Origin of the sequence: Arenibacter palladensis (assembly GCF_900129275.1) — a bacterium.
Taxonomy (GTDB): Bacteria; Bacteroidota; Bacteroidia; order Flavobacteriales; family Flavobacteriaceae; genus Arenibacter; species Arenibacter palladensis.
Genome location: NZ_FQUX01000004.1, coordinates 346,029 through 403,699 on the forward strand (window position 1 = coordinate 346,029; position 57,671 = coordinate 403,699).

General features: G+C 38.7%; 54 protein-coding genes (2 of these 54 cut by a window edge). 17 read left to right on the top strand and 37 right to left on the bottom strand.

All coding sequences use genetic code 11. The annotated features are described in order from the left end of the window. Positions 1-609 carry the beginning of a glycosyltransferase gene (locus BUA60_RS13765; protein WP_072862566.1) on the bottom strand. 621 nt of this gene lie to the left of the window's left edge, so 609 of the gene's 1,230 nt are visible here — the first part of the coding sequence; the start codon lies at positions 607-609; its stop codon lies off the left edge, out of view. 256 nt (positions 610-865) lie between these two features. Beyond that, complete coding sequence (locus BUA60_RS13770; protein ID WP_072862568.1) at positions 866-2,101, bottom strand: oligosaccharide flippase family protein; 1,236 nt, start codon at positions 2,099-2,101, stop codon at positions 866-868. Positions 2,102-2,360: 259 nt separating this feature from the next. On the opposite strand from BUA60_RS13770, the gene BUA60_RS13775 reads away from it, so the two are divergent. Then, a complete protein-coding gene (locus tag BUA60_RS13775; protein WP_072862570.1) occupies positions 2,361-4,436 on the top strand; it encodes a tetratricopeptide repeat protein in 2,076 nt (691 codons plus the stop codon). A 48-nt stretch (positions 4,437-4,484) separates the two neighbouring features. On the opposite strand, the gene BUA60_RS13780 is transcribed toward BUA60_RS13775, so the two are convergent. The 11 genes from BUA60_RS13780 to BUA60_RS13835 form a co-directional block, all read right to left on the bottom strand. Further along, entirely contained in the window at positions 4,485-5,195 is a 711-nt protein-coding gene (locus BUA60_RS13780) for a LytR/AlgR family response regulator transcription factor (protein WP_072862571.1), read from the bottom strand. 1 nt (position 5,196) lies between these two features. Continuing rightward, positions 5,197-5,517, bottom strand: coding sequence for a histidine kinase (locus tag BUA60_RS13785; RefSeq protein WP_084532601.1), 321 nt, complete (start codon positions 5,515-5,517; stop codon positions 5,197-5,199). After that, positions 5,514-7,874, bottom strand: coding sequence for a PAS domain S-box protein (locus BUA60_RS13790; RefSeq protein WP_072862573.1), 2,361 nt, complete (start codon positions 7,872-7,874; stop codon positions 5,514-5,516). Before BUA60_RS13790 ends, BUA60_RS13785 begins: the two co-directional genes overlap by 4 nt. Continuing rightward, positions 7,867-8,409 (bottom strand): heme NO-binding domain-containing protein, encoded by a 543-nt coding sequence (locus tag BUA60_RS13795; protein WP_072862574.1) that lies wholly within the window; start codon positions 8,407-8,409, stop codon positions 7,867-7,869. The genes BUA60_RS13790 and BUA60_RS13795 overlap by 8 nt, the downstream gene beginning before the upstream one ends. A 75-nt stretch (positions 8,410-8,484) precedes the next feature. Next, on the bottom strand, positions 8,485-8,886 hold the full coding sequence (locus tag BUA60_RS13800; RefSeq protein WP_072862576.1) for a response regulator: 402 nt from the start codon (positions 8,884-8,886) through the stop codon (positions 8,485-8,487). 175 nt (positions 8,887-9,061) lie between these two features. Next, on the bottom strand, positions 9,062-10,144 hold the full coding sequence (locus BUA60_RS13805; RefSeq protein WP_072862577.1) for a phosphotransferase family protein: 1,083 nt from the start codon (positions 10,142-10,144) through the stop codon (positions 9,062-9,064). A 5-nt stretch (positions 10,145-10,149) separates the two neighbouring features. Next, a complete protein-coding gene (locus BUA60_RS13810) occupies positions 10,150-11,328 on the bottom strand; it encodes an acyl-CoA dehydrogenase family protein (protein ID WP_072862579.1) in 1,179 nt (392 codons plus the stop codon). An 87-nt stretch (positions 11,329-11,415) separates the two neighbouring features. Then, positions 11,416-12,750: an enoyl-CoA hydratase-related protein gene (locus BUA60_RS22775; protein WP_084532602.1), complete on the bottom strand. Its 1,335-nt coding sequence runs from the start codon at positions 12,748-12,750 to the stop codon at positions 11,416-11,418. Between the two features lie 56 nt (positions 12,751-12,806). Beyond that, positions 12,807-13,595, bottom strand: coding sequence for an SDR family NAD(P)-dependent oxidoreductase (locus BUA60_RS13825; RefSeq protein ID WP_072862581.1), 789 nt, complete (start codon positions 13,593-13,595; stop codon positions 12,807-12,809). 63 nt (positions 13,596-13,658) lie between these two features. Beyond that, the gene (locus BUA60_RS13830) at positions 13,659-14,402 is read right to left on the bottom strand and encodes an SDR family NAD(P)-dependent oxidoreductase (RefSeq protein WP_072862583.1); all 744 of its coding nucleotides are present in this window, start codon (positions 14,400-14,402) and stop codon (positions 13,659-13,661) included. Between the two features lie 238 nt (positions 14,403-14,640). Next, a complete protein-coding gene (locus BUA60_RS13835) occupies positions 14,641-15,111 on the bottom strand; it encodes a hypothetical protein (RefSeq protein WP_072862585.1) in 471 nt (156 codons plus the stop codon). Positions 15,112-15,306: 195 nt separating this feature from the next. On the opposite strand from BUA60_RS13835, the gene BUA60_RS13840 reads away from it, so the two are divergent. Both BUA60_RS13840 and BUA60_RS13845 read left to right on the top strand, forming a co-directional pair. Then, positions 15,307-16,878 carry a hypothetical protein gene (locus tag BUA60_RS13840; protein WP_072862587.1) on the top strand — a complete coding sequence of 524 codons (1,572 nt, stop codon included), beginning with the start codon at positions 15,307-15,309 and terminating at the stop codon, positions 16,876-16,878. Positions 16,879-17,235: 357 nt separating this feature from the next. Further along, a complete protein-coding gene (locus BUA60_RS13845; RefSeq protein WP_072862589.1) occupies positions 17,236-17,724 on the top strand; it encodes a Dps family protein in 489 nt (162 codons plus the stop codon). Positions 17,725-17,964: 240 nt separating this feature from the next. On the opposite strand, the gene BUA60_RS13850 is transcribed toward BUA60_RS13845, so the two are convergent. The 10 genes from BUA60_RS13850 to BUA60_RS13885 all read right to left on the bottom strand — a co-directional run bounded on the left by BUA60_RS13850 (position 17,965) and on the right by BUA60_RS13885 (position 25,628). Next, on the bottom strand, positions 17,965-18,996 hold the full coding sequence (locus BUA60_RS13850) for a helix-turn-helix domain-containing protein (RefSeq protein WP_072862591.1): 1,032 nt from the start codon (positions 18,994-18,996) through the stop codon (positions 17,965-17,967). A 25-nt stretch (positions 18,997-19,021) separates the two neighbouring features. Beyond that, positions 19,022-19,183 (bottom strand): lmo0937 family membrane protein, encoded by a 162-nt coding sequence (locus tag BUA60_RS22870; protein ID WP_317043201.1) that lies wholly within the window; start codon positions 19,181-19,183, stop codon positions 19,022-19,024. A gap of 44 nt (positions 19,184-19,227) precedes the next feature. After that, on the bottom strand, positions 19,228-19,368 hold the full coding sequence (locus BUA60_RS23050; RefSeq protein WP_178346999.1) for a hypothetical protein: 141 nt from the start codon (positions 19,366-19,368) through the stop codon (positions 19,228-19,230). Between the two features lie 405 nt (positions 19,369-19,773). Beyond that, complete coding sequence (locus tag BUA60_RS13855) at positions 19,774-22,353, bottom strand: ATP-binding protein (RefSeq protein WP_072862593.1); 2,580 nt, start codon at positions 22,351-22,353, stop codon at positions 19,774-19,776. Positions 22,354-22,366: 13 nt separating this feature from the next. Next, positions 22,367-22,813: a response regulator gene (locus BUA60_RS13860; protein WP_072862595.1), complete on the bottom strand. Its 447-nt coding sequence runs from the start codon at positions 22,811-22,813 to the stop codon at positions 22,367-22,369. A gap of 12 nt (positions 22,814-22,825) precedes the next feature. Next, complete coding sequence (locus BUA60_RS13865) at positions 22,826-23,389, bottom strand: helix-turn-helix domain-containing protein (RefSeq protein WP_072862596.1); 564 nt, start codon at positions 23,387-23,389, stop codon at positions 22,826-22,828. Positions 23,390-23,653: 264 nt separating this feature from the next. Continuing rightward, positions 23,654-23,974: a hypothetical protein gene (locus BUA60_RS13870; protein ID WP_072862598.1), complete on the bottom strand. Its 321-nt coding sequence runs from the start codon at positions 23,972-23,974 to the stop codon at positions 23,654-23,656. A 205-nt stretch (positions 23,975-24,179) separates the two neighbouring features. Further along, positions 24,180-24,371 (bottom strand): hypothetical protein, encoded by a 192-nt coding sequence (locus BUA60_RS13875; protein WP_072862600.1) that lies wholly within the window; start codon positions 24,369-24,371, stop codon positions 24,180-24,182. Positions 24,372-24,442: 71 nt separating this feature from the next. Then, positions 24,443-24,604: a DUF1328 family protein gene (locus BUA60_RS13880; protein ID WP_072862602.1), complete on the bottom strand. Its 162-nt coding sequence runs from the start codon at positions 24,602-24,604 to the stop codon at positions 24,443-24,445. 139 nt (positions 24,605-24,743) lie between these two features. Next, the gene (locus BUA60_RS13885; RefSeq protein WP_072862756.1) at positions 24,744-25,628 is read right to left on the bottom strand and encodes a mechanosensitive ion channel family protein; all 885 of its coding nucleotides are present in this window, start codon (positions 25,626-25,628) and stop codon (positions 24,744-24,746) included. 485 nt (positions 25,629-26,113) lie between these two features. Here BUA60_RS13885 and BUA60_RS13890 point away from each other — a divergent pair, with 485 nt between their 5' ends. Together BUA60_RS13890 and BUA60_RS13895 are read left to right on the top strand one after the other, a co-directional pair. Next, positions 26,114-27,397, top strand: coding sequence for a DUF2254 domain-containing protein (locus BUA60_RS13890; RefSeq protein WP_072862604.1), 1,284 nt, complete (start codon positions 26,114-26,116; stop codon positions 27,395-27,397). Positions 27,398-27,490: 93 nt separating this feature from the next. Beyond that, positions 27,491-28,852 (top strand): NAD-dependent succinate-semialdehyde dehydrogenase, encoded by a 1,362-nt coding sequence (locus BUA60_RS13895; protein WP_072862606.1) that lies wholly within the window; start codon positions 27,491-27,493, stop codon positions 28,850-28,852. 28 nt (positions 28,853-28,880) lie between these two features. Here BUA60_RS13895 and BUA60_RS13900 read toward each other — a convergent pair whose 3' ends face one another. The 4 genes from BUA60_RS13900 to rho all read right to left on the bottom strand — a co-directional run bounded on the left by BUA60_RS13900 (position 28,881) and on the right by rho (position 33,425). After that, on the bottom strand, positions 28,881-29,489 hold the full coding sequence (locus BUA60_RS13900) for a nitroreductase family protein (RefSeq protein ID WP_072862608.1): 609 nt from the start codon (positions 29,487-29,489) through the stop codon (positions 28,881-28,883). 599 nt (positions 29,490-30,088) lie between these two features. Then, complete coding sequence (locus tag BUA60_RS13905) at positions 30,089-30,778, bottom strand: hypothetical protein (protein WP_072862610.1); 690 nt, start codon at positions 30,776-30,778, stop codon at positions 30,089-30,091. Positions 30,779-30,809: 31 nt separating this feature from the next. After that, complete coding sequence (locus tag BUA60_RS13910) at positions 30,810-31,502, bottom strand: hypothetical protein (protein WP_072862612.1); 693 nt, start codon at positions 31,500-31,502, stop codon at positions 30,810-30,812. Positions 31,503-31,739: 237 nt separating this feature from the next. Continuing rightward, positions 31,740-33,425 carry a transcription termination factor Rho gene (gene rho / locus BUA60_RS13915; protein WP_072862614.1) on the bottom strand — a complete coding sequence of 562 codons (1,686 nt, stop codon included), beginning with the start codon at positions 33,423-33,425 and terminating at the stop codon, positions 31,740-31,742. 197 nt (positions 33,426-33,622) lie between these two features. Here rho and BUA60_RS13920 point away from each other — a divergent pair, with 197 nt between their 5' ends. Then, positions 33,623-34,033, top strand: a complete 411-nt coding sequence (locus tag BUA60_RS13920) for a DUF4293 domain-containing protein (protein ID WP_072862616.1) — start codon at positions 33,623-33,625, stop codon at positions 34,031-34,033. 174 nt (positions 34,034-34,207) lie between these two features. Here the strand turns inward: BUA60_RS13920 and BUA60_RS13925 are convergent, their stop codons facing one another. After that, positions 34,208-34,705 (bottom strand): metallophosphoesterase family protein, encoded by a 498-nt coding sequence (locus tag BUA60_RS13925; RefSeq protein WP_072862618.1) that lies wholly within the window; start codon positions 34,703-34,705, stop codon positions 34,208-34,210. A gap of 223 nt (positions 34,706-34,928) precedes the next feature. Between BUA60_RS13925 and truA the strand changes: the two genes are divergently transcribed. Further along, positions 34,929-35,681 (top strand): tRNA pseudouridine(38-40) synthase TruA, encoded by a 753-nt coding sequence (gene truA, locus BUA60_RS13930; RefSeq protein ID WP_072862620.1) that lies wholly within the window; start codon positions 34,929-34,931, stop codon positions 35,679-35,681. Further along, complete coding sequence (locus BUA60_RS13935; RefSeq protein WP_072862622.1) at positions 35,674-37,440, top strand: ABC transporter ATP-binding protein; 1,767 nt, start codon at positions 35,674-35,676, stop codon at positions 37,438-37,440. The genes truA and BUA60_RS13935 overlap by 8 nt, the downstream gene beginning before the upstream one ends. Positions 37,441-37,462: 22 nt before the next feature. Here BUA60_RS13935 and BUA60_RS13940 read toward each other — a convergent pair whose 3' ends face one another. Both BUA60_RS13940 and folP read right to left on the bottom strand, forming a co-directional pair. Beyond that, positions 37,463-38,248 carry a diadenylate cyclase gene (locus tag BUA60_RS13940; protein WP_072862624.1) on the bottom strand — a complete coding sequence of 262 codons (786 nt, stop codon included), beginning with the start codon at positions 38,246-38,248 and terminating at the stop codon, positions 37,463-37,465. A gap of 113 nt (positions 38,249-38,361) precedes the next feature. Then, on the bottom strand, positions 38,362-39,198 hold the full coding sequence (gene folP / locus BUA60_RS13945) for a dihydropteroate synthase (protein WP_072862626.1): 837 nt from the start codon (positions 39,196-39,198) through the stop codon (positions 38,362-38,364). Between the two features lie 108 nt (positions 39,199-39,306). Between folP and BUA60_RS13950 the strand changes: the two genes are divergently transcribed. The 5 genes from BUA60_RS13950 (at position 39,307) to BUA60_RS13970 (ending at position 43,142) form a co-directional block, all read left to right on the top strand. Further along, positions 39,307-39,855, top strand: a complete 549-nt coding sequence (locus BUA60_RS13950; RefSeq protein ID WP_072862628.1) for a DUF1599 domain-containing protein — start codon at positions 39,307-39,309, stop codon at positions 39,853-39,855. A gap of 80 nt (positions 39,856-39,935) precedes the next feature. Continuing rightward, positions 39,936-41,033, top strand: coding sequence for a BT_3928 family protein (locus BUA60_RS13955; RefSeq protein WP_072862630.1), 1,098 nt, complete (start codon positions 39,936-39,938; stop codon positions 41,031-41,033). Positions 41,034-41,109: 76 nt separating this feature from the next. Next, on the top strand, positions 41,110-41,865 hold the full coding sequence (gene tpiA, locus BUA60_RS13960) for a triose-phosphate isomerase (RefSeq protein WP_072862632.1): 756 nt from the start codon (positions 41,110-41,112) through the stop codon (positions 41,863-41,865). Between the two features lie 143 nt (positions 41,866-42,008). Next, positions 42,009-42,845 (top strand): 50S ribosomal protein L11 methyltransferase, encoded by an 837-nt coding sequence (prmA, locus tag BUA60_RS13965; protein WP_072862634.1) that lies wholly within the window; start codon positions 42,009-42,011, stop codon positions 42,843-42,845. Positions 42,846-42,866: 21 nt separating this feature from the next. Next, positions 42,867-43,142 (top strand): ATP-dependent Clp protease adaptor ClpS, encoded by a 276-nt coding sequence (locus BUA60_RS13970; RefSeq protein ID WP_072862636.1) that lies wholly within the window; start codon positions 42,867-42,869, stop codon positions 43,140-43,142. Between the two features lie 156 nt (positions 43,143-43,298). Here the strand turns inward: BUA60_RS13970 and BUA60_RS13975 are convergent, their stop codons facing one another. From BUA60_RS13975 to BUA60_RS14005, 7 genes are all read right to left on the bottom strand, one after another. Further along, on the bottom strand, positions 43,299-43,712 hold the full coding sequence (locus tag BUA60_RS13975; protein ID WP_072862638.1) for a DUF6691 family protein: 414 nt from the start codon (positions 43,710-43,712) through the stop codon (positions 43,299-43,301). A gap of 133 nt (positions 43,713-43,845) precedes the next feature. Next, on the bottom strand, positions 43,846-44,409 hold the full coding sequence (locus BUA60_RS13980; RefSeq protein ID WP_072862639.1) for a YeeE/YedE family protein: 564 nt from the start codon (positions 44,407-44,409) through the stop codon (positions 43,846-43,848). 92 nt (positions 44,410-44,501) lie between these two features. Continuing rightward, positions 44,502-46,559 carry a chitobiase/beta-hexosaminidase C-terminal domain-containing protein gene (locus BUA60_RS13985; protein WP_072862641.1) on the bottom strand — a complete coding sequence of 686 codons (2,058 nt, stop codon included), beginning with the start codon at positions 46,557-46,559 and terminating at the stop codon, positions 44,502-44,504. 16 nt (positions 46,560-46,575) lie between these two features. Then, positions 46,576-48,069 (bottom strand): DUF1501 domain-containing protein, encoded by a 1,494-nt coding sequence (locus BUA60_RS13990; RefSeq protein ID WP_072862643.1) that lies wholly within the window; start codon positions 48,067-48,069, stop codon positions 46,576-46,578. A 2-nt stretch (positions 48,070-48,071) separates the two neighbouring features. Further along, complete coding sequence (locus BUA60_RS13995) at positions 48,072-50,444, bottom strand: PSD1 and planctomycete cytochrome C domain-containing protein (RefSeq protein WP_072862645.1); 2,373 nt, start codon at positions 50,442-50,444, stop codon at positions 48,072-48,074. Between the two features lie 129 nt (positions 50,445-50,573). Beyond that, positions 50,574-51,290, bottom strand: coding sequence for a LytR/AlgR family response regulator transcription factor (locus tag BUA60_RS14000; protein ID WP_072862647.1), 717 nt, complete (start codon positions 51,288-51,290; stop codon positions 50,574-50,576). Continuing rightward, positions 51,290-52,378, bottom strand: coding sequence for a sensor histidine kinase (locus BUA60_RS14005; protein WP_072862649.1), 1,089 nt, complete (start codon positions 52,376-52,378; stop codon positions 51,290-51,292). Before BUA60_RS14005 ends, BUA60_RS14000 begins: the two co-directional genes overlap by 1 nt. Positions 52,379-52,687: 309 nt before the next feature. Between BUA60_RS14005 and BUA60_RS14015 the strand changes: the two genes are divergently transcribed. From BUA60_RS14015 to BUA60_RS14030, 4 genes are all read left to right on the top strand, one after another. After that, positions 52,688-54,565 (top strand): sodium:solute symporter family protein, encoded by a 1,878-nt coding sequence (locus tag BUA60_RS14015; protein WP_072862653.1) that lies wholly within the window; start codon positions 52,688-52,690, stop codon positions 54,563-54,565. Between the two features lie 86 nt (positions 54,566-54,651). Beyond that, entirely contained in the window at positions 54,652-55,617 is a 966-nt protein-coding gene (locus tag BUA60_RS14020) for a glycoside hydrolase family 130 protein (protein WP_072862655.1), read from the top strand. Positions 55,618-55,673: 56 nt separating this feature from the next. Then, complete coding sequence (locus BUA60_RS14025; RefSeq protein WP_072862656.1) at positions 55,674-56,741, top strand: carbohydrate-binding family 9-like protein; 1,068 nt, start codon at positions 55,674-55,676, stop codon at positions 56,739-56,741. Positions 56,742-56,802: 61 nt separating this feature from the next. Continuing rightward, positions 56,803-57,671, top strand: partial view of a glycoside hydrolase family 20 protein gene (locus tag BUA60_RS14030; RefSeq protein ID WP_072862758.1) — the start only. The gene runs 1,459 nt beyond the window's last position; 869 of the gene's 2,328 nt are visible here — the first part of the coding sequence; it begins with the start codon at positions 56,803-56,805; its stop codon lies beyond the right edge, outside the window.

Sequence of the window (57,671 nt, forward strand, 5' to 3'; positions counted from 1 at the left end):
TAAGCGGTAATCAGGTTCTGGAGGTGTTTCAAAAGCGCCATGGGGTACCAGAGCAACGTTTCTCGCCTTATATTTTTTTTCCAGGATATCTACATATTTACTAATGGTCACGGCAAGTACATCGGACGCCAAAACAAACTTGGTTAGGGTAGCTCCGATTAGGCCATAGGCTTTCTGCAAAAAGATGTTCTTGGTAATACCGGCACTATTTAAGTCTACTTGTTCCAAAATATTATGCAGTAAGGAAATGGTGGGAATCCCTTTTAGTTTGCATATAAAAGGAAGAAGAAGACCCAAGGCAGCGGGTATTTTTTTGTCTCCAAATTTCAGAAATTGAAGGTTAAACAAGACCGCATCGGGCTCTGTCTCCGAGATGGTTTTGTTTATACTGAATAGGTTGGTGTAGCTGTTAAAACTCCAACATTCCTTGACGGTTATTTTGCAGCCTTCCTCTTCAAAATTCAGATCTTTTTCTTCGTTGGTTTTGTCGGTGATCAAAACTATTTCACTGACCTCATTTTGCAACCTAAAGTGTTTTACTAGGTGATACCCGTACTCGGCAAGGGTTACTTTACTGGGGGGGTAGGCAGTTACGATGGCTAATTTCATAAGTTAAGTTTTGTGTTAAGATTTAGATTTTATTTCTGGTACAAATTTCACCAATATATACTGCAAATATTGATGTTATGAGGTGGTTGGTCCTTTTGTATAGATGAATGGTAATGGTGTTTGGGCGAGTTGTCCAAGGCCAATCATTCATTTAAATTCTCAAGGTTTCCATATTTCCGTTTTAATTTTAGGTATGAATTGGGCATTATCGGAGACCGGTCGATTATCGCTGTCAGGCTTTTGCAATAGTACCCTGTTACTTCAAGGATTTGCTTAAAAAGTAGATGGCCTGGGCCACTAGTAGGGCTATCATAACAACGATCTGAATTTGGACGACCATGGTGAGACTACTGTGAAATATTATTATTAAAAACACCTGTGATATTCCCAGAATACCAGATAGTATTACGGGTACGTAATGATCCAATGACAGGAAATAGTAGGCAAAAATATTGGAGACCGCAAAAAGTGATGTCGCCAAGGCATATTGCCAGAGTAAGTTTGACATGGATAGGTAGGCCTCCCCGAACAATAAATTAATGATGGGCTCAGGAAACATATAGCACGCCATTACGATTCCAAATGATAATAGTCCTATGAATCCTATGTATTTTGAAAGTACGGGAACGGTAGGTTCCCCGTCCTTGTGTTTTTGTACTACCGTAGGCAATAATAGCATAACAAACATCCAAGCCACAAAATAGACCACCCGGCCTATCAAGGCCAGGGATGCGTATAGGCCGGCATCCATAGCATCGAAATAGTGCTTTACCAGCAGAATATCGCTGTTGTTTATGATAATTTGGGTTAGTTCATAACCTGCGGTAAGCCCTATAAATTGTAACACTTTTTTTGTTTTTTCTTTTGAGAGCCTATTTTTTGTGAAAACTCTTACCTGTTTTATATCAATGGGAACCAATCCAAAAAGAAAGGAAGTACCAATCCCCAAGGCGACCAAAATTGAAGGTTCAAATGGGAGTATCACCAACAATAAAATGGTAATGCCCAATCTGCTCCACATTTCAGTTTGGTAGGTAAAGGATAATCTTCCAAAATCCTGGAACCCTTGAAATTTGCCACGGTTAACGCTCATAAGAAAGTAAATTGGGATACCAATCCCAAAGATGATGAACATGCCGGAATTTTGGGTCCGAAACAAAGTTTGTAGTTCAGGGGCAAAATAGACAACCATTGTTCCAATGGCCAGACCAAAGGCCAGGGCGTAAGAGTATATGGTATTTTGAAAATGGGCGTAATCCTCTTCAGAAAATAAAACAGCAAACTTAGCGGTCACTAATTGAAAGGTCATTCCAACAAAGGAAAGTACCAATAGAAGTGTTATCAGCAGTGCTGCCTCTGCGAAGGCCTCAGGGCCCAGTATTCTTCCCAAGGCCAAGTTGTAAAGGTAGTTGCCCCCGTTAACCAGGAGCGCACTACCCATAAACAACCGTTCGGGGGAAATTTTTTTGATAAGTATATTGGATAAGGTCATGTGTGATTATTTTTTAATGGTATTCCTTAATACGGTGTTTACAAGTGGTATTTAGCCGGAACATTTATGTTTTCTTAAGGCAAATATCTATAGGATAGCCGTTTTGAAAAGGCCGATGTAGACGGGTCGTCATTTGCTGTAGACGAATGGCAGGTATTGCACTTCCGGTAAAGTTGTGTCTGCCGTAGCTTTACATAAGCTTAATAAATAGGATTTAGGCCGAACCAAATAGCGACCATAAATCCGGAAAACTTAACCTATGAATACTTATAAATTAATTGCCCTATTTTTATTATTGTCATTTTCTGTTCAGGCCCAACAATCTATGCAAAAGGGATTTGAACTTTTGGAAAATGGAGATTTTGCAGATGCCGAGATTTTTTTTGAAGCCTTTTTGGAATCGGATTCCGAAAACAAGACAGCCCAGATTTGTTATGGAAGGGCAGTTGGTCTAAATGGAGCGCCTAAAACGGCCAATGCGTTATTTGGAGATTTACAGCAAAAGTACCCCAACGATTATGAGGTGGCCATAAATTATATAGAATCCCTTTTATGGGCAGGAAAATATAAGGAGGCCAAACCACTGTATAAGGATATGGTGGCCAAAAATCCAGAAAAGTTTGGGGCTTTGTTGGGGTATGCCAATACCTTGAGCAATCTAAAGGAATATAAAACTGCACTGTATTGGGTAAATAAGGCCATTGCACTGCAACCGGATAATGAAGGTGCCAAGATTTCAAGGAAGTATATAAAATTAGGATACGCCAATGAGTTTGTAAATGCACAAAACTATGGGATGGGACAACAATTGCTACAGGAAATTTTTGGAGATTTTCCTGAGGATAAGGAGGCATTGTTGAATTTGGCCAACCTACAATTGATAACCAAAGAGACGGATAGTGCCAAAAATACCTACCGGCGATATGCCACATCCGCTAAAGATTCGATCACCGCTATAAATGGAATTGCACTTGCAGAACACATAGCCGGAAATGAAAAAATGGCCCTAACAATGGCCTTGAAGGCTAAAGAAAAAGTGGAGTCCTTTGGTGATACCGGGCTTAGCCAGCGCACCTACGACCGCCATGTACAGGCCCTGATATGGAATAGAAAGTTTACCGAAGCCAGAAAGGAAATAGACAGTTTAGCCGTTGTATTCCCCAATGGCAATTGGGTACAGGCATTAAATGCTACCCTAGGAATGTATACCGGGGATTTTAAGGCAAGTTTATCAAGCTATGACGCCATACTCTCTAAGGATAGTGTCTCTTTTGACGGAAACTTAGGTAAGGCAAACGCACTTTTTGCTTCAGATCAAATCGTACCTGCTTATAAGGCGGCATTTCAGACCTTGAAAATATTTAAGAATCAAAAAGATGCGCAAGGTTTTATTGAAAAACTGAATGGTTTGCATACCCCAAATATTGTAGAACATGCCACCTATACCTTTGACAATGGTAATAATGTGGCTTTTTCCAATTCAGTAAATGCCTTTGTACCTTTTTCCACAAAATTTAAAACCACACTAAACTACCAGTACCGAACTACAGAGAATACGGTTACCCAGAATAAGGCAGAATCCCATGTTGTGTTGGTTGGTTTTGGATACAAATTGGCACCCCATGTAGATATGACCACTGTCCTGGGATTCAATAACAGTAGGTTTATGGAAACTGCTTACACCCAACCGGTTTTGGATGCCAAATTAAAATTGAAGCCTTTTAAGTTGCAGAATCTAGAATTGGGCTACCAAAGGGAAGTGCAGAATTTTAATGCAGATTTAATAGAGCGCGAAATTGTGATGAATCATTACGGACTTAATTACAATCTAGGGACCAATTTCAATTTGGGCTGGTATACCCAATTGATGCACACCCAGCAGACCGATAACAACAGTCGTAACCTCTTATTTACCTCTCTGTACTATACGGTATCACAGAAACCGGTATTAAAGTTTGGTCTTAATTATCAGTATATCACCTTCGGAGAGCAAGTACCTTCCCTATATTTTAGTCCTGAAAAATACCAGGTCGGGGAGGTTTTTGGGGATATCAGGGGGAAAATATCAACAGATACCCACTATATGGCCAGTGTGGCTACAGGAATTCAAAAGGTGGAAAACGACCCCCAAACTCTAATTTTCAGGGCTGAAGCTGCCGTGCAACACCAATTTGGAAAACGTCTCAGTGGAAGTGTTTATGGTAAATATAGCAATATAGCATCGGCCACGGCCGCTGGATTTGAATTTACGGAAATTGGATTTAAACTAAAATGGTCCTTGACTAAAAAACCATTGTTCTTTGCCAATTTGGAGTCCGAAAGCAAATCGAATTAAAAACCCTAAAAAAGGGAGGGTAAAAGTCCAATATATAATACTGGTGCTTTACAGAAGGTTTAGTCTTCGCATTAGTTCAGGTCTGTTGGAGCGACTGATCGGGATAACGTTCTTACCTATTAAGACGCTATTGTCCTCAATATCTATAATTTTGTTGAAGTTGATGATAAACGACCTATGTATTTGCATGAAAACCTTTTCCGGCAGTTTCTCCTTAATCTTCTTTAAGGTAGTATGTACATGATATACTTCTTTTTCGGTCTTGATATCTATATAATCCCCTTTGGCTTCTATGACCGTAATCTCGTTCAACTTCAATTTAATTAGGCGCCTATCTATATTGATATAAAGATCTTCACCTGATGCTGTTTCTCCTGCTTCCTTAGATGGACCAACTGGTGACTGTTGTGATATGTTTTTTAATTTTTGAATGGATTTTTGAAAGCGCTCCAAGGTAATGGGCTTCACTAGGTAGTCCACAATGGACTCGTATTCATAGGCTTCTATGGCAAAATTGGTGTCGGAGGTAGTCAATACAATTTTTGGAGGATTTTTAAGGGTCTGTACAAAATCGACACCAGAAAACCCGGGCATGTGTATATCCAGGAATACTACATCAATATTCTGTTGGTTTAAAAACTTGATGGCCTCAATGGCATTGTCAAATTGCTCAATAACATCCAATTCAGGAATCTTGGAACACAATTGGGCTACAATTGCCCTTGCCGCAGCCTCGTCGTCTATGATGATACAATTCATACTATATAGTTGTAAGGTATTTTGTTATTTTTTGAAGTATTGATCTAAAATCCATGTCCATCTTATTATTGCCTTCCCTAAGATCTTCTTCATAGGTTACCGCATATCCGTAGGCCTTTTCCAGACCCAATATGTTAAATTTATGCTTTAATTTATGTACGGTTTCAGCAGCCATTAAAAGCTCATTTGTTTGGATCTGTTCCAAGTATGTATCTACCTCTTCCGGGAACTCCTTTTTTATGATATGGATGAATTTTTTCTCAAATTCAATATCCTCTCCTGCCAACTCCTTAATGTAATTTAGATTGGGTGTTTCAATCATAAGTTCTTCTTTAGAGTGAAATAAAATGTGGTTCCCTTATTCTCTTCTGATTCCAACCAGATATCACCTTCGTATAAATCTACTATTTTCTTTACAATGGACAGTCCTATGCCCGTAGAACGTTCACCTTCTCCTATGGACTGGAATATTTTGAAAATCTTTTCATGATATTCCTTAGGTATGCCTATGCCATTGTCCTCAATACTAAATTGCCAATGTGTATTGGTTTCTTCACTGCTAACTTTTACCAGTCCTTCCTTTTTCGGAATATGCATTACGGCGTTACTTATTAGATTTTGAAATAGCTGGTGCATTTTGGTTCTATCCGAATTTAAAACAGGTAGCGTATTCATTATGACAACATTGACATGTTCGGGGATAAAAATAATCTCGCGAATCTCATGAATAACAGAGTTTAGGTCTACCATTTCATTCTCCAGATTTTGACTGTTGATACTGGAATAATTTAAGATTCCATCAATAAGCTTGTCCATGCCTTCAATTTTCTCTTGCATCATCTGAAGTTGGTTTTGGCCATTTATATCCAAAATCTCATGGTAATCTTCCTTTACCCAAGATGCCAGTGCACTAATACTTCGTAAGGGCGATTTAAGATCGTGCGAAACTATATGTGCATATTCCTGTAATCCCCTATTACTGGATTCCAATTCCTTTAAGAGTTGCTCTTTTTGGAGTTGAAGGTGTTTTTGTTCCGTTATATCCAAGTGTATGCCTATAGATCCAACAACAGCACCGGATTCATTATATCTAGGTGCGCCACTGATCAACCAATGTCGTAGCTCTCCGTTTTTATGGGCTATTTTTACTTCGTAGGAATCGGAATGTCCTTTAAGTCTCTTTTGGTTTTTTTCATGAACTATTTTGTTGTCCAAAGGTTTTATAATATCTACTGCCTTTTGGCCTAGAAGTTCCTTCTCTGTATAGCCGCTCATTTGGCAAAAACTGTGATTGACCATTTGCACCACGTCATCATTGTCTACCTCAATAAGCCCCAAGTTCATGTTTGCGATGATACTGCTATACTTTTCCCGTTGTGCCTCTAGTGTCCGTTTATAGTTTCTTCGTAAAGTGACATCTTGATAGGTCCACAAGTGGCCCGTATAACGGCCATTATTGAAAATAGGTATATAATCTCGCTCTAAAATTCTGCCATCCAACATCTCCAGTTCGTCACCAACGACCATTTTTTGATTGCCAAGTACTTCATCTATTCTTTTGACAAATGCCTCGGGATCCTTGAAATATTCTTTGCTCTGTTCGGCCGAGATAGCACAATCTGCGCCTATGAGTTCCTCTGGGGAGGCCGATATCTGGAATAGGTCGCAAAAAAGCTGGTTGGTCAAGGCTATTTTTCTGTGTTCATCCTCCAAAAGAACTCCGGTCTGAAGGTTTAGAATCAAGGTAGAAAGGCGGTTTTCGGAAGCTTTTAATTGCTCCTCGGCTTCGAGTTCCTTGGAAATATCCTCTATCATGGCCACCTGAAATTCTACCTCCCCCTTAAAATTCTTTACTGCACTTACATTTGTTTTGGCGTGTAAAATAGTGCCGTTTTTACGTATATACTGTTTGGTGATCGTAAAATTATCCAGTTTGCCAGTATTCATTTTATCCATTAAATCTTGAGTGGCCTTGGAAGTATCAGTTGCACTAATATCACTAACCTTAAGTATTTTTAGTTCCTTTTCGGAATATCCAACTAGTTTGGAGAAACTTGGATTTGCCTTTATGATCTTTCCATCCACACTGAGCACTATTCCCAATGGTGAATTTTCTACAATTATGTCCTGTTGTTTTTTCTGTTCGGCAAGTAAATGTTTTATTTCTGTTTCTTGGCTTATATCCCTTATAATACCTTGGGCAGCAATAGGTTTTCCAGTGGGGTCATAAATCATGTTGGCGTTGATCTGTACATGCTTTTCAGATGTATCCCTTAAAATAATTTTTGCCCTATAATTTTTTAAAGTGCCTACTTCAATAAGAAAATTGAAGGACTTTACGGTATAATCAACATAATCCTTATGGACCATTTTGGCCAAATTAATTTCTTCCTTTGTATGGTCATATCCCAAAAAATCTTTGGCGGAGTTGTTCATGTTAATAACATTGAACTTTAAATCCATGACTACGTAGGGGTCTATTATATTGATGAAAGCCCCGTCCAATTCGGAAGTTTTTTCATCTAGCAGATGTTGTAACTTGCTATTTTCCTGTTTTAAGTGATGAACAGTATTATATAGTTCATGCGATTTGGATTCCAATATTTTTTCTGCTTGGATTCTGGCCTTCTTTTGTCGCTCCAAGGCCTTTTTCAACAGAATAACCTCTTTATTATCCATTTTGAACTATATCGAATTTAACTTCGGTTCCATCCTCTTTCAAAAGTTCATAGGATACTTTTGCCGAACTATTAAAATGTTCAAAACATTTTTCTATTAGTCCATGGGCCAATCTATACAGTCCCCTTGATGAGGAGTATATCATGGAAATGGAATGGTCCGTTTTTTCCAGGATTTTAAAACTTGGCAATTCGGCATCCGGATATAGTTTTTTAACATGCACATGTATATGGTCCTCTATGCTGTACAAAAGTCCTAAAGGATTGGTGTAGCTTTTAATTACCTCGGGATGGGCCTTTCCTAAACTACTGAACAGGTAGTAGCCAAAGGTATGGAGCAGGGTATTGGTGTCTATCTTAACCGAATCGCTCAAATTGGTTATCAAGCTTACCATTTCATTAAATTCATAGGAGCCTATGGATGTATAGATTCCTTCAGATTCTAAATTTGATTTCTCAATGATTTCATCCACTACCTCCAGGCCGAAGGAGGATTCTACCATTTCCATAAACTCAGTGAATACAATTCCTTTCATGATACTTATTTGTGATTAAATGTAGGAAAACAGTTACCTGTATAAAAGAAATTGTTGTGAATGTGCGGTTTTGTGTTATTTTTTCACAAGTTCATTGGCTTCCCAATACTCGAACACCTTTCGCAATTTTTCTGCATAATCCTCGTATTTAAGGGGTTTTATGACATAACCGGCAATGCCGATCTTATAACATTCCAATAAATCCGCCCTGTTTTGGGATGTTGTAAGTACAACGGTAGGTAAATAGCGATAGCTATCGTGTGCCTTTAAGATTTTAAGGAACTCTATACCGCTCATTCGTGGCATGTTTAGATCCAGAAAGATCATATCGGGCAATTTTACATCGGAATTGAGAATGGCAAGTGCTTCTTCGCCATTTTTGGCCTCAATGATATCATGGTGTAAACCAAGTTTGCCAAGCGTTCTATGAAGCTTCATTGTTTCTATGGCATCGTCTTCTATGAATAGAATGTTCATTGTTAGGCGTATTATAGTGAACTGCAAAGTAAGTAAAACCCAACAAAATAATTGGTTGCTATAGACGAATGGAAATTAAGTGTAGACCAGTGGTCCTTTAGGTACGGCCTCTGTAATTGGGTCGATTCCTATTATTGGGTCAGGGCTTGCCCTAAGGTTAAATACCTTTTATTGTTCAAAACAGATCGTCCAAACGTTTTTTGGTTATGGCCATATGCGATATTTCCCCAAGTAGGGTTACCCCATCTATAAGTTTTGCAAAGCGCTGGTCCTGAGTAAATCCTTTTTTATAGCGAAGGTATATTTGTTGGATGATTACGGCTATTTTGAATAGTCCATAGACATAATAAAATATAACATCGTTTACTACTTGCCCACTTTTTAGACTGTATTGATGCACCACTTCTTCCCTGGAAAGATTACCTGGCAGATGGGTTGGGGTTAGGTTTAACGCCTTCATAAAGTCTGGGTCATTGGGGTTTACCCAATATCCCAAAGTGGTTCCCAGATCCATCAACGGATTTCCGATGGTAGCCATTTCCCAGTCCAGTACTGCATTTACTTTGGTCCAATCCCGGGGATCCAGTACCAAATTGTCGTATTTAAAATCGTTATGGATCAGGGAATAGGTTTTGGGTTCCTTGGGCGTATTCTGGCCCAACCATTTGGCCGCAGCTTCAATTCTTGGTATTTCATCGGTTTTGGATTTGAAATATCGTTTGGTCCAACCTTCAATCTGACGTTGCATATATCCTTCGGGTTTACCAAAATCATCCAAGCCTATTTCCTTTACATCCAATTGATGAAGTTCAACAAACGTATCCACAAAACTGTTGGATATGCCGCGCATCAGTGCTGTGGACGGAATCATCCCTTCAGGCATTTTAGCCCTTAGAATTACTCCCTCCACCCGTTCCATCAGGTAGAAGGGGCAGCCTAAAATGGTTTGGTCTTGGCAGTAGAGTATGGGTGCGGGGACTTTGCCGTAATTGGGTTTTAAGGCCGTTAATATGTCGTATTCACGTTTCATATCGTGTCCGGATTTTATATTGGCCCCAATGGGCGGCCTTCTCAATACATATTCCATTTTTCCCAGTTCTACCGAATAGGTAAGGTTGGAATATCCCCTGGGAAATTGGGATACTTTTAAATCGCCCTTGTTGGCAAGGAATTGTTGTAAATAGGATTGCAAATTCTCCATTTGTAATTCTTCACCTTTACGGATAACCGTGGATTTATCGTTCCATTTGTTCAACATAAAACTTAAATTCTGTATTCTTTCAAAATCTGTCTGGCCAAGCTGCTCATATGCACCTCGTCCGCCCCATCATAAATTCGGGCAGCCCGCTCCTGTCTATAGTAGAATGCCAGGATGGTGTCGTCCGTTAGGCCTAAGGCCCCATGGACCTGAATTGCCCTGTCCACCACTTTTTGTAGGACATTGGCACAGTAAAATTTAATGATGGAAATTTCTTTTCGTGTTTTATAGGCACCTTGAGAATCAATTTTATGAGCAGCATCTTGGATTAATAGTCTTGCTGCATTAATCTCGGCCCTAGATTCGGCTATCCAGTTTTGAACGGTCTGTTTATCGGCCAATGTCTTACTATGCGCCAATTCCCGGGATACTGCCCGCTGGCACATGAGGTCAAAAGAACGTTCACATATACCCATCCAACGCATACAATGGTGGATACGTCCCGGGCCCAACCGTTTTTGGGCAATGGTAAATCCTTCTCCATCTCCTCCAAGGACATTGGTCAATGGGACTTTTACGTTTTGGAATTTAATTTCGGAATGACTTTCCCAGCCATTTCCGGTATGCCCCATAACGGGAATGTTTCTGATGAAATCGATACCAGTATTATTGGTGGGGACAATTATTTGACTAGCCTTTTTATGCGGTTCCGAAGCTTCTGGATTGGTTACCAACATTACAATGGCAAAGGTGGCCCCATCAAAACCTGTTGTAAACCATTTATGACCGTTTATTATATAGTTGCCATCTTTTTTAAAGGCCATTGTCCCCATATTTACGGGATTGGAGCCGGCAAAATCCGGTTCGGTCATGGCGAAACAACTTCTAATATCGCCGGCGAGAAGAGGGTAGAGGTATGCCTCTTTTTGATCCTTGGTTCCGAATTCGATCAATATTTCCATGTTCCCGGCGTCAGGGGCCTGACAATTAAAACAATAATGTCCGTAGGGACTGGCACCCAAAATTTCGCTGATTTCCCCGTGCTGGGTATTGGACAGCCCTAAACCCCCGTATTCCTTTGGAATCTGAGGTAGCCAAAGTCCACGGTCCTTTACTTTTTGGCGTTTTTCATTTAGTTTTGGAAGTTTTTCATCCCAACTACAATTTAAAATCCAAGGTTCCAATGGAACAAGTTCCTCCTTAACAAAGGCTTTTATCCTAATTTTTATGTCGTCGAAATTCATTTGTTTTGCTTTTTGGTAGATCTGGTCTTCATTTATAATCGGCTCGGGAAATGTTTTGAAAAAGGTAGCACTACCTTCATCAAAGTATTATTTGCCTATAAATTTAGCGGGGCGCTTTTCTAAAAAGGCATTGACACCTTCTGAAAAATCGCGACTGGCAAACGTGGTAACTTGTTTTTCTGCTTCATAAGCGATGGTGTCATATAGATCATGGCCCATGGCATAGAATATGTCTTCTTTGGTAACACCTACGGCCAAGGTAGGAAGTTTGGCCAATTCGTGGGCCCAATTTTTGGCTGTCTTAAGCAATTCGGAGTCCTCACTTACCAATTTATTGGTGAGTCCAAGATCCAAACATTCTTTAGCCATTATTTTTTTGCCCTCTACGGCTATTTGTAGTGCTTTACTATAACCTATTTGTCTTGCCAAAAGCCAACTACCGCCACCGTCAGGACCTAAGCCTATATTGATAAAGGCGTACAACAAAGCACTGTTTTGGGACATTACCCTAAAATCGCAGGCAAGGGCCAGGGAAGCTCCTACTCCGGCCGCAGTTCCGTTAATTGCCCCTATAATCGGCTTGCGAAGTGTAAAAAGATTACGCATCAAAGGTTGATAGGTGCTGGTAATATATGCCCGGCCTTCTTCCGGTGTAATCTGGCCAAAGACTGCCATATCCGCACCCGCGCAAAAACCTTTTCCGGCTCCTGTAATAACCACTGCGCGAATGTCATCGTCTTTCCGGATTTTATTGATGGCGGTGGTAATTCCGTTCACGACATCGTCAGTGACCGCATTGTACCTTGAGGGCCTGTTGAGGGTAATAATTCCAATATCGCCATCCTTTTCAAATAGAACGCTCTCATCATTGTTGTTTTCAATTTTTTTCGGGATGTCCTTTTTAGGTTCAGAAATTGCTTTCTTACTATTGGGATTTGAATAGACTTGGGCAATAAATTCGGCAACGCAGGCCGGTTTTTCCACTCCTTTTAGTTCAAATACAAGCTTTAGTTTGTATTTGCCCCCGCCTTCAAATGGGCTGAATTCCATTAAAGATACTCTAGCCCTTAACAAGGCGCCTACCGGGGTCGCATTCATGAACCGTACTTTGTCCAATCCATAATTTACCCCCATTGCAATATCCTTGATCTTGAGGGTTTCAAAGCAGAATTTTGAAGCTAGGGAAAGGACCAGGAATCCATGGGCTACCGTTTTTTTATAGGGCGAATATTTGGCGGATTTTTCCGGATCTATGTGAATCCATTGGGTGTCTTCCGTGGTTTTGGCAAATGAGTCGATCATATCCTGGGTTATGGTCATCCAATTGGATATCCCCAATTCCTTGCCTAGGTAATGGGTCAGATCCGATAGTTGTGGAACTTCTGTGGAATATGCCTTGTTGATTGATTTTTCTTCTGCCATTTGGTTTTTATTAGGTCCTATTAAATTGTTTGGTAAGTTCTAGCATCGTTCAATTACTAATTAAAACCGCCTGCTATCATGTGTCCTCCATCGGCAGTAAAAACCGATCCGGTACAATAGCTGGATGCGTTGGAAGCCAAAAAACAGGCCAGGCCGGCCATTTCATCCGGTGTGGCCATTCTTCCTGTCGGTAAATGACGTGTTACTTGATCCAGTATTTTTTCGTTCTGCCATAAGGCCGAACTGAATTTGGTCTTGATGAGTCCCGGGCATATGGCGTTGGAGCGGATTCCAAATTTGCCCCATTCCACAGCCTGTGATTTGGTCAACATAATTAATGCCGCCTTACTAACACTGTACAATCCCAATCCAACACTTGGTTTCATTCCTTCTACCGAGGCAATATTGATAATGCTTCCACCTCCCATTTTTTTCATAATGGGATAACATAGGTTGGCCAACAAGAAAGGGGCCTTGGTATTTATGTCCATTATTTTGTCAAATAGGGCATTCTCCATAGTGTCCAAGGGACCATAAAACGGATTGGTAGCGGCATTGTTCACTAGAATGTCCACCCCTCCATAGGCATTTACAGTTTCATCGACCAATTTTTTTATTTGGGCTTCATCTCCAACATGACAGGCAATCCCCAAGGCATCATATCCTTCTTCTTTTAAATTTTTTGCCACTTGGTCAACGGCCTCCTGGCTACGGGAACTAATGACCACCTTGGCACCGTATTCCGCTAGCCCTCTTGCAATGGATTCGCCTATACCCTTACTGGCACCTGTAACAATGGCCACTTTATTTTTTAAATCGAATTTTTGTTTTATCCTTGTTCGCATTCCACTTGTATATTTAGAGTACCATTTGTGTTGTGTATTTAATGATGGACCAAAAGGCCTGTATTACATGGGCATGGCACCGCCATTCGCATGCAAGGTATGCCCACTAATAAATCCAGCTTCCTTGGAGGCTAAGAAGAGATAGGCATGCCCCATATCTTCCGGAGTGCCGATTCTACCAACAGGAATCATTGAAATCCCAGCCTGTATAACATCTTGAGGCATGGAATCCGTCATTTCAGTTTTAATAAAACCTGGAGCAACGGCATTTACGGTAATATTGTATTTGCCAACTTCCCTGCACAGGGAATGTGTAAAACCAACTATAGCCGCCTTACTGGCACTATAGTTGGTCTGTCCAAAGGCGCCTTGGAAGGCATTCACGGAGGAGGCGGAAATAATTCTGCCATAATTAGCTGCCTTCATATGAGGTACTACAGCTTTGGCGGTGATATACAGGGAATCAACATTTACGTGCATAACTTGATCCCATTCCTCTCGACTCATTTTTAGGATAGATCGATCCCGAATTATTCCAGCGTTGTTAATGAGTACATCTATTTTTCCATATTCAGAGATGAGCTTTGCAACAGCCATGTCAACAGATTCTTGGTTGGAAACATCCACATTTTGGTAGAATATTTTACCGCCGTTTTTGGCAATCTTGTCTGCGGTTTTCTGACCTTCATCCAGCACATCCCATAAGGCAACAATGGCGCCTTCATTGCAGAAGACTTTACAGATTCCTTCACCTATACCCCTTGCACCGCCGGTAACGATCACGACCTGGCCCTCTAGTTTTTTCATTTTTATTAATTATATAACTGGTTTTAATTCAGTAATTTAAAAAACTTTGAAGACAAACTCTAATGAAGCAACAAGTATTATTGGTAAGGGACAACAATGGTAGTCCCTTGTGGCAATCTGAATAATTAAAAGTTCTAAATTATTTATGGGTTCGTTAAAAACTACTATAAAATGAAAATACCCTAGAAATCAATGAAATTGATTCTAGGGTATATGTTGTTTTAATTTTTAATCAGTTTTAGAACTGATATCTGATACCTAATGCAATATCCAGATCCAGGTCATCGGAATAACTATCATTGAATCCAAGTTCGGGACGGATATCCAAGGATAACAGTAGCGGAAAATCAAAATTACATTCTATTCCTATATCGCCTGCAACCAATGCAAAGGTACCATCTCCACCAGGGGAATCGAAGGAACCAATTCCTGCACCTGCACCTACATACCAGTTAAATAGCCCTTCTATTGGCATTACCCATTGATAGAGTCCAACCAATTTAAAGGCATCTACATTTTTGGAATCGCGCCAACCTAGGTCAAATTCAAGCCTGTTATTGTCCGATACCGCTCTTTGATAGGATACCTCCCCACCAAATCCGTCATTGTCCCCAAGTCTTAAACCAAGGGCGTTTTTTGAAATGGATTGGGCATTGGCCGCTACAATTGTCATTGTTATAACTGTTAAAACACTTAGTATCTTCTTCATGATTATGACTGTTTTTATTTTATACAATATTAGATATTATTGGGTTACTCCAATGTCCCCATCAAAACAAATAATAACTCCATTGGGATTAAAAGGTTGCTCTTTGGAAAAAGTCAATATTTAATTGGGTTGGGGTATTAATTAAGGATGTATGCTCGTACTTTGTGAAGAATAGTTTTAATTTTTGAACTGATTATGGCCGACGGCAAACTGAAAAAAAGAATAGTTTGGATCATCACTATTCCAATATTCCTAATATTGCTTTTGTTTGCCATCCTTCAATGGAGGGCCAAGAGTTATATCGAGAATTTTTTGAGCCAAAAAATACCTGATCATATACATTTGACCTATGGCAAAATTGAAGTAAACCTCATTAAAGGCTCTGTGGGATTAACTGATGTTGGGTTGGAATTTCTGGATAAGGAAGCCAAAATAACAAAAGCAGGGATGAGGTTGGAAGCTATTGATCTAAAAGGATTAGGTTATTACCAGGCCTTATTTTGCAACACCATAGATTTTCGTGAAATTCGACTGTTAAGGCCTAAAGCAGAATATTATCAAGGAGATCATGAAGTTGAAAACGATGGGGTAGTCGCAACTGATAGTGCCAAAGAAAGGACTTTGTCCATTGCACAATTGTCCATTGTGGATGGCGAATTCAGGCTTATGGCAAAGAGTGCGGATTCCGTAGTTTTTTCTATGGAAAATTTGAATTTTTCCCTTGAAAATCTAAAATTGGATAGGGAGACTATAGAACGGGAAATACCATTTTCTTATGGGGATTACGATTTGAGTTCGGGAAGGGTTTATGCAGATCTTGGTCCATATGAGGCTTTAACCCTAAGCGGAACAAGTATCAAGGACAAAGAATTACAAATCAGCAATTTATCCTTGAGATCCAAATATAACAAGGCAACTCTATCCAAAAAATTGGACAAGGAGCATGATTATATAGACTTGAAAATTCCTGAACTTAAGTTGTCTGGTATGGATTTTGGATTTAATGCTGAACGATTTTTTCTGAACGCTACATCGTTTATTCTCCAAAATCCTAATATGGAAATATTTCGCGATAAGCTTGTTCAAGATGACTATGAACAAAAAAAATTATACAGTCGCATGTTACGGGAGCTGCCCATAGATCTAAATGTTTCAGAGGTTATGGTCAACAATGGATATATTGCATATTCGGAATTGGTGAAAATGGGAACAGTTCCGGGTGAGATTGTATTTGCAGATCTTGAAGCTACGATAAGTAATGTTTCCAATACCCATGAAAATAGAGAAATGACGGAGATAGAGGCCGTGGCCCAACTTATGGGAGAAGCCCCAATTGAGCTTAGATGGAATTTTGATGTCCACAAGGAGAACGATGCATTTTTCGTTTCTGGTGTTGTCAAGAATTTTAAGTCCGAGAGCATTAATCAATTCCTGAGATCCAATCTTCGCACAGAGGCAGAAGGTGATGTACAAGAGCTTTATTTTACTGTTAGTGGTGATGCAGTTAGTTCTACTGGGGATATGAAGATGAACTATGAGGATTTTCGTTTTACAGTGCTTAAAAAGGATAGGATGGGTGTAAATAAACTATTGACCTTTGTGGGTAATATTTTCACCAATGACGGCTCCAAAACGGACGAATCGGGCTACAGATATGGGGAAATATATGCAGAGAGGGATAATACAAAATCGTTCTTTAATTATTTATGGCTCAATGTAATGGACGGGATTGTGAATACCCTTACCGGTGATGGTAAAAAAGAATAATTTTTACTAGGATAAGATTAATGTAAAAATAGAATTGGATATGCTGATTTAGGGAGTTGCTTTTTTGGTGCTGTATAGAATAAGGGTATCCTTTTAAAGAGCAGATCAAAAATAGCATTATTATAATCCGGGCAGAATACTTATACAGAGCTAAGCTTCTCCTAAACAAATATACACTTACATTGCTATTCCTAAGGTAGGTTTAGCATCATTCAAAAAGTCTCACAACGGCTGTTTAAATACATCTCTTTAAACCTTACCCAAATAGAGCAAAGCAAAAAATCGTTTGAATCAATGTTTCCTTAGAAAACGCCCTAACTTGTTGTTATTAACAAAAAATAAAAATATTTATATATTATGGAAACAACACAAGCAACTATCGGAATCAAAAAAGACAATAGAAAAGCCGTAGTGGCCATGCTGGGCAAACTTTTGGCGGATGAATATTTGCTGTATACCAAATTGAGGAATGCGCATTGGAATGTAGAGGGAATCGATTTCCATACCAAACACGTTTTTTTTGAGGAAGAATACAATAAGATAGAGAAAATTGTAGATGAGGTTGCCGAGAGAATACGTATGCTAGGTTTTTATTCTCCGGGGACTTTGAACGAGTTTTTGGAACTTTCACATTTGAAGGATGAAAGTCCAAAAAAGAACGATAGCTCCAGTTTTATGGAAGTTTTATTGGAGGACCATAACACCATTATCAAATTCATTAGAAAAAGTATCAGTGAAAATGCAGAGGAGCACAATGATGAAGGTACCGCCGATTTCATAACGGGAATAATGCAATTACATGAGCAGATGTCTTGGATGCTCAGGGCTTCCCTGAAAACCTTTTAATAGGTACTAGGACCTTTAAACACATTTGACAACGGTAGGAGAATTATCTCCTGCCGTTTTTTTGTTGCATTGGATATATGGTTGGTTTTCCCAATGTTGTAAATGAATATTCCGATTAAGGTAGTGGTTAGGGGATAAGGGATTTCTGTGCGCCAATAAGGATGAAGTTATTTTGAGCTGCTTATAAAGCAAAAAAAAACCAGTCTAAAGACTGGTTGTGTAGATAAACTTAGCGATATATTAGGCTGTAACAGCTACCGAATTTTGATGGTCCTGATAATGTTTAGGACTACAGTTGTATTTTTCCTTGAATATTTTGGAAAAATAACTTCTGCTAGTTAGGCCTACACTATACACTATTTCCGAAATGTTGAGGTCTGTAGTCTTAATAAGGTGTTCTGCGGTCTCTACCCTTACGTTCCTGATGTAATCTGTAACCGTTCTATCGAACAACAGTTTAAAACCTTCCTGTAATTTCGCTGGTGAAAGACCCGATTTCTTGCTTAGGTATTTTAGGCTGTATTGAATCTCCGGATAATTTTTGATGAAGTTGGATAACTCTTTTATGTCATCCATTTCATCTTTGGTCAAGGATCCGAAATTGTTTTTTGCATTTTTTCTATCTTCCTTATGTTGTTGAATTTCCATGGCCAAAATAACATGTACAATACCTTTTATCAAAAGATTTCTAACCAATCCCTTTTGGGTAATAGCACCCAAATGTTGTATTTTTTCGGCAATCTTAAGATTGTAGGAACCGATATAGGCAAAAATGTTCTGTCCAGGTTTTGGCAAAAATGTCTTTAGTAACTGATTTCTTAGAAGGTCGGTATTTTCATCATCTTGATCTAGTTCATGGGTGTCCACCATTATGTTGGATAGTTTTACAACTTCATTTTTCCTAAAGAACAAGGTGGTATCCTGACTGGGGTCACAGGAAAATATTCCTGTTTGGAATTGGTTGAGCAGTCTTTTTTCACCTTTGATTCCAAAACTGTGACTTATTCTTCCCTTGGCACAATACATAAAGTGGATAGGATTGGTAATAGGCATATTGTTAATGAGAAGCATATCTTCCTTAAAGACAATATCGTATTCCATAAAGGAGATATTATTCTTAAAGGAAACCCCGCTTATGACACCGCTTACCAAATTATTGTTCAGCTCTAGACTGTACTCCTGTGGACGAATTTTTAATTTTCCTCCCAAGTCTTGCTGTAACTGATTAAATATATTCGCTATGTTGTTCGTTTTAAGATATACAATTTTCATGTTTCAGTATTTTAGGATTATTACTTCATTTATCCCGAATCACCCTGGTAATAAAAAGGACCACGGCAATTAATAGGAGCAGGTGTATTATTATGCCAACGTTGAATAAAAAAAAGCCAATGGCCCATAAAAAGAGCATTATTATTGCTGCGATAATCAACATTTTCGGCATTTTCTTTTTTATCATAATTAAAAGGCTTCTTTGCCTTCGCAATTAATTAAGTCTTGGACTTAGTGGGATTCTGAGTGGCTATTGGTCATGCCCATAATGAAATTATCAGGGAGATCATAGTTTTTATTGTCCTCGGAATCCAATGTCCAACTTTTACCAATTTTAGAATTCAGTTGATAAGGTTCAGTTGTCTTTTTCATGTCGGTTGTCTTTAAGTTTCTTATTGTGTCCAACAAAGTTCGTTACTGAGGGTACTTTTTTTGTTATACAATTTTTATATTCCGTTATATAATTCCACGAAATGGCCCTTATTTGATTAAAAAAAGCAAGATTTTAATGGGTTGAATCAATATCAAAGAAGAATTATGGTTGGATTTGTACTATATTTTCCTGTACATTTTAGAGAGCCAAGGTCATGATATTTCTTGCGGACGAATGGAGGAATAAGTTGGACCCAAGTTTGTGACTAGACTTTACTTGATGGTTTATTAAGGATATACATCAAACACTCACGAGCCTTCTCAATACCATTGGTTTTACCACGGATGTTAATTGGAAGGGGAATTGTACTGGGGAATATCAGCCGTTTTGAATATATATTTTGTTTAAACGGGCAAATAGATGTAAAAGGTAGCTCCTTTGTTTATTTGGCCCTGTGCCACAATATGTCCTTTGTGTTTTTCCACTATTTTCTTGCATATGGCTAATCCTATTCCAGTACCTGAATATTCATTTTTTTGATGAAGACGTTGGAAAAGTTCAAATATTTTATTGGCATTTGCCTGTTCAAAACCAATACCGTTATCCTTTACGGTAATGCAGAAATATTCCTTGGCTTTTTTATTAAAATCAGCAGGAATCGTAGAGCGTTGCATTTTTTCACAAGCGATTTCAATTTTTGGGGAATCAAGAATACTGTGATATTTGATGGAATTCGAAATAAGATTGTTGAAAAGTTGTTCCAACTGAAATGGGACACCTCTTACTTCCGGAAGATTGCCAAGAATAAATTCTACCCCGGATTCCCTAATTGGAGCTTCCAAATCTTCCTGAACTTTTTCAATTACCAGATTTAGGTCTACAGGCACCAAGTCCTTTTTCTTCTTGCTGAGTCTGGAATAGGCTAAAAGATATTTTATTAGGGTCTGCATACGGTTGGCAGACGATTTTACCTTCTCAATGTACTGTGCTTGCTGCTCCGTAAAATTTGAGGAATCGGAATCTATTATCCTTGAAATAAACATTTGAATCTTCCTTAAAGGTTCCTGAAGGTCATGACTGGCAACACGGTTAAAAGATTCCAATTCACTATTGGCGCGTTTTAGTTCAAGGTTCTTGTCCTTTAGTTTTTGTTCATTCTTTAATTCTTTGGTTATATCCTTTACAACCCCAATAAATTCTGTCTTTAAAAAATGGCCCGAATTCTGAAGATATTTTACCTTCCCTTTTTTGGTGATAACGCGATAGGTAAAATTGCTTATTATTTTCTTTTCCAAGGCAAGGTTTAATTTTTCGTCGTAAACCTCAAGGTCTTTTGGGTGTATAAAGGGCCTGTAGTTTTCAGGTGTGGGTACAAACTCGTTAGGTTCGCAGTCCAATAAGCTGAAAAAATTATCGGACATGTTCGCTGTCTTTGTTTCAATATTCCAGCGATAGCTACCTATTTTGGCAACTGCCTCCGCATCGTTTAGAATGGAATTCTGTACGGTTAATTGTTCATTAAGCTCCAATAAGCGTTGTTTCGCATTAATGATCTGGGTGCTGTCATATGAAGTAAGGGTAATACCATCGTCCAATTTATTTATGGTCGTGTGGACCCATACGCTTTTTCCTTTTAAAATATATTCGCTTTCATTCGTTTCAATGCTGCCATTGTTGGCACATTTTACCATTAGATCGAATAATCCGGTATCGTGCACGGAAGGATATATTTTGGATATTGACTTTCCAATAACCTCGTCTACTTGTTTTCCGGTAAGTTTCTCACTTTCGGCGTTGGTAAATACATATTTAAAATCTATTATTTTACCATTAAAATCCCTCTCGGTAATAAGATGGCTAACGGTGTTAGTAGTGCTTTCAAGGATATTGTTCAAAAAAGACTTGGTTTCGATCAAATCCCGGTTTTGCTTTTCGAGCTGTTCGTTCAAAACCCTTAAATTTTGGGTAAACTTTCTTTCCGATGTAGTATCGACCGAAGTAGTTAAAACCCCGTTCTCCAATTTTACGGCAGTGGTCTTGAACCAAAACTTATTACCATTATATTTAAAATGCTTTTCAAATTTACGGGTCTCCCCCTCATCAATAACTTTGGTCAATTCTTCAAAAATGCCATTTTCAAAGTTGATGGGAATTAGTTCGGACATTTTTCTCTGTTCTATTTGGCTGGATTTTTGCCCTAGGACAGACTCAATTTTTTCATTGGAAAATACGATGGTAAAGTCTTTTATTTGTCCGGTAGTACTATAAATTGGCTCAAAATAACTTATAATATTGTCCGTGCTGCCCAAAATATTCTGAAGGAACTTCTCGGCGGTAGCCGTTTTTTTCCTTTGTGAATTGATCTGCAGAAATGAAATAATAAAGATAAATAACGCAAACATACCCAAGAGCAAAGTCATTAAGGGGGTAAACATTATTTGCGATCTATATTCTTGCTTACGCTGCTCCAGCTGTATCTGCTTCTCCTTGTACATTTGGTTTCTAAGCAAATTAAGTTGGGTTATAGCATTTGAAACCTTGTTTATTTTTTCTCTATCGCTGGAAGAATAATTTGTTTTTTGAAATGGAATGTTCGCTATAATTTTTAAAGAATTATAAAGACTGTCCTGCCAGGATTGGACCGATAGTAGTATTTTCTGTTGTACGGGATTTTCTTGGGTGAGTTCCCTTAGTTTTAGGAAGGATTCCTGTACCTCGGGTTTGTAATTTTCAAAGGAAGAAATACCCAAGGTGTCATGGGAAAGCAGATTTTTAAGCTCCGTGGATTGCATCTGGGCATAATAGGAAAAAAGCTGATTTATTTCCATATCCACCTCCAAGGTATGGGATACCATATCTGCCGACTCTCCAAGCTGTACGATCTGCTTGTAACTAATGCTCCCAAGGAACATTAGAAGGGCTATGGCCAAAATAAGGGATACCGCAAGTACCTTTGGAGAGGATGTTATTTTTCTTATTGGCATGCCTTAAATCTCTTTAGATCCTTAATAAAAAATTATCCTTGTTCAAGGCCGAGGTATGATATTGCCAATTTAGCTGTAAAACCTTTTCAATGGCCTGTTTTAGGTCCCCAAAGCTATTAGGCTTATTAATGTAAATATTGGCCCCGTTCACAAAGGTTTCCTCAATATCGGCCTCTGAGGAGGATGTGGAATATATGGCTACCAATAGGTCCTGTAATCTAGGATGATTTCTAATTTCGTGGAGACACTGCATTCCATTTTTGATGGGCATGTTTAAATCTAAAAATACTATTTCCGGTAAAATTACATTGGGCAGGGTCAAATAATCCATTAATTCCTTACCATTGTTGAAAAGGGATATTTTGGTCTTAATTTTTATTTCATTCATAGCTTCCTTGAACAATGTTCTATCATCTTCATCATCATCGGCCAAGGCTATGTTTAGCGTATTTAGGGGCATATAGAGGTCTGGTTATTTTTGGTTTAAGGCTCTTTCTTTCCTCTTCAAGATTATTTTTTGAAAGGAGGAGGGCGTAAGTCCGGTCGTTTTTTTGAATTGGGCCGATAAATGTGAAACACTACTATAGTTGAGCTTAAACGCTATTTCCGTTAAGGTCAGGTGGTTTTGGAGAATTAAACTTTTGGCAATATCTATTTTTTTTAAAATTACAAAATTCTCAATGGAAGAATAGGTAGCTTCAGAGAATACTGAAGACAAATAGGTATATGAATAATCCAGTTTTTCAGCAAGATAGGTAGAGAAATTATATATTTTAGGGTTCTCAGCATCATTGATCCATTCTGTAACTGAATCCTTAATGCGTTGCACCAATGCCATTTGTTGATCATCCATAATCTCTATGCCATAATTTCCCAAAAGCGAGGCCATTTCCTGTTCTTCCTCCAATGTAGGCCTTCTATCAAATTCAATTTCCCCAACACCGTGAATGGTATATTTCATTCCCAAGGCGTCCAATTGTTCCTGTAGAACAGTTTTGCATATAAGGTTAAAATCAAATTTTAGATAGATTCTCATTAATTGCATATAATATGGGCCGGTTACAGCAATTCCAATAAACTTTGGAAAATAAAACGGGCGTTATACACAAAGATGATGATTTTTTAATTTCAATTAAACTGCTCAGTGAATTTTTTATCAATTATACTCCCAATTGATAATGTAGGGGAATTTTTGCAATACTTAAATCTTTTACCTTCCTTGCGCTTAAGTAGGTGTTCATCGTAGCCTGTCCAGGCCATGGTTTAACATAGACGTCCACGCTGTTCTGGCCATAAGGATTTAGTTTGTCATATAGTTTTCTTCGGGGATTTCCTTGAAAAATTCCGCTGTTTCAATATTGCTGGATGGGCTATAATTGGCCAATACCGTTCCTTTGCTGCCATCGTTTGTTTCCAAAATATATAAAATCGACATATCGGACGGATTGCTCATTCCTTCGAAGCGATATTCCTTCAAAATAGTAACATTCTCTGGTGAATACGCGATTTTTGACTTCAAATCGATCAATTTCATGTTTTCTACCCGGTAGTTGCCCTTAAAGCCTTTTTTTTGATATTCGTCTATTATTTCTTTTTCGTTCTTGGCAAATTCATTCGTCATTTTAATATGTTTAAAGTTAATTACTGTGTATATTTTTTAATTGGATCTTGGGCAAGCCTATCCTTTGTTTTGTAACACAAAAAGTCATTGATTTTAACTGTTACCCTGGGTGTGGCCAAGAATTTTTTGGGGAAATAAAAACGGACAAGATCCTCAATGGAAAATGTCCGTTCAAAACAAAATCTAACCAACCAAAGAGAATGTTTTAATTGTCGTCCGTGGCGTCATCTATTTCATCACCAATTTCTTCCACGCCTTCCTCAATACCGTCACCTACCTCTTCTATTCCATCTTCAATTTTCTCGCCGGCAGTTTTTTCCTCCCTGCAACTGGTAAAGGTGGCCAATGAAACAGTAAATAGTAGGGCAAATAAGAAGTATATTATCGATTTTTTCATTTTTATAGTTTTAAGATTACGTACGTCTGTACTTTATTTTGTTTCTGTTAATTTTTAAAAAGCTTTCTTATTTAGACCTTGCTTCTTCCTGTAAATAGTGATATTACAAATAGAATCAAGAAAATAAAAAATAGGATTTTAGCAATACTGGCAGCTCCTGCTGCTATTCCGCCGAATCCAAAAATTGCGGCAATTATTGCTAATATTACAAATGTTACTGTCCATCGTAGCATGATATATGTGTTTTTTAGGTTAATACTATTGATTGTTTCTTAACAATCTCTGAAACAAATCTCGAGATATTAAATCACATTGTTTAACGTAATCACATTAATAGTTAACACAGATGGTTTTGTTGTAACTTGTTTTAATTCAATTGTTTGTAGGATTGTTGAATTTGAAATTTTCTGGAAAATCCAAGGTGCGTATAGGGAAGGGGATATTAATGTTGTTATCGTCGAAAGCTTTCTTAATAGCTATCATTGCAACAGTTTTAGCCTTCAGTACTTCTAGGGAAGAGGTAGAATTGATCCAAAAACGGATTTCAAAATTTATGGAGCTATCCCCAAATTCGGTATAAAGAAAAATTACTTCCTTGGCATTTTCTACGTTGTCGAAATGGGAGGCAATGGTCTTGCACACAAGGTCGCGCACAAATTCCAAATTGGACGAATAGCCAACCCCACATTTCAGGATTACACGGGATTGGGCCGTGGTAGAAAAATTCCTGATAGGGTTCTCCAAAACCAATTTATTGGGGATATAAACCAGATTGTTGTCCGATTGTTTTATGGTTACAGCCCTTAAGTCTATATCGATCACTTCCCCTTCATAATCGTTGCTTTCTATCCAATCCCCAAATTTAATGTGTTTTATATAGGACAATACTATTCCGGAATAGGTGTTGGCCAAGGCCCCTTGCAAAGCCAGACCCACGGCCAGACCTGCTACCCCTGCACCGGCCAATATTGTATTCAGGGTTTTGCTAAGATCCAGGATTCCGAGTACTAAAAACAATCCCGCTAGGATAACCATTACAGAAATTAATTTGGCAATTAAATTCTTCATGGATTTTTGTAAACTACTTTTATTCAGTAGTTTCCAGGTTAGTTTGGTGAAATACTTGGATAATAGAATTACAATGATGAATACGAGTAGCGCTAAAATGATATTGGGCAAGTTCACTATTAAACTGTCTATCCAAGAAGTCAATCTTTTGGTCATTTCCTCCCAAGCTTCGTCGATATTTAAATCCATAATGTGAGTTTTAGTTGTTGATGTAGAAGTTAAGAAGATTTTGAGGAATAACTTCATCTTATTTAAATATACATACTTAGTTGATGTTTGTCCCAAAAAAATGGTTCCAATATTTATGTATATTGGAACCATTAATTAACAACCAACCTAACCATCTTAATTGAATCACTCTTGAAGTTTACAGTAATTCAAAGAAGAATACATTTAAACCCAAATGTCCCCCCGAAATATTGGGTTTACAGATTGCCAAATTGTTAATGGCAATATTCTTACTTTTTATTATGTATCAAATTTATCAAAGTGGTTTAACATATGTGTGCTGTAATCTCAATAAGATTGACTCTTATGCTAATCCATTATTAGATGACTTGTGTTAATTGGTTCAATTCTTTCCATTACAATGGTATGCGATACAATTTATTGGTATTGGGCTATTCCTATAAAAGGGATTAACTACCTTTAATAAACTTGTATATTATTGCAACATGTTTAAATCAGCTATTAAAATAGTCAAGGTATTATATCGCAGAGTGCTATTGAGCATTGCATTTTATCCTGTGCTCATTTCATTCGGATATTGTCTATTGGCATTTATAATACTGGAACTGGAAAGTTTGGAATTGGCCAAAAGGCTAAAAGAACAGATTCCATATCTATTTATAGAGGATTATGAAACGGCTAGGGCCATTTTAACAACCTTGATCGGTGGTATTCTTTCTTTAACGGTATTTAGTTTTACCATGGTGATGGTGGTACTTAGCCAAGCGTCTTCCAATTTTTCTCCAAGGTTATTGCCAAGTCTTGTCTCCAATAAAAGACATCAATTAATCCTGGGGGTATATATAGGTACATTGTTGTATTGTATAATAATTCTCATAGTTCTTGGAGCCAATGATATTGAGACCCATTCGGTGGGGTTTCCAACCATGTTGGCGGCAATTTCAGGAGTGTTTTGTACTGGATTGTTTGTATATTTTATCCATAGCATTTCAGTCTCCATTCAAATTCAAAACATTATTGATACTATATTCAGATCAAGTTCAAAATATTTGGATAAGGACTTTGAAGATTCCAGTACGTTAAAGGTCGGTTTGCAAGAATTTAGGATGGATGATTTTGAAACCATTTATTCGCATAAGTCGGGCTATTATAGAGGGTTTGACGACTCTTTGTTAAGCGATTCCTTGGTTGATAACGCTCATCAATTTGAAATTCTGCCATTCGTTGGATGTCATATATGGGAAGGAATGCCAATGATAAGGACCCAGAATTCGCTTACGGACGAGGATTTGAAGAACCTATTGTTGTGTATAAATATTTCCAGTAACAGAAGTGATCAGAACGAGGGAATAGATGGATTTATTAAATTGATGGAAATAGCGGTCAAGGCCATGTCACCGGGGATTAACGATCCCGGGACTGCCATTGATGCCATTAATAGATTGGCACCATTATTTGTGAAAATTTTGAGGTTTCCGCCCAAGACATCCAATTCCTTAAGGGACGGCAATATTATCATAGTCAGAAATAACGCTACGGCCAAGGAATTGATGCAGATCATTATTCAGCCTATCAGGTTGTATGCAAAAAAAGATAGTTCAGTGGTTATTGCGTTACTTGGGGCCTTAAAATTTATATCGCGGGATGCAATGGTTTCAAAGGAAAATAAAGAAGATGTAAAAAAGGAATTGGAAGCCTTGAAAATTGATGTGGAGGGTAATATTGATAATAAATTTGATCGCGAAAAAATTCTGGCAATGTTTGAATAGCACAGTTACAAAAGAGCAAAACTATAAACAGTTAAATGTATTGCGCAGACCATTTATACAAACCTTTTATAAACAGAATAAAAAATAAGTCGCATGGAATATATAGAGTCTATAAACCCATATAACGGAAAACCTTTGGAAAAGTATAGAATGTTTTCCGATAGTGATATAAAGAGGGTGTTGGAAAAGGCCGAACTTGCCTTTGAAAGTTGGAAAACTGAAAGTGTGGAACATAGGGCAGGTCTGTTAAAAAAACTGGCCAAGACCTTGATGAAAAACAAAAAGTCCTATGCCCAGTTAATGTCCAAGGAAATGGGGAAACCTATAAATCAGGGTATTGCCGAAGTTGAGAAATGCGCATGGGCCTGTGATTTTTATGCCAAGAATGCCGTTGGGTTCCTTTCGGATGATCTCATAGAAACGGAGGCCGATGAAAGTTTTATAAGTTATGACCCTCTTGGTTGTGTATTGGCCGTTATGCCTTGGAACTTTCCTTTTTGGCAGGTTATACGCTTTGCGGCACCTACGCTCACTGCCGGCAATACTGTAATATTAAAGCATGCAAGTAATGTTCCCGGTTGTGCCTTGGCCCTGCAGGAGTTATTTCTTATGGCTGGGTATCCAGAGGGTAGTTTTCAGTTTATTTTGGCAGACCATCAGCAGCTCGAATCTATCATAGAAAATTCTATTGTCCAGGGTGTCACCCTTACTGGAAGTGAGAAGGCAGGTAGGGCTATTGCAGCCCAGGCAGGAAAGAATTTAAAAAAATGCGTTATGGAGCTAGGGGGCAACAATGCCTGTATAGTATGGGAAGATGCTGATTTGGATAAATATTTGGATACCATGGTGATGGCCAGAATGCAGAATACGGGTCAAAGTTGCATAGCGGCCAAAAGATTCATAGTGGTCGAGGCCATATACGATGAGTTTCTAATGAAATTTTCCAAAAGAATCCAAACCCTTAAATCTGGAGATCCGTTGGACAAACACACGGATATCGGGGTAATGGCGAGGGAGGACTTGGCGAAAACATTGGAGCAACAGGTGAATGACTCTTTGGAAAAAGGAGCTCAAGTTAAGATTGGTAATAAGCGGAACGGAGCTTATTATGAGCCTACTGTGCTTACCGCTGTAGTTCTTGGTATGCCCGCCTTTGATGAAGAGCTTTTTGGCCCAGTGGCAGCTGTGATAAAGGCAAAAGATAGAAAGGAAGCAGTTGTAATGGCGGCAAATTCTAAATTTGGACTAGGGTCCATGTTGTTCACCCAGGATATAAAATCTGCACGGAAAATAATAGGGGACATACCCGATGGGGCATTTTTTATCAATGAAATGGTAAAATCGGATCCAAGATTACCTTTTGGAGGAACAAAAGCATCGGGATTTGGCCGGGAGCTCTCCATGGAAGGTATTTTGGAGTTTGTGAACAAAAAGACGGTCTATATAAAGAAATAGGATTTAAGTTGAATAATACTATTTCTATTTATTCGGTACCCCAACTATTCCTAAAAGCGAATTGGTTTTGTGGTATACGCTGCCTTTCGCTAATTTCTTTTTTCTGAAGTTTTTCGGGCAGATCCTCCAGTTCCCCTCCGTAATAGCCTAGAGCAATTGCCGTTACAATATGAAACTCTTCTGGGATATTAAAGATGCGCTGGGCTTTTTTGTAGTCTAAACCGGCCATATGGTGCATGGCTATTCCCATATACTGTGCCTGTACGGTCATTGCACCCAAACCCATGCCCAAGTCATGAAGGGCATGGAAATTTTCATTTCCATTATCCGTTTCCTTCTTATAGGCCGTAAGCATTAATATAGGGGCATTTTTGGCCCATAATTTATTGGAATCGGTAAGGTTATCTATAATTTTTTCATAGGCCTCTGAACCTTTTTCGGTATATAGGAATCGCCAAGGCTGTTCGTTATTGGAACTTGGAGCCCAACGTACAGCTTCGAAAAGTTGGTGCAAATGTTGTTCAGTGACTTTTTTGTCCTTAAAAATCCGGGGACTATATCGCTGTTTTAATAGTGCAAAAATTTCATAATCGGAATCCGCTATATTTTCTAATTGTATTTGTTCCGGTGCTGTCATGTTTTTTTTTTTTTTTTGTAAGCAATGTTTTATTAAAAGGTTTTTTTCTGCAACAAATTGGTTGCCAAAACAAATGATTCTACTATAGCAGCTTATATTTTAAAATCGCCGCTCTTTGTACAGGTTTCAGGACCTGCTCTAGGTTTTAATATCATAGGTTCTATTATATTCAATGGACCGTTACACAGAGCTGACCTGCCTAAATAAAAACTTATTGATAGAGCGCGGTAAATGCGAATTTTTTATTCTTAATTGTTCTGGGTTGTATTTACCGCTGATAAAGGGTAATGTGCCTATAATCTGTTTATTTGTAGCATGCCCAAAGGAATGCCAACTGGGAAGTTTTAACTGTGTAGGCCTTAATTATTATAACAATGATAATAAGTTATAGTGTTATTTATTGACTCAAAACCATTAATATTTGATTCTTTCCAAATTGGCTTTTGCAGTTTATTTTAAGCTAATAAGGATAGGGAGGATTCAAAATCGCTCCTGTAAAAAATCCCTCTTTATTTTACTGTGAGATAGATAAGGTAATCGGTGATTTTTGAGTTGGGAATCCTATAAGGAATCAACAGGTTCATCCATCGGGGCCTAGTTTAGATCCAAAATTTGCGTTTCATTCTTAGGAATCCGATAATAAAACTGATATACATCAATACTATCAGCGATAAGTGGATTCTTCTAACATGAACGTATTCATTCAATTGATAGGTATAATTATAAAACCTGGAAGCTTTGATTGGGGCATAACCCAGATAAAATATTAGCAGCCCTATACTTATCCATTTAATGCCTGTAAACCTATAGTCCAATTTTTTCGAGCTTTGCCTGTGTTCCATGAAAAAGAGAATAATGCAGATCAAAATGGCAAACGCTCCCGCCAAATAGCTATATACCTGTGATTCTAGCTTAAAGTTTAGAAAAAATGGATTTATAAATGAGGCTATCAGATAAAAAATGGTGGCCATTAATATATAATTTCTATATTTTTTGTTCTCTATATAACTCCAATAGACATAGAAGAAATAGCTAAAGAATACTATGTTGTAAATATTGTAAATAAAAACATTGTGCTTAACAAAAGCGGAAAAAATGGAAATATGGAATACCTCATAGTTCTTAGTAAAATAGCCCAATAATTCATTCAAGAAGGTATACATTAAAAGTATGGGAAAATACTTTAAGGGTGTAGTGTAATATTTAGGGTATTTAATTAAGGCTATTAATAAGGTTACGGCATAGAGAGGTTGACTGGCATTCTCTAAAATAGTATCCAATATTTCCATTTTTGCTTCGATCTGGGGTTAATGGGTCATGTTAATCTTCATGGTACGGAGGCGGAACCATATTGGCCTCGTTTAACACCAAGCTTTTATTTTTGGCATAGAAGGGAGCAGGGGGTGTTGTTGGTATAAAGGAAGCCTCGGATTTACTCTCTTGGGACTGCATCCTATCCATTTCTCCATCTTTTTTTGGTTCCAAATTATCAGTAAGTAACACAGGGACATTTTTGCCATCGTCCTCTTCCCTAATGTAGAAGCCATATTCCCTATCGTTTTTATCCTTTACGGCTGGGATGATAAAAAATGAATTTTGTTTTGGATGCTTTATTTCCCTACCATCTTCAAAGGTCTTCTTATCCGGGTAATTGGAAAAATAAAAACGAAGGGATGAAATTTCAACATTGGCCTTTTTGGCTTCTTGTTCAATATAGTTCATGTATTCCTTTATGGTATTGTAGTCATAATAACCAAAACGGGCTACATCAAATTTATTCTCCGGAGCAAGTTCATTTTCATATTTTTCAATAAGGCCTACCCGGCGTTCTCCGTAGGCGTCGTACATTGTTTTTGCTTGGGCCACACTAACTATCTGCTTAGGGGCGGTAATCTCAGCGGTAACAGGTTCGGTGACAGGTGTTTTCTCCTTTTTTTGCTCACAGGAAGTGAAACCAAAAACAATAAGGGCTCCTGCGCATAAGTTTACATAGGTTCTTTTTAGGTTTTTCATAATTTAAATGTTTACAATTAGTTGTTAATTAAAGTAATTATTTAGTGGTAAGCGTTGGGGGAAAACACTTGTTAAATTATATGTTAAAGTACTGATTATTGCACATCTAAAAAAATCAGGCAAAAAATAAATGTATTTTTTTTCTTAAGAATTGACAACAAAAAATCCCATTTAGCGCTATAGCTAAATGGGATTTTATGACTGTCCCCAAAATTTCAGGGATTATACTTACTTGTTTTATTGATTCATTGTCAGCAAAAACTCTTCGTTGTTCTTGGTTTGCCTAAATCTTTGTTCAATAAATTCCATTGCCTCTACCGGATTCATATCGGCCAAATACTTTCTCATGATCCACATTCTCTGAATGGTGTTTTCATCCAAGAGAAGGTCGTCCCTTCTTGTACTTGATGAAGTAAGATCGATGGCTGGGAATATTCTACGGTTGGATATTTTTCTATCCAATTGTAATTCCATATTACCAGTTCCTTTAAATTCCTCAAAGATTACTTCATCCATTTTGGATCCAGTTTCGGTAAGTGCTGTTGCAATGATGGTTAGGGAACCACCGCCTTCAATATTACGTGCAGCTCCAAAGAACCGTTTTGGTTTATGTAGCGCGTTGGCATCGACACCTCCACTCAATACCTTTCCTGAGGCAGGTTGTACCGTGTTGTAAGCACGGGCAAGACGGGTAATGGAATCCAATAGGATAACCACATCATGACCGCATTCTACCAAACGCTTTGCTTTCTCCAAAACAATATTGGCAACGCGAACATGTTCCGTAGCTTCCTTGTCAAAAGTAGAGGCAACAACCTCACCACGAACATTACGCTGCATGTCCGTAACTTCTTCCGGACGTTCATCGATCAAAAGAATAATTTGGTAAACTTCAGGGTGATTGGCAGCAATACCATTGGCTATATCCTTTAAAAGCATGGTCTTACCAGTTTTTGGCTGGGATACGATCATACCTCTTTGTCCTTTTCCAATTGGACTGAATAAATCTATAATTCTTGTAGAAATGGTACTTTGTCTTTCTGCAAGATTAAATTTTTCCTGTGGGAATAAAGGGGTCAAGTGTTCAAAAGACACCCTATCCCTCACTATTTGGGGATCTATCCCATTTATCTTGTTCACTTTAATAAGTGGGAAATACTTTTCACCTTCTTTTGGCGGACGTACATTTCCAAGTACGGTATCTCCAGTTTTTAAACCAAACAATCTTATTTGGGACTGGGATACATAAATATCATCTGGAGAAGAAAGGTAATTGTAATCCGAAGACCTTAAAAATCCATAGCCGTCCTGCATAATATCAAGGACACCTTCACTTTCTATAATACTGTCGAACTCAAATTCCGGTTCTTTGTATTTGTTTTTTAGGTCCTTATCAAAATTGCTGTTGTTTTTGTCAACATTGCCTTTTTGATGGTGTGGATTTTTCTTATGCTGTGGTTTGTTGGATTGCGGGGTGTTTTGTTGGGATGTATTTTGTTGTGATGCACCTTTTTGAAATTCCTTTTTCGCCTGTACAGGATTATTGTGTTGGCGGGGCTTTCTTTCACGTTTCGTGTCCTCTTTTTTATCTTCAACCGCTGTAGTGGTTTCTTCGGGGGTACTTGATTTTTCTGTTGGGGCAACAGATTTCATCTCCGATTTTCCGGGTGCGTCGGCTTTTGTCCCGGCCTCTTTCGGCTTCGACTTGATTATTCTGGACCTTTTAGGCTTGGCAGGGATGCTTTCCTCTGTAGTTGCATCTGTTCTTTCTTGAACAATTTTTGGATTTGATGCTTGTACATCCAAAATTTGATAGACCAAATCGAGCTTTTTTAAAGTTTTAAACTTGGCAACATTTAGGCCTTGGGCTATTTCCTGAAGCTCAGGAAGCTTTTTTGATTTTAAATCTGAAATCTCAAACATTAAGTTTTGAATAAATTATACTTATTACGAAAATATGAAGTGTATGTTGTTCTTGTTTTTGGATAATAAAGGGAATGAAATCCCCTGTTGGTAAGTAATCTGACTTATAACGTAGCAATATTACAAATTATTTTCAATATTAGAGTGATAATTTTTAAAAAGACGCTTATTTTTGCCTCTAAATTGTATTACAGAGCATGATTCAAAGAATTCAGACCCTTTATTTAATCGTAGTTATACTATTAGGGGCGGTTGTGCCGTTCTTTGTAAATCTATGGTCGGATGCCAAGGGAAATGAGATATTTGCCGAAAATGAAGTGTTTGTTTCCATAGCTTTTTATGCCGTTGCAGTCCTAGGGCTGTTGGGGATTGTATTATTTAAGAATAGACAAAATCAATTTGTAGTGAACAGATTGAATATGATATTGAATCTTTTTTTACTAGGATTTTTCGTTTACCGATCACTAAACTTATCCGGAGAAACTTTGGTTTCTGAGAAGGGTATTGGGATGCTGATTCCTGTATTTTCTATCGTTTTTTTAGTCCTGGCCAACAGGGCAATAAAAAAGGATGAAGATCTTGTAAAATCTGTTGATCGATTGCGTTAAGCCTAACATCTTAGTAGTATTAGTGCGTGAACCCGGGGTAGTGCCCGGGTTTTTTAATGAAACTCGGTTTTAAAAAGTTCCTTGCAACGAATTTAAAACTGTTAGTTGAACTAATCCCGCTTTTTTATCCGGATATTGTGGTTTATACTTTAATATCTTATAGGCCCATGGGAATCATCCCCTCTTGCCAAGCTCTATGATTTCCAAATCCTTAATATTCTCCTTGTCTATCTTAAATCGCAACATAGTGCGTATTTGATGAAATCCATGTATTCCACAAGCTCCAGGGTTCATATGCAAAAGATTTAACTTTTTGTCCCACATTACTTTTAGGATATGGGAGTGCCCGGATATAAAAAGTTTAGGGGGATTCCTTTTGATCTCCTCCCTGATACGCACATTATACTTGTTGGGATATCCACCAATGTGGGTCATCCAGACATCTACTTCCTCGCATTTAAACCGGTTGTCCAATGGATATTCCAATTGAATTTTATTTTCATCTATATTTCCATAGACCCCTTTTACGGGCTTTATTTTTAACAATGTATCCATTACCTCTAAATTGCCAATATCCCCTGCATGCCATATTTCGTCGGCCTCATTGGCATATTTTAGGATTTTCTCGTCCATATGTCCATGGGTGTCGGAAAGAAGGAGTATTTTTTTCATTCGTTTAATTCGTTTTATGTTGTTGCCATGTCAGCAAATGGCACTTAGGAAACCTAGATAGACCCGTGGGACCGTCATTGGAATTTTATAGTTGTAAACATAAGGGAACTGGACTAATGCACATAGCTATACTTTATATCAAAATTGTATTAAAACATTTTGGCATCCTGTTTTTCTCCCTTAGAACAAGTATCTTTGCCAACCACAAAACTAATTTATTCATTTGAGATATTTCGTCCAATTTTCTTATCAGGGCAGGTCGTATCACGGTTGGCAAAGACAGCCCAATGCAATAAGCGTACAGGAGGTTTTGGAAAATGCTTTTTCCTTAATTTTACGGGAAACGGTATCCTTGACAGGGGCGGGGAGGACAGATGCTGGGGTCCATGCCAGGGAAATGTACGCCCATTTTGATTCGGATGCATTTTTTGAAGGTGCGGAATTGGTTCATAGGTTAAACGCTTATCTTCCGGAAGATATAGCCATTGTTTCCATTTTTGAAGTTCCAGGGGAGGCACATGCACGTTTCGATGCTACCGAGCGTACATACGAATATTGGATAGTTCAAAATAAGAACCCCTTTTTGGTAGAAGGGGCCTATTATGTGAAATATCCGTTAAATATAGAGCAGATGAACAAAGCTGCAGCTATTTTAGTGGCACATAAGGATTTTGAATGTTTTTCAAAATCCAATACAGATGTAAAAACTTATCTCTGTGATGTTAGGAAGGCCCAATGGACCAAAGAAGGGGGCAAATTGGTTTTTACCATAACCGCCGATAGATTTTTGAGGAATATGGTCCGTGCCATCGTAGGAACCCTATTGGATGTTGGTCTGGGCAAATCTTCCCCGACGGACATGGAATATATATTGGCCAGTAAGGATAGGGGACAGGCCGGGGTTTCGGTACCTGCAAAAGGATTATATTTGACAGCGATAAAATATCCAAAAAATATTATTGATCACAATGGATAAGGATACGGGGAAAGCATTTGATTATAGATTGTTTAAGCGCTTGCTTAGGCATGTTAGGCCATATTTAATTACGTTTTACGGAGTTGCCATAGCAGCAATCCTACTCTCTGGTTTTGCAGTATTAACGCCCATTTTGGTGGGGGAGGTAGTTGATAATGCCATTACCAACAAGGATGGTCAAAAATTATTGACCTTGACCTTGGCCATGGTAGGTGTACTCTTAGGGGAAGTTTTAAGTCAGCTATATTTTAATTATTACGCCAACTGGTTGGGGGAATCCGTTATAAAGGATATACGGATAAAACTTTTTAACCATCTTATGGGGTTTAAGATGAAGTATTATGATAATTCCTCCATAGGTTTGTTGGTTACCCGTGCGGTGACGGATATGCAAAGAATAGGTGAGATTTTTAGCGAAGGTTTTTTTGTGATAGTGTCCGATCTACTAAAAATGTTGGTTGTGGCCATCGTAATGATCGTTGCAAATTGGAAACTGTCGTTGATCGTATTTGCCGTATTGCCCATAATTTTATACGCAACACGACTGTTTCAAAAGGCCATGAAGGTGGCTTTTATTGAGGTTAGGGCCCAGGTTTCAAACCTAAACTCCTTTGTTCAGGAACGCATTACCGGAATGAAGATAGTACAGTTGTTTACTAGGGAGGAAATAGAAAAGGAAAAATTTAGGGAAATCAATGAGAAACATCAAAATGCCTGGTTAAGAACGGTATGGTACAACTCTATATTTTTCCCAGTCGCTGAAATTGTCTCCTCTATTACCGTAGGATTGATAGTTTGGTACGGGGGATTGCAGAATGTTGCCAATATAAGCCAAGAGGAATATGGTACTATTTTTATGTTCATACTGCTGTCGAGTATGTTATTCCGTCCGCTGCGTCAAATTGCAGATAAGTTCAATACCCTTCAAATGGGTATGGTTGCGGCGAATAGGGTATTTAAAATATTGGATACCGATAGTAATATCCAAGATGCAGGAACAATAGAAAAAGCAAGTGTTAAAGGTGATATTGAGTTTCAAAATGTCCGCTTCGGTTATCTGGAAAATGAAGAAGTGTTGCACGGAATTTCCTTTAAGGTAAAAGCGGGAGAGACCATTGCCATAGTAGGGGCCACAGGAGCTGGAAAATCTACCATAATTAACTTGCTCAATCGCTTCTACGAAATTAATTCCGGAGCTATTTTGATCGATGGTGTCAATATAAAGGATTATAAATTGACTTCCTTGAGATCTAAAATTGCCGTGGTTTTGCAGGATGTATTTCTCTTTGCCGATACAATTGCCAATAATATTTCCCTAAAGAATGATGACATCACCATCGCGGATATGGAAGAGGCTGCCAAGCAGATTGGCGTGCATGAGTTTATTTCTAGTCTGCCAGGGGGGTATACCTACAATATAAAGGAAAGGGGAACTATGCTTTCTAGTGGCCAACGACAATTGATAGCCTTTTTACGGGCCTATGTAAGCAATCCCAGTATTTTGGTTTTGGATGAGGCTACCTCTTCGGTAGATACCTATTCCGAACAGTTGATACAACTTGCAACGGAAAAGATTACCGAAGGGCGTACTTCCATAATAATTGCCCATCGTTTGGCAACTATTAAGAAGGCCGATAAAATATTGGTAATGCAGGACGGCTTAATAGTAGAGACCGGAACCCATAAAGAACTCTTGAAGCAAAAAGGGTATTATCAAAATTTATATGAAGCCCAATTCTTGGCCGAAGAGGTAGCCTAGGATTGCACTTAAGGTTATGCAATTAAAGTAGGTCCGATTTTATTAAACTGGAAAGTTCTTCCAAATCCTTGAACAATACAAATTCTCCGTTCTTTATATAGGATATAAGGCCCGTTTCCTCACTGACTATAATGGCCAGGGAATCTGTTTTTTCTGTTATGCCAACGGCTGCCCTATGTCTTAGTCCAAACCGCAAAGGAATGGAGCGTTCATTGGAAACGGGGAGGATTACCCGGGTAGCCACTATAAAATTATCCTCTATAACCACCGCACCGTCATGTAAGGGGCTATTCTTATAAAATATACTTTCCAGAATGGGCTGGGTAATTTCAATATACATTTTATCACCGGTAGTCTTAACAAAGTCCAAGGAATTATTTCTGGCAATTATGATCAGGGCACCGGTTTTGGTACTTCCCATTTTTTCGCATGCTGCAACAATTGCATCTACATTGGTCCCTATGGTAAGTCCGTCTTCCTTAAGAAATTTAAAGTGTTTTAAAAAATTGCGTTTGGAGGCCAAATTGGTAGAGCCCACCATTAACAGAAATTTTCTAATTTCCTGTTGGAAAACAATGATAAGGGCTATTAGTCCCACTTGCATAAAACCACCGACCATGCTGCTTATCATTTTCATATCCAAAACTTCGGTCAACTTCCAAAAAGCCCAAACAATAACGATACCAATAAATATATTAATGGCTACGGTTCCACGGACTAATTGGTAGACATAATACATTAGTACAGCCACCAAAAAGATGTCTATAATATCTGTAACACTAAAATCTAAGAAGTTTAAAAAATCCAATCCTGTGGTTTTTGTAAAAATAGGAAATAAGCTATAACCTCAAATTAAATTCGAAAAAATGTTTTGGCTCTTTTTTGAACAATTTTTTATGAGTTGAGAATAAAAATTGGTCATTAATGTTCCTCGGAGCCATTAATGGCATTAAACAATTTAATACATTCCATTGCCTCCTTAACATCGTGTACCCTTAATATTTTGGTTCCTTTGGTAAGCGCGTACATATGTAGGGCCGTACTGCCGTTCAAAGCTTGTTCCGGACTGGTTTGGAGTAGTCTGTAAATCATGGATTTTCTGCTAATTCCTGTTAAAACAGGTAGGTCCATGGTGTGTAGTAGGTTAAATTTTTTGAGAATTTCATAGTTCTGTTCCAAGGATTTTGCAAATCCAAAACCGGGATCAATAATGATGTCCTTAATACCTGCTGCCCTGGCCAAGGCTACTTTTTCCGAAAAATAAAAGAGTATTTCCCCCAAAAGGTTTTCGTAATTGCTCATGCCCTGCATAGTTCCGGGAGTACCTTTCATATGCATCATAATGTAGGGTGCTTGGTGCTTCCCAACTATTTCCAATATTTTTGGATCCAAATTGCCGGCGGAAATATCGTTGATTATTGCCGCGCCAAGGGCTAGGCATTCATCGGCAACCCTACTTCTAAAGGTGTCAATGGAAATAATTATGTCCGGGAACGTCTTTACCAAAACTTTTACTATAGTGGTAATTCGAGCCAGCTCCTCTCTTTCATCTACATGATCGGCACCTGGCCTGGAACTATAAGCGCCAATATCTATGAAACTTGCCCCATTAGCCAACATAGTTTCTACCTGGGCAATAATCTCGGTTTCGTCTTTGTATTTACCACCATCATAGAACGAGTCGGGAGTAATGTTGATTATTCCCATTACTCTGGGAGTGTTTAAGTCCAATAAGCTTCCTTTGCAATTAATGGTCATGTTATTTATATGATAAAGGGGAGTAAAACTTTTGGTAGTTAAGTTTAAATCTCGATTTTTGAATAGTTTAAAATTTTAAGCGAAATTTACACAAATTAGAAAGATTAAATGCATAATACTTCCGAGCAATACAATGCCGTTATTAAAGTTTGTAGGGACCTTTTCCTGAAAAAGATGCAAGATTACGGTAGTGCATGGCGAATTTTAAGGCTACCCTCCCTTACAGATCAAATTTATATCAAGGCGCAACGCATTAGAAGTTTACAGGAGAATGAAGTGCGAAAGGTGGATGAAGATGAGATTTCTGAATTTATCGGAATTATTAATTATTCCATTATGGCCTTGATTCAAATCGAAAAAGGAATAGTTGATCAACCAGATCTTTCCGCTGAGGAAGCTGTTGCCTTATTTGATAAGCACATTGCCATTACAAAGACCTTAATGGAAAACAAGAACCACGATTATGGGGAAGCCTGGAGGGAGATGAGAGTGAGTTCCCTTACAGATTTAATATTGCAGAAGTTGTTGCGCGTTAAGCAAATAGAGGACAATAAAGGGAAAACATTGGTCAGTGAAGGGATAGACGCCAACTATCAGGATATGATCAACTATGCCGTATTTGCAATGATACATCTCGGAGAAAAAACAACATCCTAAATTCCATATTTAACCTTGGCTAAAAAGGCTGATAATTAATAATATCTAGTAATTTATAAAAATCGGAATCGTATTAGAATATGAAGTATATAGTGACTTTGAGCCGTTTAATTGTCGGCGTTTTATTTATTATCAGCGGATTTATTAAATTGAACGACCCGGTTGGGTTTTCCTTTAAGTTGGAGGAATACTTTAGTCCAGGAGTATTGGATTTGGGTTTTTTGATGCCCTATGCTTTGGGGATTTCTATTTTTGTGGTAATTCTGGAGGTATTGTTGGGGGTTATGCTATTGATAGGTTTCAGAGCTAGAATTACCGTGTGGAGCCTACTTTTGATGATCATTTTCTTTACTTTTCTTACCTTTTATTCCGCATATTTTAACAAGGTTACCGATTGCGGTTGTTTTGGGGATGCTATAAAATTAACACCTTGGGAATCTTTTACCAAGGATGTGGTTTTATTAGTGCTTATTGTTATACTTTTTTTAAAGCCAAAATATATTGGATCACCTTTTGGTGATAGTTCCAAAAGACTTATTGTAGGGATTAGTTTATTGGTTAGTGCTATCTTTGCATATTATGTGCTTAATCATTTACCGGCTTTGGATTTCAGGCCTTATAAGATTGGGGCCAATATTGAGGAAGGTATGAGCGTTCCGGAGGACGCCCCTGTTGCCATTTTTGATTACAGTTGGAAATTTAATGTGGATGGTGAGGAAAAGATAGTGGTTACCAATGGGGATTATCCTGCTGTGGATGGGGAGTTTATTGGGGTGGAAACCAAGGAAATTCAAAAAGGATACGAACCTCCTATCCATGATTTCACTATTGAAATGGATGGTGAGGATATGGCAGCTTCGTTGTTACAGGAACCTAAATTGGTTATGGTAATAGCTTATGATCTGGCAAAGAGCAATTATCGCACTTTCAATGAAATAAAGGAAGTGACGGATAAGGCAATGAAGAACGGTTATAAAGTTATAGGAATGTCCGCCTCAGGAAAGGATTATACCCAAAAAATGAAAAAGGAATACCAGTTGGGTTTTGATTTTTATTTCACTGACGAAACCACTTTAAAAACTATTGTACGCTCCAATCCCGGAGTTTTGGTTTTGGAAAAGGGAACCATTATTCAGAAGGTCCATTACAATGACTTGGAGGATTTGAAGTTTGAATAATTTTGTGGCAAAGCCTTTAAAATAAAGATGAATTAGCCTTAATTATAAAAAGGGAACAATATAAATTAGAATCAAAATGAGAAGTAAAATAGTAGCAGGGAATTGGAAAATGAACAAGAATTTAGTGGAAACAGAAGTTTTGTTGGCAGAACTTTCCGCTAAACTTCCGGATACCAAGGCAGAAGTAATGGTGGCACCTACATTTGTTAATTTGACCGCTGCAGTGGATAAATTAAAATCATCCGCTATTGAGGTAATTGCACAGAACATGCATTTTGCGGAAAATGGAGCCTACACGGGTGAAATATCGGCCAGTATGCTATTGGGAATCGGGGTAAACACGGTAATTATAGGTCATTCCGAGCGGAGGGCTTATTTTGGGGAGACCGATGAGATTTTAGCCAAGAAGGTAGTCGCTGCCCTTGCAAAAAACATGAGGGTAATGTTTTGTTTTGGGGAAGAGTTGGAGGACCGTAAGTCTGGTAACCATTTTAAAGTTGTTGAAAGCCAACTGAAAAATGCTTTATTTTCCTTGGATGCCTCGGCCTGGAGTAAAATTATTCTGGCCTATGAACCAGTTTGGGCCATTGGTACCGGAGAAACCGCTTCACCAGAACAGGCGCAGGAAATGCACGCTTTTATCCGTAAGACTATTACCAATGCTTATGATGCGGTTATAGCAAACAATGTTTCCATACTATATGGAGGTAGTGTTAAACCTAATAATGCTGTCGAGATTTTTTCCAAGCCAGATGTAGATGGAGGTTTAATAGGGGGCGCTTCATTGGTGGCGGACGATTTTATTGCCATAATTAAAGCAATTGCATATTAATCTAAAGATTAATATTTGGATTCAACCCAGCTGAAATTCACTATTTCCAAAGTTTGGGTGCAACAAAATAATATAAAAGGCCCGTTGAAGTTTCAACGGGTCCTTTTACTGTAAAAGGGTGTCAAATTAAGGTGTTTAAAGAAATGTCGAATTCTATATATCTAGAGTATAATTTTAAGGTAACCCCAGTTCAACCCGCTTCGGATATTCTTATTGCGGAATTGGGAGAAGTGCAATTTGAAAGTTTTGTAGAAACTGAAGACGGAGTTCAGGCATATATTAAAAAGGAGGATTGGTATCCAAATATTCTGGACGGCCTACAGATTCTTTCCAATCCTTTGTTTAGCATTGATTATGATTATTCGGAGATAGAACAGGAGAACTGGAACGCCACCTGGGAAAGTAATTTTAATCCTATTCAAGTAGGCGACCAATGCGTGGTTAGAGCTCCTTTTCATGATAAGCCCGAGGTAGATTATGATATTGTCATTGAACCAAAGATGAGTTTCGGGACTGGTCATCATGAAACTACCTATATGATGTTACAGCATATATTGGATCATGACTTTAAAGGTAAATCCGTTTTGGATATGGGAAGCGGAACCGGGGTTTTGGCTATTTTGGCGGCCATGAAGGGAGCGGTTACCATAGATGCCATAGATATAGATAACTGGTGCTACCTAAATGCCAAAGAAAATGTGGAGCGCAACAATTGTAACCACATTAATGTCTATGAAGGAACCGCCGATTTACTGATAGACCAGCAATACGACATTATTATAGCTAATATTAATAGAAACATTTTGTTGGAGGACATTCCGACCTATGTGAAATGCCTAAAAAAGGGTGGTATATTATTTGTAAGTGGTTTTTATAAGGAGGATATTCCACAGATTTCGGAAAGATGCAAGGAAGTAGGGTTAAAATTTGAAAAAAATCTGGAAAAGAATAATTGGGTTGCCGTAAAATATGTATTTTAGAAGGTATTAAAATTGAATTCTATGAGTACAAAGGAAAAAGTCTCGGAAGAATTACTTTTGGATGAGGAGACTGTAAAGCAAAATGAGATTGTTTTGTTCAATGATGAGGTTAATACTTTTGATCACGTTATTGAAACTTTAATAATGGCCTGCGACCATACTCCGGAACAGGCGGAGCAGTGTTCCCTTATTGTACATTACAATGGAAAATGTACTGTAAAGACCGGGGAATACAACGATTTAAAGCCTAGGTGCAGTAAGCTTCTGAATGCTGGACTAAGTGCTGAAATTGTTTAAAAAGCAAAAGCTGTAAAAACCTTTTTTTTATAAGCCAAATGTCGTCCTGAGGCTAGGAGTGGTTTGGGTAGATCCGTATTACTGCAATTAATTTCAAAAATTAGGTTTGTGGGTATTGGTAAAAGAATTCCACTATGTTGGTCTATCCATATTGTATTAATGTGGCAATTTCTTCTGGAGTAGGCCGTAAGTGAAAGTGCCCAATAGGGCAGCTGCAATTACAATAAACATGCTAAAAACACCAGTACCTACCAAAATGTACATAGGTCCTGGGCAGGCCCCTGCCAAAGCCCATCCAAATCCAAAGATGGTACCACCGAGTATATACCTTGCAACCCCTTTATCTTTGGGAAGCAAATCTATGTCCTTGCCTTCAATACTTTTTATCCTGTATTTTTTAAAGAGCCAAATAAATAGAACACCCAAAAACACTGCGGACCCAATTATTCCGTACATATGAAAGGCTTGAAATTTGAACATTTCATAGATACGGTACCAGGATACTGCTTCCGATTTTACCAGCACTATCCCAAAAAAGATACCTACCAACAAGAATTTTAAGAATTTCATTTTGTTTATATTATGTACTTTTTGGCGAGATCAAATTCCCCAGCCTTAAGTTTATTTTTAATTGTTGTTACAATAACTTTATAATCGAATATTTATACTGTCCTACAGACGTTGTACTTCTTAAAATTCGATTTTAAGATCCAAAAATTAAGGGCAGAATAAAGAAGGTCATAATTAGGCCGCCCACAAAAAAACCTATTACCGCTATCAGGGAAGGCAGTTGAAGGTTGCTTAGACCGGTTATGGCATGTCCTGAAGTACATCCTCCGGCATATCTGGTTCCAAAGCCCACTAAAAAACCTGCAATGACCAAGATCGCGATCCCTTTTAGGCTCAACACATTTTCCCAACTATAAATCTCGGGGGGTAAAAGCGTTTCCCCCGCATTATTAAATCCCAATTCTTTTAGGTCCGAAATGGTTTCTGCGCTTAAGGCAATTGCGGAACCATCGGACAAATATTGCGTAGCTATAAATCCACCCAGGATTGCCCCAAGAACTACGGTCAGATTCCAGCGCTGGGCTTTCCAATCCAACCTGAAATAGTCCGAAAATTTACCTGCACCACCCATGCTGCAAAGTGTCTGTAAATTGGAGGACATGCCGAAAGTTTTGCCGAAATACACCAAAATAAGCATTACAAGGGCAATTAAAGGCCCAGACACATACCATGGCCACGGTTGAAGTATATAATCCATATTATTTAATAAGATGCAAATATAAAGTTATCTAAAATTCTCTTTGTAACAATTGTTACACAAGGGATTTTGGAGCTTCAATTTCCATTATTTTAATTCAGGACTATCTCGTCTACAAACAACCAACTTTTTCCTCCAGGGTTAGGATGCCAGGACGGGTTCTTAAGCTGACTTATTACTTCTACTTTAACGTAGGTAGATTTGGTTGGGGGTATGTTTAGGTCGAAAAATTGGAATTTGGTATCCGAGTTGGGTTTTTCTGTTGGAAGCTTTTCCGTGTGGACAAGCTTAAAATTATTTCCATCCTGTGATACCCAGACTTTAAAACCAGTTGGATAAAAAATCCACTTCTCAGGAGAAGAAAATGCCCCGACCGATACCGTAGATATCAATTCTTCTTTTTGGAGTTTTAGAGTGGCGGCAAAACTACTGCCTTCATATCCTATCCAATTCCCGTCTACAAAGTTGCTGGTCCCTCTTTTTAGATCTATCAAAGTGTTTCCTCCATTTCCCTTGTATTTTTCGTTGGGTTTGTTGTTTAGGGTAATGGAATTGGGTAGAATATTCGATTTTTTAAAACTGACGGTTTTTACTGGACTTAATTCCCAACCCGGTTTATGGCTAACAGCTTTAAGCTGGGTAGAGGCGGTAAGTATAATGGGTTCATTATATCTGGTTGAAGTGGTATCTGGTTCTGAACCGTCCAAGGTGTAGTAGAGGTCCACCCCCTTAAAAAAATAATCCATGGTCACCTCAATAGAATCCTTGAAGAAATCCGTATCGGCAATTATGGATGGTGGTTCCAAGCTGGATGGTGTAAAAAGATCTTCGCTGATACTTACAACTGTAATACCGGTATGTTTGCTGCTAAAGCCATCCAATGCTTCTTTGGTGATCTTGGAATTCCAAGGATATAAAGTTTTTAACCCATTAAGTGCGGTCAACTTTACCAGACCCAGATCTGTAATATCGGTTCCATAAATATTTAGGGACTCCAGGTGTTCCAAATCCCCAATAACTTCCATGGATTTATCTGTAATCCTTGTATTTTGCAGTTGTAGCTTGGTGAGATTCTTGAAGGAAGTAAGGTATGAAGAAATGGTGTCATTGAAATTGGAGTTGCCCAAATTGAGTTCAACAATGTTTTCTGCATACTTTTTTAATGCCTTGAGATCATTTTTACCCAAACTTTTATTGCCGGATAAGTTTGCAATCAAAAGAGGATTTTTTTCTGCTAATTTTGTGACAATTGGTCCATTGATGTTTATGGACGCCAACCAGTCCTCGGGAACCATTGCTACTTTTTTTGCAATTAATGCCCTGGTTGAGGTATCTTCCTCCAAAGAATTTAAAATTGTGTTGATCTTTTCGGTTTTATCCAAAGTCCCGGCCACACAGTCAAAACAGTTTTCATGGCCTATCCACCATTCCAACAATTGAATTTCCTGATTGGTTAACTGTACCTTGCCCTTTGGGGGCATATGGTCATCGTCTTCCATGGGCAATTTAATGTGGTGTATCAATCTGGGATCTTCGTCCTTTTCTGCAACCAATAAGCTGCCCGATTCTCCCCCCAATAGCAGTTGCTCTTTGTTGGTCATAATTAAGCCCCCCTTAACCTTGTTGGGATTGTGGCAACTTACACACTTATCATCCAGAATTGGCATTATGATGTCATTGAATACCAAGGCATTGTCAACGTCTGTAATAACTACCTTTTTCGCTTTTTCATTTTTATACAGATAGTCCTCCCCATGGGTCATACTGCCTCCGTAATGTCCAGTTAGGCCCAATAATGCTATTACACAGATAAATAGGGGTAGGTAAATATTTTTTGACCAGGACTTGGGATACTTTTTGATAAAGTATAAAAGGACACTGCCTATGGCCAATCCAATGGCCATCCATCGATGTCTAAACAACAAGGTTTCATCATAACCCCCATCCTCACCCAATAACCAACCACTGGCCACTGATAGCACTGTACTCAAAGCAGCAATGGCAAGGGTGAAAATGATAATATTGTTCTCTGTTTCGGATTCTTTCTTTCTAAAGTATAGTTCCATTAGAAAGGCCAATACAAGAATGCCAATGGGCAAATGTACCAATAGGGGATGTAGGCGACCAAGGCTTATAATCTGTAGTATCATATTTTGGTTTATAAGTTTAGGTTAGGATATCCTTTACAATATGGCCTTCCACATCTGTTAATCTAAACCTTCTTCCCTGATATTTATAAGTTAATTTCTCATGGTCTATTCCCAATAAATGCAACATTGTTGCTTGGAAATCGTGTACATGCACCGGATCCTTAACAATATTGTATCCAAAATCATCCGTTTCTCCATAGACGATTCCAGGTTTAATACCTCCACCGGCCATCCAAATAGTGAAGGATCTTGGATGATGGTCCCTGCCGTAATTGGTATCTGTTAAAAGACCTTGTGAATAATTGGTCCTTCCAAATTCTCCTCCCCAAATCACCAGGGTATCCTCCAATAATCCACGCTGTTTTAGATCGGCTACCAGAGCTGCAGAGGCTTGGTCCACATCTTTGGCCTGTTTGGCAATAGCCCCTGGAAGATTGTCGTGCTGGTCCCAACCCATATGGTACAATTGGATAAAACGTACGTCTTGCTCCGCCAATCTTCTTGCTAAAAGGCAATTTGCTGCATAGGTTCCGGGAATTTTTGCTTCGGGCCCGTACATTTCATAGATATAATCGGGTTCATTGGCAGTATCCATAACATTGGGGACCGAGGTTTGCATCCTGTATGCCATTTCATATTGGGCAATTCTACTTTTTATTTCAGGATCACCGGAATCTTGATAATGCTTGTCGTTTAAAGCCGCCAAATTGTCCAACATTTCGCGTTTAACCTCTTTGGTAATGCCCTTGGGATCATTCAGATATAGGACGGGATCCTTGGCTGCCCTAAATTGAACACCTTGGTGTAGGGAGTGTAAAAAACCATTGCCCCATAACCTGGTGTATAGGGGTTGTCCGTTGGGTCTTCCGGTACCTCTGGACAATAGGACCGTGAATGCCGGTAGGTTTTCATTTTCGCTTCCCAGACCATAACTTAGCCACGATCCAATACTGGGCCTTCCAGGTTGTTGGGAGCCGGTCTGGAAGAACGTTACCGCCGGATCGTGGTTGATGGCCTCGGTATACATTGATTTTATAATACATAGTTCATCGACCATTTTGGCAGTATAGGGCAGAATATCACTTATGTAGGTGCCGTTTTTACCGTGCTGGCTAAAATTGTGCAGGGAACCGACCAAGGGAAATTTATCCTGTCCGGCAGTCATTCCCGTAAGGCGCTGTCCGTTTCTGATAGATTCCGGAAGATCTTCCCCCCGCCTTTTGTTCAATAGTGGTTTATAGTCAAAAAGTTCTAGTTGGGAAGGTCCCCCACTTTGAAACAGATAGATTACCCTTTTAACTTTGGCAGGGTGGTGCAGTGAATTTAAAATTCCCTTAACTCCTTCCAAGCTATCATCCTTGGTAAGTAGACCATTTTCATCCTTTCTAAATAGGTTGGCCCCTAAAAGGGATGCCAGGGCTACCCCACCTACGCCCAAGGCCGTTTTGCCTAAAAAAGACCTTCGGTTTAAAATCAAGGATCGTTCTTCTATAATTTTTTTTTCGCTCATGATCAACCCCTGGTTATAGTTTCGTCTAAATTTAAAATAGTATGTGCCGTTAATGCCAATGCGGCCAATTGGTTTTTGGAATAGGAACTATCTATTTCAAAATCTCCAATGGACAGATAGTCCTGTGCGTCTATACCTTCTTCATCCACTTTTTGGAGCATACTATTGTAATAATTGTGCAACATGGACAATTCTTCCTCATCTGGAGATCTGGATGTAGCCAGTTTAAAAATGTACTTTATTTGATCATTAATTTCTTTGTTACGATCAATGGCATTTTTGGCAATGAGCCTTGATGCCTCAATGATTTGGGGGTCGTTCAACAATACCAATGCCTGCAACGGAGTATTTGTTTCTTGACGTTTAACCGTACATAGATCTCTGGATGCCGCATCAAAAGTCATCATGCTTGGTGGAGGAACGGTCCTTTTCCAAAAGGTATATAAACTTTTCCTATATAGATCTTTTCCGGTGCTGGTAATATAGGTAGCCGTACTTCCTCCGCCACCTCCGGTAGTGGCCTCCCAAATACCGGCTGGTTGATAAGGCTTAACGCTTGGGCCTCCCACTTCTGTATTGAGCAATCCACTGATCTTTAGGGCTTGGTCCCTAATTAATTCGGCTGTCAACCTTAATCTTGGAGCGCGTGCCAATAACCTGTTTTCCGGGTCTAATTCCTGTAATTCTTTGGATACTCTGGTATTTTGTTGATAAGTAGCCGAAAGGGCCATATATTTTAATATTTTTCTTGCATCCCAACCTTCTTCCTTTAATTTAATGGCAAGAAAGTCGAGCAATTCGGGATGTGTTGGCAATGAGCCCTGATTGCCAAAATCGAAGGAAGATGCCACCAAGCCCGTACCGAACATGCGTTGCCAAAATCTATTTACAGTTACCCTGGCAGTTAAAGGGTTGTCTTTATGGAAAAGCCATTTTGCCAGCCCCAATCGGTTTTTGGGATATTCTTCCGGGAAAGGAAGTATGGATTCGGGTGTATTGGGGTATACCTGGGTGGTGGGCTGGTCGTAAACCCCCCTGTTCAGGATGTAGGATGGTCTAATTTCCTCCATTTCGTTCATGATCATGACCGGAACTTCCTTCATGGTGGATTTTTGGAGTTGAACAAAGCTTAATACACCATTCTTTTCCTTTTCCGTAATGGTCATATATGGCTTTGGTATTTTTCCGGCCCCACCTGGTGTTAGTCCCAATTCATCAATATTATTGAAGAAACTGAACAGTTCGAAATGGTTTTTTTGACTTATGGGGTCATATTTGTGATCATGGCATCGGGCACATTCAAAAGTTAGGCCCAAGAAAGCGGTTCCAAAGGTCACTGTCCTGTCCTCTACATATTCAATGCGATATTCCTCAGGAATTACCCCGCCCTCAAAGGTAATTTTGTGGTTCCTGTTAAAGCCTGTGGCAAGAATCTGTTCGGCATTGGGGTTGGGCATAAGGTCTCCCGCCAATTGATAGGTGACGAATTGATCATAGGGCATATTCTGCTTAAAGGCGTGAATTACCCAATCGCGCCATGGCCACATGATTCGTTCAAAATCGTCCTGATATCCATGAGTGTCCGCATATCGCGCAATATCCATCCATTCAGCGGACATGTGCTCTGCGTAGTCCATAGTATTTAACAGGGAATCTATAATTTCTTCATAGGCAGTGGGGGAGTCGTTGTTGACGAAGTTGTTTATTTGTTCCACGCTTGGTGGTAGCCCGGTTAGGTCGAAGAACACCCTTCTTAGCAATTTTTCTTTTGAAGCTTTTTCACTGGGTTGCAGGCCTTTTTGTTCTAGTTGTGCTAAAACAAATTGGTCAATTTCATTTTGGGCCCAGGTAGTATTGGTCGTTTTTGGTACACTTGGCTTTTCTGGAGCAATAAATGCCCAATGTTCCTTGTATTCGGCTCCTTGATCTATCCATTTTTTTAAAACTTCCTTTTCGTACTGGGTAAGGGTAAGGTTGGATTCTGGAGGAGGCATCATTAAGGATTCGTCCGTGGTGTATATCCTATTGACCAATTCACTTTTTTCAACATCGCCGGGAACAATGGCGTAATGGTCCTTCTTTTTACCCAAGGCCATATAGGCATCTTCTGCCGTGTTCAGGGATAGTCCTCCCTCTATGGCATTTTTATCGGGACCGTGGCATTTGAAGCATCTATCCGATAGGATTGGTTTTACATGAAAAGTAAAGTCTATTTTATCCGGAACCCTCCCATGAATTTCATTGTTGTCCGCCGTTTCTGAGGTCTGTACTCCAGTGTTGCAGCCAACGGCGAATAATACAGGAATGGATACCAATAGCGAATATAACCCAGTTAGGGAGCGGTTTAAGTATTTACTTATGGGATGGGCTAACATTTGACTTTAGATAAATTAATACCTTCTAAATTAACTAGTTTACAATTATTTAACGGTAAATTTCGACAAATGACAATCCAAGGCAGCTAAATGCAGCCAAAAAAAAGAATAAAGTGTAAATAGGACGGTTTATTCCAAATCGTCATGAAGAATTTTGCTTTTTACTTCGTTTAGGTAACTACGACCAATGGTATACCTAATGCCCTGAACTTCCACGCTGTTTCCTTCAATAGCATCTATCTTGTTAATGGCTACGGTATAGGACCTGTGTATTCTAATAAATTTGTCCGAAGGCAGTTCTTCGGTAAAACTACTCAAGGTTTTATGAATGATGTGCTTGTTCGCTTTTGTCTTTATCCTAATATAATCCTTTAGACTTTCAATGACAATAATGTCGTCTAAATAAATTTTTTGCAATTTTTTCTTATCTACCTTTACGAAAATGCTGGGATTGTCATTGGTAGTAGGCACTTCGTTTTTGGGAACTCCTTCCTTTAAATTAATAATTCTATTAACGGTCTTTAAGAACCTGTGGAAAGGTATAGGTTTTACCAAGTAGTCTATGGCCTCCAGCTCAAAGCTCTTAAGGGCATAATCTTCATGGGCCGTTGTCATCACTACCATAGCCTTTGAATTTACACTCCCTAGGAGGTCAAGGCCGTTCATAATGGGCATATTGATATCCAGGAAAACAATATCTACTTCATTTCTCTGTAAAAAAGTAGAAGCGTCAATTGCGTTGGTGAAGGTTTGAACCAGCTCCAGTTCCTTAATCTGTTCTACATAGTTCTTTAATATGTTGATTGCCAGTGGTTCATCGTCAATAATTATTACCTTAAAACTCATTACACCTTTAATTTAAGAATAACGTTAAACATTTTGTCCTTTTCAAAGATAGACAGATTGTAATCTTTGGGTTCATAGCCCAGTTCCAAGCGTTTTTTTACATTGGAAAGCCCAATTCCACCAACTTCCGGATTTATTGTGCTACGCGACTTACTTTGCGGAATATTGTTGCTGATTTCAAAATTCAGGATGTCGTCCACAACTTCCAAATTTATTTTTATGTACATATTGCCAATATTTTTACTGGCGCCATGTTTAAAACTGTTTTCTATAAAGGGCATTAATAGCATGGGAGCAATTCCCTTTCCTTCAAGATCGCCCGAAATATTCATGTCTATTTGTAAAGAATTGTCAAATCGGATACGTTCCAAATCAATATAATTTTGGATACATTCAATTTCTTTTGTTAAATCCTGATAGGGTTTGTCCGTGGCATATAGCAAATAACGCATTAATTCTGATAACCTTAGAACTACCTGTGGTGCCCTGTCCGATTTTTCTAAAGTTAGGGAATATATGTTATTTAACGTGTTAAAGAAGAAATGTGGTGAAACCTGCGCCCTTAGGAATTTTAATTCTGTGGTCAACTGTCTTTTTTCCAGTTCATGGAGTTTGCTGTTTTCATTTAGCCAGTCTACCGTAATTTTAATGGCCGTTACAAACGACATTACATAAAGTTCTCCCAGCATGGTAACAATGGCGTAATTCAATGTAAGGCTTTCAACGTCCCCGGCTTCTGGCATTACGTTGTTGCTTACCAAATAATAAGTAAGGTTGAATTTTACCAATAAACCTACGAACAAAGAGGCCAGGAGTAAAAAAGTATAGGTGATATAACGCTTGGTGTAAACGAATTTGGGCATCAAAAAATAAATATTGAAGTATGCCAAGGCCATATGTATTGGGAAACCCAATAAGTTCGTTTTTATGGAATAGGCAAAATCCTGGTGTAGGTTTCCCCAGCGGAATATATTAAAGAGGATATATACGGCCCAAAAAATAATATGGTGCCTGTAATTAATATTGAAATCACCGGAACTATTTCTACCAAGTAATTTATGATTCAGGGTTTTGATTGGTAATATCATTGAAAACAGACTTAATTTCTAAAAATAGGCGTTTGGCTTTACGGGTTGGTTGTTGGTCTAATTTTATTCCATTTCCTGAAAAAAAAATCAAATATTTAATTCAGGTAAGTGGAATCTACTTGTTGGTTTTTGTTTATTTTATGAATAGCCCCTCAAGCCGACTTGAAAATTTGGGGAATTTATAAAAAAAAATAAGAGTTGTTGCCCATGGGATGAAAAAACACAGGGATGTGGTGTTTTTTAACCTTGAAAAATAAAAAAAAACACAGGTTGAAGAAGTTTTTGCTTCAACTCTAAAAATTAATTTGAATGGATGTAATTGATGTAGTAATTATTGTAGCCTATATAATTCTGACCCTCTTTGTGGGTATTTGGGTTTCAAAAAAGGCATCCCAAGGGTTAAAGTCTTATTTTTTGGGTGGGAACAACATAAAATGGTATTATTTGGGGCTAAGTAATGGTTCCGGTATGTTCGATGTTTCCGGTACTGCTTGGATGGTAGGAATTTTATTTCTGTACGGCGTTAAGAGTTTTATGTTCATGTGGCTATGGCCAATTTGGAACCAAATCTTTGTTATGATGTTTTTGGCCGTTTGGATCAGACGGTCCAATATTATGACCGGATCGGAATGGATACTTACGCGCTTTGGCGATGATAGGGCTGGACGGGCCTCCCATAGTATAGTGGCCGTATTTGCCATAGTTGCCGCCGTAGGATTTATTGCTTATTTTTTTGAAGGCGTTGGTAAGTTTTTGACTATTATTTTACCATGGGATATGGCTTTGCATATAGGGGAGATGGTTTTGTTGAACTCCGAACAGTCCTATGCCATGATCATCATATTTTTAACTACGATCTATACTGTAAAGGGAGGGATGTTCTCTGTGGTAGCTACAGAAGTACTGCAATATATCATCATGGTTATTGCCGGTGTACTTGTAGCTGGCTATGCCTTTTTTGCTTTTTCCGATGTAGAGATCAATTCGGTAATAAGCGCCGAATGGAAAAACGTATTTTTCGGTTGGGAATTGGGAACCCATTGGGACCAGGAATTTCAGGCATTTAATGATTTGATCGATTCCGAAGGTTATAAGATGTTCGGGGCCTTGATAGGGATGACCCTATTTAAAGGTTTCTTTGCCAGTATTGCCGGACCAACACCTAGTTATGATCTTCAGAGAATATTGTCTACCAGAACGGTCAAAGATGCCGCATATATGAGTGGGTTTACCAATTTGGTGTTGTTTATCCCTAGGTATTTGCTAATATCCGGTATCGTAGTCATTGCCTTGGTGGTATTAACTCCGGAGATGATCGCTAACCCTGGGCTAACGGGTGCAGAATTGGAGGTTCTTCTACCAAAAGTAATCAACTTTCATGTGCCTGTAGGAATAAAGGGCTTGTTGTTGGCGGGGTTGCTCGCAGCTTTTATGTCAACTTTCTCTGCCTTCGTGAATGCCGGCCCCGCTTATTTGGTCAATGATATTTACAAAAAATACTTTAAGCCGGAAGCATCGCACAAGCATTATATTAAAGTAAGTCATATAGCGTCGTTTTTGGTGGTGATTTTAGGTGTTATTATGGGGTTTTTCGCGGATTCCATCAATTCCCTAACACTTTGGATAACAAGTGCTCTTTTTGGGGGCTATGTTGCGGCCAATTTTTTAAAATGGATCTGGTGGCGATTTAACGGCTGGGGCTATTTTTGGGGTATGTTGTCCGGTTTGATTATTGCTTCCCTGCAATTTGTTTTGGATAACAACAAGGGCAATTTTACGGAGGGTAGTATGTTGTACGATCTTTCCCATGTACATGCCATTTATCTATTCCCTATTATTTTTGGGGTCTCCATGTTGGGTTCGTTTTTAGGAACCTATTTTAGCCCTGCAACAGACAAGGAAGTATTAAAATCCTTTTACAAAGATGTGAAACCTTGGGGTTGGTGGAATCCGATATATAAGGAATTGAAAGCAGAAGATCCCACCTTTGAAAAGAACAATGAGTTTTGGTTGGATATGATGAACTGTGCAATTGGAATTATATGGCAGTCCAGTATGATAGTGCTCCCCATTTATTTTATGATCAGGGATTACCCAAAAGCGATCATTGCATTGGTTGTTTTCGGCATCACTTCCACAATTTTAAAATTCACTTGGTTGGATAAGGTTAGGAAAATACCCAATTAGAATAAAATTGATATGCCCTTGATCAATTTTTGAATAATTTAAATTAGGGAAAAAAAGTTTAATTATAATATATAAATCAGAATAAAGTGAGGAACATTCCATGGCAAGAAAGGCCTGCCCATAGTGCAGATGTAGTTTGGAGATATACGGAGAATCCAGTGGTTAAGAGGGACGCAATCCCTTCTTCCAACAGTATTTTTAATAGTGCGGTAGTACCATTTCAAGATGGCTTTGCCGGGGTCTTCCGTTGTGATAACAAAGCGGTGCAAATGAATATTTTTGCCGGTTTTAGTAAGAATGGGATTGATTGGGATATTAATCATGAGCCAATTCAGTTTCAGGCCGGAAATACCGATATGATCGAATCTGACTATAAATATGATCCCAGGGTGGTATTTATTGAGGATAGGTATTGGATAACCTGGTGCAACGGATACAACGGTCCGACCATAGGTATAGGGTATACCTTCGATTTTAAGGAATTTTTTCAATGTGAAAACGCCTTTTTGCCCTTTAATAGGAATGGCGTATTATTTCCGGAGAAAATAGATGGTAAATATGCCATGTTGAGTCGCCCAAGTGATAATGGGCATACCCCATTTGGAGATATATACATTAGTTATAGCCCAGATATGAAATATTGGGGGGAACACCGTTGTGTAATGAAGGTGACCCCATTTGTGGATAGTGCGTGGCAGTGCACCAAAATTGGGGCAGGGCCAATTCCCATACTGACCGATGAGGGTTGGTTAACCTTTTATCATGGGGTCATAAATACCTGCAACGGATTTAGGTATTCCATGGGAGCGGCTATTTTGGACAAGGATCGTCCAGATCAGGTGCTATATAGGACCAAGCCTTATTTATTATCTCCACAGACCAATTATGAATGTGTGGGCGATGTGCCCAACGTAGTGTTTCCTTGTGCCGCACTGCATTCAATTGAAGAGGACAAGGTTGCCATTTATTATGGGGCGGCGGATACCGTTACCGGTTTGGCCTTTGGACGTATATCCGAAATTGTGAAATTCACGAAGGAGAATAGTTTGTAATCCGTGTTTTTTTGCAGGGCCGGTGCTTTAAAAATAGAAATTATAAAAATTAAAATATGAAGACCACTTTTTCCATCAAAATCAAAACCTGGTTATTGGCACTTTTACTATTATGCACTGGTTTTACCACACTAAGTAGTCAGGAGCAGGTACCTAGAAACTACATTGCTTTTAAGGCTAGTGAAACACTGGACATAGATGGGAAGGCGGATGATGCCTCTTGGCAAAAAGCACCTTGGTCACAGGATTATATCGATATCGAAGGAAAACTTATACCTGATTACAGGACCAGGATGAAAATGCTATGGGACAATGAGTACCTATATGTTTTTGCAGAAATGGAGGAGCCTCATGTATGGGCTACCTTAAAACAACGGGACACCGTTATTTTCTACAATAATGATTTTGAGATTTTTATAGACCCGGACGGGGATACCCACAATTATTATGAATATGAAATGAATGCCCATAATACACTTTGGGATTTGTTTTTGACCAAGCCGTATAGGAATCACGGAAAAGTAGTGGATAGTTGGGATATACAAGGGGTGAAATCGGCAGTAAGTATCGACGGAACCTTAAATGATTCCTCGGATACGGACAAAGGCTGGACGGTGGAAATAGCCATTCCATGGAAGGTGATCACGGAAGCCAGCAGTAACGGCCAAGTACCCGAAAACGATTTTTGGAGAATAAACTTCTCCAGGGTAAATTGGAAATTTGATCTAACGGATGGACGGTATTCCAGGAAAAAGGACGATAACGGCAAGTTTATGCCCGAATATAACTGGGTGTGGTCGCCTCAGGGAGTTATTAATATGCATGAACCCGAGCATTGGGGCTATGTATATTTTTCATCCGAAGAGGCCGGTGGAAAGGCCAATTTCACCATTCCTAAGGACGATTATATAAAATGGCACTTGTATTCCCTTTACAGGGGAGTTTTACAAGGGAAAAAGGACGCTGAAAAATTGGTGGAAATGCCCAAGACTATATTGGACAAGACTATTAAGCCAAATCTGGACAAGCACCGGTTTGGATATAATATTTGGGTAAAAAGTCCTTTTACGGGTAAAATATTGACTATCAAGGAAGATGGGGAATTTCGTAGTGTGGATAAATAAAAAAATGATATCGTAATACAAACTATAGGGCTGGCCAATGGAAATGAATAAAGGGAGTAAAATGGAAAAGACAATAATTCAAAGCTTTTTAGTGATTCTGCTAGTTATCCTGATGGGGTGTGGAGAGGAGAGCAAAACCATTTTTACGGAGAATGATATAAGTATTGTTCCCAAACCTTTGGAAATGAGATTTAACCAAGGGGCATTTAGGTTTACCAAGGAAACCAAATTGGTGGTGGATAAGGATAAAGCCCAAGTCCTAGAAGTATTGCAAAATAAATTTGTTTCGGCAGCCGGATGGAAATTGGAAGTGGTAGATACGGCGCCTAGTGGGAATTTTGTACTATTATCTATAGATCCGTCCTTGGCCGAGGAGGACTACAACCTACAGGTAACGGATGATCAGGTGATTATTAAGGCCCAAGGCTATAATGGATTCTTGTATGGTTTGGAAACCATTAGACAATTACTTCCAGTTGCTATAGAAAGTAAAAGCGTGGTTACCAATATTAATTGGGATATTCCCAATGTGGAAATAAAGGATAGTCCTCGTTTTAAATGGCGAGGTTTTATGTTGGATGTTTCCAGGCATTTTTTCGACAAGAACTATGTTTTGGCCACTATAGATCAATTGGCATTGCTGAAGATGAATACTCTTCATCTTCATTTGGTAGATGACCAAGGCTGGCGTATAGAAATAAAAAAATATCCAAAATTAACAGAAGTAGGTGGCTTTAGGGTGGACCAAGAAGATAAGCCTTGGAATGCTAGACCAACTCCTGATTTGGGGACTGAGACCACATATGGTGGATTTTATACCCAGGAAGATATTAGAGAAATTGTGGCTTATGCCGAGAGCAGGGGCGTAACTGTGGTTCCCGAAATTGAAATGCCCGCCCACGTAATGAGCGCTATAGCGGCTTACCCTGA

Bases quoted from the DNA above. Each gene is read 5' to 3' on its own strand.
- BUA60_RS13770 (WP_072862568.1), bottom strand. From the start codon at position 2,101: ATGACCTTATCCAATATACTTATCAAAAAAATTTCCCCCGAACGGTTG.
- BUA60_RS13775 (WP_072862570.1), top strand. From the start codon at position 2,361: ATGAATACTTATAAATTAATTGCCCTATTTTTATTATTGTCATTTTCT.
- BUA60_RS13780 (WP_072862571.1), bottom strand. From the start codon at position 5,195: ATGAATTGTATCATCATAGACGACGAGGCTGCGGCAAGGGCAATTGTA.
- BUA60_RS13785 (WP_084532601.1), bottom strand. From the start codon at position 5,517: ATGATTGAAACACCCAATCTAAATTACATTAAGGAGTTGGCAGGAGAG.
- BUA60_RS13790 (WP_072862573.1), bottom strand. From the start codon at position 7,874: ATGGATAATAAAGAGGTTATTCTGTTGAAAAAGGCCTTGGAGCGACAA.
- BUA60_RS13795 (WP_072862574.1), bottom strand. From the start codon at position 8,409: ATGAAAGGAATTGTATTCACTGAGTTTATGGAAATGGTAGAATCCTCC.
- BUA60_RS13800 (WP_072862576.1), bottom strand. From the start codon at position 8,886: ATGAACATTCTATTCATAGAAGACGATGCCATAGAAACAATGAAGCTT.
- BUA60_RS13805 (WP_072862577.1), bottom strand. From the start codon at position 10,144: ATGTTGAACAAATGGAACGATAAATCCACGGTTATCCGTAAAGGTGAA.
- BUA60_RS13810 (WP_072862579.1), bottom strand. From the start codon at position 11,328: ATGAATTTCGACGACATAAAAATTAGGATAAAAGCCTTTGTTAAGGAG.
- BUA60_RS22775 (WP_084532602.1), bottom strand. From the start codon at position 12,750: ATGGCAGAAGAAAAATCAATCAACAAGGCATATTCCACAGAAGTTCCA.
- BUA60_RS13825 (WP_072862581.1), bottom strand. From the start codon at position 13,595: ATGCGAACAAGGATAAAACAAAAATTCGATTTAAAAAATAAAGTGGCC.
- BUA60_RS13830 (WP_072862583.1), bottom strand. From the start codon at position 14,402: ATGAAAAAACTAGAGGGCCAGGTCGTGATCGTTACCGGCGGTGCAAGG.
- BUA60_RS13835 (WP_072862585.1), bottom strand. From the start codon at position 15,111: ATGAAGAAGATACTAAGTGTTTTAACAGTTATAACAATGACAATTGTA.
- BUA60_RS13840 (WP_072862587.1), top strand. From the start codon at position 15,307: ATGGCCGACGGCAAACTGAAAAAAAGAATAGTTTGGATCATCACTATT.
- BUA60_RS13845 (WP_072862589.1), top strand. From the start codon at position 17,236: ATGGAAACAACACAAGCAACTATCGGAATCAAAAAAGACAATAGAAAA.
- BUA60_RS13850 (WP_072862591.1), bottom strand. From the start codon at position 18,996: ATGAAAATTGTATATCTTAAAACGAACAACATAGCGAATATATTTAAT.
- BUA60_RS22870 (WP_317043201.1), bottom strand. From the start codon at position 19,183: ATGATAAAAAAGAAAATGCCGAAAATGTTGATTATCGCAGCAATAATA.
- BUA60_RS23050 (WP_178346999.1), bottom strand. From the start codon at position 19,368: ATGAAAAAGACAACTGAACCTTATCAACTGAATTCTAAAATTGGTAAA.
- BUA60_RS13855 (WP_072862593.1), bottom strand. From the start codon at position 22,353: ATGCCAATAAGAAAAATAACATCCTCTCCAAAGGTACTTGCGGTATCC.
- BUA60_RS13860 (WP_072862595.1), bottom strand. From the start codon at position 22,813: ATGCCCCTAAATACGCTAAACATAGCCTTGGCCGATGATGATGAAGAT.
- BUA60_RS13865 (WP_072862596.1), bottom strand. From the start codon at position 23,389: ATGAGAATCTATCTAAAATTTGATTTTAACCTTATATGCAAAACTGTT.
- BUA60_RS13870 (WP_072862598.1), bottom strand. From the start codon at position 23,974: ATGACGAATGAATTTGCCAAGAACGAAAAAGAAATAATAGACGAATAT.
- BUA60_RS13875 (WP_072862600.1), bottom strand. From the start codon at position 24,371: ATGAAAAAATCGATAATATACTTCTTATTTGCCCTACTATTTACTGTT.
- BUA60_RS13880 (WP_072862602.1), bottom strand. From the start codon at position 24,604: ATGCTACGATGGACAGTAACATTTGTAATATTAGCAATAATTGCCGCA.
- BUA60_RS13885 (WP_072862756.1), bottom strand. From the start codon at position 25,628: ATGGATTTAAATATCGACGAAGCTTGGGAGGAAATGACCAAAAGATTG.
- BUA60_RS13890 (WP_072862604.1), top strand. From the start codon at position 26,114: ATGTTTAAATCAGCTATTAAAATAGTCAAGGTATTATATCGCAGAGTG.
- BUA60_RS13895 (WP_072862606.1), top strand. From the start codon at position 27,491: ATGGAATATATAGAGTCTATAAACCCATATAACGGAAAACCTTTGGAA.
- BUA60_RS13900 (WP_072862608.1), bottom strand. From the start codon at position 29,489: ATGACAGCACCGGAACAAATACAATTAGAAAATATAGCGGATTCCGAT.
- BUA60_RS13905 (WP_072862610.1), bottom strand. From the start codon at position 30,778: ATGGAAATATTGGATACTATTTTAGAGAATGCCAGTCAACCTCTCTAT.
- BUA60_RS13910 (WP_072862612.1), bottom strand. From the start codon at position 31,502: ATGAAAAACCTAAAAAGAACCTATGTAAACTTATGCGCAGGAGCCCTT.
- rho (WP_072862614.1), bottom strand. From the start codon at position 33,425: ATGTTTGAGATTTCAGATTTAAAATCAAAAAAGCTTCCTGAGCTTCAG.
- BUA60_RS13920 (WP_072862616.1), top strand. From the start codon at position 33,623: ATGATTCAAAGAATTCAGACCCTTTATTTAATCGTAGTTATACTATTA.
- BUA60_RS13925 (WP_072862618.1), bottom strand. From the start codon at position 34,705: ATGAAAAAAATACTCCTTCTTTCCGACACCCATGGACATATGGACGAG.
- BUA60_RS13935 (WP_072862622.1), top strand. From the start codon at position 35,674: ATGGATAAGGATACGGGGAAAGCATTTGATTATAGATTGTTTAAGCGC.
- folP (WP_072862626.1), bottom strand. From the start codon at position 39,198: ATGACCATTAATTGCAAAGGAAGCTTATTGGACTTAAACACTCCCAGA.
- BUA60_RS13950 (WP_072862628.1), top strand. From the start codon at position 39,307: ATGCATAATACTTCCGAGCAATACAATGCCGTTATTAAAGTTTGTAGG.
- BUA60_RS13955 (WP_072862630.1), top strand. From the start codon at position 39,936: ATGAAGTATATAGTGACTTTGAGCCGTTTAATTGTCGGCGTTTTATTT.
- tpiA (WP_072862632.1), top strand. From the start codon at position 41,110: ATGAGAAGTAAAATAGTAGCAGGGAATTGGAAAATGAACAAGAATTTA.
- prmA (WP_072862634.1), top strand. From the start codon at position 42,009: ATGTCGAATTCTATATATCTAGAGTATAATTTTAAGGTAACCCCAGTT.
- BUA60_RS13970 (WP_072862636.1), top strand. From the start codon at position 42,867: ATGAGTACAAAGGAAAAAGTCTCGGAAGAATTACTTTTGGATGAGGAG.
- BUA60_RS13975 (WP_072862638.1), bottom strand. From the start codon at position 43,712: ATGAAATTCTTAAAATTCTTGTTGGTAGGTATCTTTTTTGGGATAGTG.
- BUA60_RS13980 (WP_072862639.1), bottom strand. From the start codon at position 44,409: ATGGATTATATACTTCAACCGTGGCCATGGTATGTGTCTGGGCCTTTA.
- BUA60_RS13985 (WP_072862641.1), bottom strand. From the start codon at position 46,559: ATGATACTACAGATTATAAGCCTTGGTCGCCTACATCCCCTATTGGTA.
- BUA60_RS13990 (WP_072862643.1), bottom strand. From the start codon at position 48,069: ATGAGCGAAAAAAAAATTATAGAAGAACGATCCTTGATTTTAAACCGA.
- BUA60_RS13995 (WP_072862645.1), bottom strand. From the start codon at position 50,444: ATGTTAGCCCATCCCATAAGTAAATACTTAAACCGCTCCCTAACTGGG.
- BUA60_RS14000 (WP_072862647.1), bottom strand. From the start codon at position 51,290: ATGAGTTTTAAGGTAATAATTATTGACGATGAACCACTGGCAATCAAC.
- BUA60_RS14005 (WP_072862649.1), bottom strand. From the start codon at position 52,378: ATGATATTACCAATCAAAACCCTGAATCATAAATTACTTGGTAGAAAT.
- BUA60_RS14015 (WP_072862653.1), top strand. From the start codon at position 52,688: ATGGATGTAATTGATGTAGTAATTATTGTAGCCTATATAATTCTGACC.
- BUA60_RS14025 (WP_072862656.1), top strand. From the start codon at position 55,674: ATGAAGACCACTTTTTCCATCAAAATCAAAACCTGGTTATTGGCACTT.